Annotated in this window: 47 protein-coding genes, 1 pseudogene and 1 other annotated feature (1 of these 49 running past the window's edge); of the genes and pseudogenes, 39 read left to right on the top strand and 9 right to left on the bottom strand. The window is 39.0% G+C overall.

The genetic code is table 11. The features are described from left to right. From PCY16_RS08540 to PCY16_RS08525, 4 genes are all read right to left on the bottom strand, one after another. Nucleotides 1–463 (bottom strand): amino acid ABC transporter permease (locus tag PCY16_RS08540; protein WP_301354529.1); only part of this gene is annotated, 463 nt, incomplete at its 3' end. Nucleotides 464–474: 11 nt separating this feature from the next. Then, complete coding sequence (locus PCY16_RS08535; RefSeq protein WP_084871397.1) at nucleotides 475–1,173, bottom strand: amino acid ABC transporter permease; 699 nt, start codon at nucleotides 1,171–1,173, stop codon at nucleotides 475–477. 17 nt (nucleotides 1,174–1,190) lie between these two features. Further along, nucleotides 1,191–2,024 (bottom strand): transporter substrate-binding domain-containing protein, encoded by an 834-nt coding sequence (locus PCY16_RS08530; RefSeq protein WP_198463941.1) that lies wholly within the window; start codon nucleotides 2,022–2,024, stop codon nucleotides 1,191–1,193. Between the two features lie 9 nt (nucleotides 2,025–2,033). Next, a complete protein-coding gene (locus tag PCY16_RS08525; protein ID WP_301354528.1) occupies nucleotides 2,034–2,801 on the bottom strand; it encodes an amino acid ABC transporter ATP-binding protein in 768 nt (255 codons plus the stop codon). Nucleotides 2,802–3,086: 285 nt separating this feature from the next. Between PCY16_RS08525 and yycF the strand changes: the two genes are divergently transcribed. Genes yycF through PCY16_RS08505 form a run of 4 tightly spaced genes read left to right on the top strand, consistent with a single transcriptional unit; the run spans nucleotide 3,087 to nucleotide 6,364 of the window. Next, complete coding sequence (gene yycF, locus PCY16_RS08520) at nucleotides 3,087–3,794, top strand: response regulator YycF (protein WP_037600497.1); 708 nt, start codon at nucleotides 3,087–3,089, stop codon at nucleotides 3,792–3,794. Continuing rightward, nucleotides 3,787–5,127, top strand: a complete 1,341-nt coding sequence (gene vicK / locus PCY16_RS08515) for a cell wall metabolism sensor histidine kinase VicK (RefSeq protein ID WP_195414129.1) — start codon at nucleotides 3,787–3,789, stop codon at nucleotides 5,125–5,127. The genes yycF and vicK overlap by 8 nt, the downstream gene beginning before the upstream one ends. A gap of 5 nt (nucleotides 5,128–5,132) precedes the next feature. Continuing rightward, a complete protein-coding gene (locus tag PCY16_RS08510) occupies nucleotides 5,133–5,945 on the top strand; it encodes an MBL fold metallo-hydrolase (protein ID WP_037600654.1) in 813 nt (270 codons plus the stop codon). Between the two features lie 59 nt (nucleotides 5,946–6,004). Beyond that, the gene (locus tag PCY16_RS08505) at nucleotides 6,005–6,364 is read left to right on the top strand and encodes a YbaN family protein (protein WP_195414128.1); all 360 of its coding nucleotides are present in this window, start codon (nucleotides 6,005–6,007) and stop codon (nucleotides 6,362–6,364) included. Nucleotides 6,365–6,415: 51 nt separating this feature from the next. Here PCY16_RS08505 and PCY16_RS08500 read toward each other — a convergent pair whose 3' ends face one another. Together PCY16_RS08500 and yidA are read right to left on the bottom strand one after the other, a co-directional pair. Continuing rightward, nucleotides 6,416–7,630: an aminoacyltransferase gene (locus tag PCY16_RS08500; RefSeq protein WP_195414127.1), complete on the bottom strand. Its 1,215-nt coding sequence runs from the start codon at nucleotides 7,628–7,630 to the stop codon at nucleotides 6,416–6,418. Between the two features lies 1 nt (nucleotide 7,631). Next, nucleotides 7,632–8,441 carry a sugar-phosphatase gene (yidA, locus tag PCY16_RS08495; RefSeq protein ID WP_002890845.1) on the bottom strand — a complete coding sequence of 270 codons (810 nt, stop codon included), beginning with the start codon at nucleotides 8,439–8,441 and terminating at the stop codon, nucleotides 7,632–7,634. 178 nt (nucleotides 8,442–8,619) lie between these two features. Here yidA and PCY16_RS08490 point away from each other — a divergent pair, with 178 nt between their 5' ends. The 4 genes from PCY16_RS08490 (at nucleotide 8,620) to PCY16_RS08475 (ending at nucleotide 13,760) form a co-directional block, all read left to right on the top strand. Then, nucleotides 8,620–9,477: a GNAT family N-acetyltransferase gene (locus PCY16_RS08490; protein ID WP_195414126.1), complete on the top strand. Its 858-nt coding sequence runs from the start codon at nucleotides 8,620–8,622 to the stop codon at nucleotides 9,475–9,477. Between the two features lie 91 nt (nucleotides 9,478–9,568). After that, nucleotides 9,569–9,955, top strand: coding sequence for a DUF1934 domain-containing protein (locus tag PCY16_RS08485; RefSeq protein ID WP_002890847.1), 387 nt, complete (start codon nucleotides 9,569–9,571; stop codon nucleotides 9,953–9,955). Nucleotides 9,956–10,219: 264 nt separating this feature from the next. Beyond that, on the top strand, nucleotides 10,220–12,904 hold the full coding sequence (locus tag PCY16_RS08480) for a cation-translocating P-type ATPase (protein ID WP_195414125.1): 2,685 nt from the start codon (nucleotides 10,220–10,222) through the stop codon (nucleotides 12,902–12,904). A 109-nt stretch (nucleotides 12,905–13,013) separates the two neighbouring features. Beyond that, nucleotides 13,014–13,760: an NADPH-dependent oxidoreductase gene (locus tag PCY16_RS08475; protein WP_195414124.1), complete on the top strand. Its 747-nt coding sequence runs from the start codon at nucleotides 13,014–13,016 to the stop codon at nucleotides 13,758–13,760. 23 nt (nucleotides 13,761–13,783) lie between these two features. Here the strand turns inward: PCY16_RS08475 and PCY16_RS08470 are convergent, their stop codons facing one another. Further along, the gene (locus tag PCY16_RS08470) at nucleotides 13,784–14,641 is read right to left on the bottom strand and encodes a metallophosphoesterase (RefSeq protein ID WP_195414123.1); all 858 of its coding nucleotides are present in this window, start codon (nucleotides 14,639–14,641) and stop codon (nucleotides 13,784–13,786) included. A gap of 93 nt (nucleotides 14,642–14,734) precedes the next feature. Here PCY16_RS08470 and queG point away from each other — a divergent pair, with 93 nt between their 5' ends. The 11 genes from queG to PCY16_RS08415 all read left to right on the top strand — a co-directional run bounded on the left by queG (nucleotide 14,735) and on the right by PCY16_RS08415 (nucleotide 26,571). Continuing rightward, the gene (queG, locus tag PCY16_RS08465) at nucleotides 14,735–15,853 is read left to right on the top strand and encodes a tRNA epoxyqueuosine(34) reductase QueG (protein WP_049554308.1); all 1,119 of its coding nucleotides are present in this window, start codon (nucleotides 14,735–14,737) and stop codon (nucleotides 15,851–15,853) included. Between the two features lie 51 nt (nucleotides 15,854–15,904). Further along, nucleotides 15,905–17,003, top strand: a protein-coding gene (gene prfB, locus PCY16_RS08460; RefSeq protein WP_155198606.1) for a peptide chain release factor 2 whose coding sequence is annotated in 2 segments (ribosomal slippage) — nucleotides 15,905–15,976 and nucleotides 15,978–17,003 — 1,098 coding nt in all. Because the reading frame shifts where the segments join, the coding sequence is not laid out codon by codon here. A gap of 87 nt (nucleotides 17,004–17,090) precedes the next feature. Then, nucleotides 17,091–17,783, top strand: coding sequence for a cell division ATP-binding protein FtsE (gene ftsE, locus PCY16_RS08455; RefSeq protein ID WP_002885005.1), 693 nt, complete (start codon nucleotides 17,091–17,093; stop codon nucleotides 17,781–17,783). Continuing rightward, nucleotides 17,776–18,705, top strand: coding sequence for a permease-like cell division protein FtsX (gene ftsX, locus PCY16_RS08450; RefSeq protein WP_003092823.1), 930 nt, complete (start codon nucleotides 17,776–17,778; stop codon nucleotides 18,703–18,705). The genes ftsE and ftsX overlap by 8 nt, the downstream gene beginning before the upstream one ends. Before the next feature lie 154 nt (nucleotides 18,706–18,859). Continuing rightward, the gene (locus PCY16_RS08445; RefSeq protein ID WP_037601370.1) at nucleotides 18,860–19,342 is read left to right on the top strand and encodes an 8-oxo-dGTP diphosphatase; all 483 of its coding nucleotides are present in this window, start codon (nucleotides 18,860–18,862) and stop codon (nucleotides 19,340–19,342) included. A 9-nt stretch (nucleotides 19,343–19,351) separates the two neighbouring features. Next, nucleotides 19,352–20,530, top strand: coding sequence for an AI-2E family transporter (locus tag PCY16_RS08440; RefSeq protein ID WP_037601373.1), 1,179 nt, complete (start codon nucleotides 19,352–19,354; stop codon nucleotides 20,528–20,530). Further along, nucleotides 20,520–21,749: a tetratricopeptide repeat protein gene (locus PCY16_RS08435; RefSeq protein ID WP_037601376.1), complete on the top strand. Its 1,230-nt coding sequence runs from the start codon at nucleotides 20,520–20,522 to the stop codon at nucleotides 21,747–21,749. Before PCY16_RS08440 ends, PCY16_RS08435 begins: the two co-directional genes overlap by 11 nt. Nucleotides 21,750–21,870: 121 nt before the next feature. Continuing rightward, the gene (gene lepB, locus PCY16_RS08430) at nucleotides 21,871–22,428 is read left to right on the top strand and encodes a signal peptidase I (RefSeq protein ID WP_037601379.1); all 558 of its coding nucleotides are present in this window, start codon (nucleotides 21,871–21,873) and stop codon (nucleotides 22,426–22,428) included. 156 nt (nucleotides 22,429–22,584) lie between these two features. Then, the gene (locus PCY16_RS08425; RefSeq protein WP_301354527.1) at nucleotides 22,585–24,711 is read left to right on the top strand and encodes an N-acetylmuramoyl-L-alanine amidase; all 2,127 of its coding nucleotides are present in this window, start codon (nucleotides 22,585–22,587) and stop codon (nucleotides 24,709–24,711) included. Nucleotides 24,712–24,790: 79 nt separating this feature from the next. Next, on the top strand, nucleotides 24,791–26,014 hold the full coding sequence (gene pepT, locus PCY16_RS08420) for a peptidase T (RefSeq protein WP_195414094.1): 1,224 nt from the start codon (nucleotides 24,791–24,793) through the stop codon (nucleotides 26,012–26,014). Between the two features lie 56 nt (nucleotides 26,015–26,070). Further along, on the top strand, nucleotides 26,071–26,571 hold the full coding sequence (locus PCY16_RS08415; RefSeq protein WP_195414095.1) for an EbsA family protein: 501 nt from the start codon (nucleotides 26,071–26,073) through the stop codon (nucleotides 26,569–26,571). On the opposite strand, the gene PCY16_RS08410 is transcribed toward PCY16_RS08415, so the two are convergent. After that, entirely contained in the window at nucleotides 26,555–26,752 is a 198-nt protein-coding gene (locus PCY16_RS08410; RefSeq protein WP_002890861.1) for a ferredoxin, read from the bottom strand. The genes PCY16_RS08415 and PCY16_RS08410 overlap by 17 nt on opposite strands. A 45-nt stretch (nucleotides 26,753–26,797) precedes the next feature. Here PCY16_RS08410 and PCY16_RS08405 point away from each other — a divergent pair, with 45 nt between their 5' ends. The 7 genes and pseudogenes from PCY16_RS08405 to PCY16_RS08375 all read left to right on the top strand — a co-directional run bounded on the left by PCY16_RS08405 (nucleotide 26,798) and on the right by PCY16_RS08375 (nucleotide 30,619). Next, nucleotides 26,798–27,448, top strand: coding sequence for an SAG1386/EF1546 family surface-associated protein (locus PCY16_RS08405; protein ID WP_073685942.1), 651 nt, complete (start codon nucleotides 26,798–26,800; stop codon nucleotides 27,446–27,448). A 21-nt stretch (nucleotides 27,449–27,469) separates the two neighbouring features. Beyond that, nucleotides 27,470–28,150, top strand: coding sequence for a (d)CMP kinase (gene cmk, locus PCY16_RS08400; RefSeq protein WP_002890865.1), 681 nt, complete (start codon nucleotides 27,470–27,472; stop codon nucleotides 28,148–28,150). A gap of 23 nt (nucleotides 28,151–28,173) precedes the next feature. Beyond that, nucleotides 28,174–28,296, top strand: a sequence feature (ribosomal protein L20 leader region). A gap of 13 nt (nucleotides 28,297–28,309) precedes the next feature. Continuing rightward, a complete protein-coding gene (infC, locus tag PCY16_RS08395; RefSeq protein ID WP_002885108.1) occupies nucleotides 28,310–28,840 on the top strand; it encodes a translation initiation factor IF-3 in 531 nt (176 codons plus the stop codon). Nucleotides 28,841–28,878: 38 nt separating this feature from the next. Then, nucleotides 28,879–29,079 carry a 50S ribosomal protein L35 gene (gene rpmI / locus PCY16_RS08390; protein WP_002885093.1) on the top strand — a complete coding sequence of 67 codons (201 nt, stop codon included), beginning with the start codon at nucleotides 28,879–28,881 and terminating at the stop codon, nucleotides 29,077–29,079. 56 nt (nucleotides 29,080–29,135) lie between these two features. Beyond that, nucleotides 29,136–29,495 carry a 50S ribosomal protein L20 gene (gene rplT / locus PCY16_RS08385; RefSeq protein WP_002885090.1) on the top strand — a complete coding sequence of 120 codons (360 nt, stop codon included), beginning with the start codon at nucleotides 29,136–29,138 and terminating at the stop codon, nucleotides 29,493–29,495. Between the two features lie 43 nt (nucleotides 29,496–29,538). Next, nucleotides 29,539–30,012: pseudogene (locus PCY16_RS08380) on the top strand (N-acetyltransferase family protein). Between the two features lie 85 nt (nucleotides 30,013–30,097). Further along, a complete protein-coding gene (locus tag PCY16_RS08375; RefSeq protein WP_195414096.1) occupies nucleotides 30,098–30,619 on the top strand; it encodes a DUF2798 domain-containing protein in 522 nt (173 codons plus the stop codon). 68 nt (nucleotides 30,620–30,687) lie between these two features. On the opposite strand, the gene PCY16_RS08370 is transcribed toward PCY16_RS08375, so the two are convergent. Then, nucleotides 30,688–30,873 carry a 4-oxalocrotonate tautomerase gene (locus PCY16_RS08370; protein ID WP_002885057.1) on the bottom strand — a complete coding sequence of 62 codons (186 nt, stop codon included), beginning with the start codon at nucleotides 30,871–30,873 and terminating at the stop codon, nucleotides 30,688–30,690. Between the two features lie 360 nt (nucleotides 30,874–31,233). Between PCY16_RS08370 and pepV the strand changes: the two genes are divergently transcribed. The 13 genes from pepV to PCY16_RS08305 all read left to right on the top strand — a co-directional run. Continuing rightward, nucleotides 31,234–32,640 (top strand): dipeptidase PepV, encoded by a 1,407-nt coding sequence (gene pepV / locus PCY16_RS08365; protein ID WP_195414097.1) that lies wholly within the window; start codon nucleotides 31,234–31,236, stop codon nucleotides 32,638–32,640. A 39-nt stretch (nucleotides 32,641–32,679) separates the two neighbouring features. Then, nucleotides 32,680–33,264 carry a uracil-DNA glycosylase family protein gene (locus PCY16_RS08360; protein ID WP_195414098.1) on the top strand — a complete coding sequence of 195 codons (585 nt, stop codon included), beginning with the start codon at nucleotides 32,680–32,682 and terminating at the stop codon, nucleotides 33,262–33,264. Between the two features lie 373 nt (nucleotides 33,265–33,637). Beyond that, entirely contained in the window at nucleotides 33,638–37,426 is a 3,789-nt protein-coding gene (locus PCY16_RS08355; RefSeq protein WP_301354525.1) for a GbpC/Spa domain-containing protein, read from the top strand. A 460-nt stretch (nucleotides 37,427–37,886) separates the two neighbouring features. Then, nucleotides 37,887–40,997, top strand: a complete 3,111-nt coding sequence (locus PCY16_RS08350; RefSeq protein WP_195414100.1) for a GbpC/Spa domain-containing protein — start codon at nucleotides 37,887–37,889, stop codon at nucleotides 40,995–40,997. Between the two features lie 159 nt (nucleotides 40,998–41,156). Beyond that, complete coding sequence (rpiA, locus tag PCY16_RS08345; RefSeq protein ID WP_060972930.1) at nucleotides 41,157–41,837, top strand: ribose-5-phosphate isomerase RpiA; 681 nt, start codon at nucleotides 41,157–41,159, stop codon at nucleotides 41,835–41,837. 121 nt (nucleotides 41,838–41,958) lie between these two features. After that, nucleotides 41,959–43,170 (top strand): phosphopentomutase, encoded by a 1,212-nt coding sequence (locus tag PCY16_RS08340; RefSeq protein WP_060971250.1) that lies wholly within the window; start codon nucleotides 41,959–41,961, stop codon nucleotides 43,168–43,170. A 1-nt stretch (nucleotide 43,171) separates the two neighbouring features. Beyond that, entirely contained in the window at nucleotides 43,172–43,717 is a 546-nt protein-coding gene (locus tag PCY16_RS08335; RefSeq protein ID WP_155124266.1) for a DUF1697 domain-containing protein, read from the top strand. An 18-nt stretch (nucleotides 43,718–43,735) separates the two neighbouring features. Then, complete coding sequence (locus tag PCY16_RS08330; protein ID WP_060971252.1) at nucleotides 43,736–44,545, top strand: purine-nucleoside phosphorylase; 810 nt, start codon at nucleotides 43,736–43,738, stop codon at nucleotides 44,543–44,545. Between the two features lie 13 nt (nucleotides 44,546–44,558). Beyond that, nucleotides 44,559–45,272 carry a LemA family protein gene (locus tag PCY16_RS08325; protein ID WP_037597760.1) on the top strand — a complete coding sequence of 238 codons (714 nt, stop codon included), beginning with the start codon at nucleotides 44,559–44,561 and terminating at the stop codon, nucleotides 45,270–45,272. Nucleotides 45,273–45,454: 182 nt separating this feature from the next. Next, the gene (locus tag PCY16_RS08320; protein ID WP_195414101.1) at nucleotides 45,455–46,702 is read left to right on the top strand and encodes a chloride channel protein; all 1,248 of its coding nucleotides are present in this window, start codon (nucleotides 45,455–45,457) and stop codon (nucleotides 46,700–46,702) included. After that, on the top strand, nucleotides 46,699–47,412 hold the full coding sequence (locus PCY16_RS08315; protein WP_060971280.1) for a type 1 glutamine amidotransferase: 714 nt from the start codon (nucleotides 46,699–46,701) through the stop codon (nucleotides 47,410–47,412). The genes PCY16_RS08320 and PCY16_RS08315 overlap by 4 nt, the downstream gene beginning before the upstream one ends. Nucleotides 47,413–47,811: 399 nt before the next feature. After that, a complete protein-coding gene (gene deoD, locus PCY16_RS08310) occupies nucleotides 47,812–48,522 on the top strand; it encodes a purine-nucleoside phosphorylase (protein ID WP_195414102.1) in 711 nt (236 codons plus the stop codon). 339 nt (nucleotides 48,523–48,861) lie between these two features. Further along, a protein-coding gene (locus tag PCY16_RS08305; protein ID WP_195414103.1) for an LCP family protein crosses the window boundary here: on the top strand, nucleotides 48,862–48,918 show its beginning. The gene runs 1,404 nt beyond the window's last position; 57 of the gene's 1,461 nt are visible here — the first part of the coding sequence; its start codon is at nucleotides 48,862–48,864; its stop codon lies off the right edge, out of view.

The raw sequence follows: 48,918 nt of genomic DNA, 5'->3' as shown, positions 1-48,918 counted from the left end.
AAGAAGTATCCTTGATAACCGTTACGAATTGAGAAATGATAGATGGTAACATCTTACGAATAGCTTGTGGGAAGATGATGTAAATAAAGATTTGTCTGTTGTTAAACCCTTGAGACAAGCCGGCTTCCGTTTGGCCATGGTCGATAGAGTTCAGCCCCCCACGAATGATTTCCGCCAAGGCAGCTGAGGTGAAGACCGTGAAAGAGGTAATTCCTGCCGCCGTAGACTTGAGTTGGAAGACCAAGAAGATAATGAAAATCCAAAGCAAGTTAGGAACGTTACGAACGAACTCAACGTAGATAGAAGCCATCCAACGAAGAATAGGATTCTTTCCGTTACGCATAACTGCCAGAATAGTTCCGAACAAGGTAGACAGCACAATGATGAAGAAAGACAAGTAAAGGGTCGTCCACATCCCTTGTGCCAAGAATTTAAGGTTAGTAGCTGATAAAACTTCTGACATAGTGAACCTCCTTAGTAAGCTTTCTTATTCTCTTCTTCTTTACGACGTGCCCAAGTAGCTAGAGGGAAACACATGATAAAGTAGAGGAAGGCAGCCCCAGCGAAGGCCGGCACATAGTTAGTGGTATCATAAGCCCAAGACTTAGCAGTGAACATGATATCAGCCCCAGAAATAATGGCAACTGTAGAAGTGTTCTTAATCAAGTTAACCACTTGGTTGGTCAATGGCGGCAAGATAGTACGGACTGCTTGAGGCAAGATGATGATACGCATAGTATCAGCGTAGGTGAATCCTTGAGACAAAGCCGCTTCGGTTTGACCTTTAGGAACCGCCTCGATACCTGTACGAATAATTTCAGAGATATAGGCTCCTGTGTAGACCCCCACACAAAGGATAGCCGTCAATGAAATTGGAATCATGACATGGCCATCAGTCAAGATTGAAATCCCATAGAAGACGACCACGAATTGGACAAGCAAGGGTGTGTTCTGGAAGATTTCGACATAAACACGTGAAATACCGCGAAGAACCTTGTTGTGAGTAGAGCTCATAGCCCCAAAGATGAGCCCAAGAAGAAGGGCAACAATCAAGGCACCAATCGAAATGCCAAGGGTATAGAAGAAACCTTTGGCAAATTGTCCAAAGTTAGCGAAGAAAGCAGCCCAACGTTCAAGAGCGAAAGGACTAGCCGTTTCAGTTAAAAGATACATAAATTCAGGACTCCTTTCTATTTATCTTCAGCTTTAGCTGGTTTCAAGTGATACTTATCGTAGAGCTTTTGAAGGCTACCATCTTTTTGCCATTTAGCCAACAAATCATTGGTATAATCAATCAACTCTTGGTTAGACTTGCTTGAAGCAATACCGTATTCTTGTGTTTTGAAACCTTCATCAAGAATTTTGGTTTTATCACTTTCGTAACCTGATAGGATTGATTTATCACCAGCAAAGGCGTCAATACGGTATGCATAGAGTGATACAGCTAACTCAGGATAAGATCCGAGTTGGACATAATTGAACTTAAGGTTATTAGCTGAAGCGTACTCTTCAACAGCGGCTTTGGCAGATGACCCTTGAGACACTCCAATAGTTTTACCGTTAAGGTCAGAAAGTTTCTTATAGCCAGATTTGGTTTGAACGAGGAAACCGATTTGGTCATAGTAGTAAGGGTTTGACATGGCATATGAAGCTTTACGCTCATCTGTAATGGTATAAGTAGCGATAAGCATGTCAATAGTCCCATTATCCATAAGGGCCTCCCGAGTTTGAGGGGTAACCGCTGTAAAATTCACCTTAACCTTAAGTTCTTTGGCAATCTTCTTAGCGAGGTCAATTTCCATACCTTGATAGGTATTGGTTTTGGCTGAGTAGTAACCAAAGTTTGGGACATCCTGTTTGACACCAACATTTAGAGTCCCTTTTTTGACAATTTTTTGAATTGTAGCATTATTGAGTAGTTTACTGCTTTCATCAGCTTGACTACTTTTAGTGTTCCAGAGGAGAACTGCTACAAATGCTAAAGCAGAGATAGCTAAAATGCGACTAAGTTTTTTGATTAACATAAGCCCTCCTTAGGCATCCACTTGGACACGATCAGAGTTGTGGTCGATAATCTTAGAAAGGAATTGAACAGCACGAGGTTCAGTTGGATTGTCAAAGAAACCATCCACATCCGTAGTATCCACAAGAACCTGACCTTCAGCCATGAAAATGATACGGTCCGCCACACTGCGGGCAAAGCCCATTTCGTGGGTAACAACTACCATGTTCATGCCACCTTTGGCAAGGTTCTGCATAACCGCCAGTACGTCACCGATAGTCTCTGGGTCAAGGGCTGACGTTGGCTCATCAAAGAGCAAGAGCTCAGGATTCATGGCAAGACCACGGGCAATAGCGATACGTTGTTTTTGTCCACCAGAAAGCATACCAGGGTATGAATCTTTCTTGTCCCACATGTTAACGTAACGAAGGAATTTTTCAGCAGTCTTTTCAGCTTCCGCCTTACTGATTCCGAGAACCTTGATAGGTGCCAAAGTGACATTTTCAAGAACAGTTTTGTGAGGGTAGAGGTTAAAGTGCTGGAATACCATCCCTGCTTCCTTACGAAGCTCAACCAAATCCTTGGCAGAAGCTTCCGTAACATTATGTCCGTTAACGATAAGCGTACCGTTATCAATTGATTCCAAGGCGTTGATTGTACGGATAAGGGTAGATTTCCCAGACCCAGAAGGTCCCAAGAGAACCACAACTTGTCCTTTTTCAATTTCTAGATTGATGTCACGAAGTGCATGATAATCTCCGTAGAATTTATTAACATTTTTAAATTCGATAAGTGCCATAAGAGCCTCCTAAAATTTTACATTAATATATGTAATAACAAGAGTGTATTTTACTATATATGTAGGAAAATGTCAAAAATGTTTGAAAATTCAATCATAAGGTTCGTTTTTTAACCGATTACATATAGCAAAGGTATCTCAAAAAACAAGGAAAGCTTGTATATTAGCTCAATATCTATAGTAGAAACTTGGTCCTTAACCTATTTTTTGGTATAATATGTTTGATACGTAAAGTTTTCTACTTTACAAAATTGAATGACTTAAGAAAACCGATGAGGTGTTTATATGAAAAAAATTCTTGTTGTTGATGATGAAAGACCAATTTCGGATATCATCAAGTTTAATCTGACTAAAGAAGGTTATGAAGTGGTTACGGCCTTTGATGGTCGTGAAGCATTGGAGCAGTTTGAAGCTGAAAAACCAGACTTGGTCATCCTGGACTTGATGCTGCCTGAACTAGATGGTTTAGAAGTTGCTAAGGAAATTCGAAAGACAAATCATACACCAATTATCATGCTTTCAGCTAAGGATAGCGAGTTTGATAAGGTTATCGGGCTAGAAATTGGGGCAGATGACTATGTGACGAAACCATTTTCTAATCGTGAATTGTTGGCACGTATCAAAGCTCACTTGCGTCGTACAGAGACTATTGAAACAGCAGCAGAAGAAAGCTCTAACTCAGGCAAGCAGGAGATTTCAATTGGTGAGTTGATTATTGTTCCAGATGCATTTGTTGCTAAAAAACGTGGAAATGAAGTCGAACTCACACACCGTGAATTTGAGTTGCTTTTCCATTTGGCAACTCATATGGGACAAGTGATGACGCGTGAACATTTGCTTGAAACTGTTTGGGGTTATGACTATTTTGGTGATGTTCGTACGGTTGACGTAACCATTCGTCGTCTCCGTGAAAAAATTGAAGACACACCTAGTCGTCCTGAATATATTTTGACGCGTCGTGGTGTTGGTTATTATATGAAGAATTATGACTAGTATTGGCTTAAACATCACAAGCTTTGAACTAGCCTTACTCTTTACGCTCCTTTTTGTGGCTTTCTACTTTATTTTTCTTGCTTATCGTGATTACCGACGAGTCAAAAATATTCGAAAGTTGACCAAGAGAGTCAAGTCCCTAATGGCAGGTAACTATAATGAGGAGTTACGCTTAAAGGGTGATCCAGAGCTTTTAGAGCTAGCTGACAGCTTGAATGATTTATCGGACGTTTTTCGTTTGACGCATGAAAATCTAGCCCAGGAAAAAAACCGCTTATCATCAGTCCTCTCTTATATGAGTGATGGAGTCATTGCGACTAATCGACGTGGTCAAATTACCATGATTAATAGCACAGCTCAGCGTTTGTTGAATCTAGATTTTGAAACAGCGACACAGATGTCCATTTTAGATTTATTAGATGGCGAAAATCCCTATACTTATAATGAATTGTTATCTAAGACTCCTGAGATTCATTTGTCTCGTCGAGATGCCAACGATGAGTTTGTGACCCTACGCGTTAACTTTGCCCTTATTCGTAAAGAATCTGGTTTTGTCTCAGGTCTGGTTGCCGTCCTTCACGATGCCACTGAGCAGGAAAAAGAAGAGCGGGAACGCCGACTCTTTGTATCAAACGTTAGTCATGAGTTGCGTACACCTTTGACTTCTGTAAAATCTTATCTGGAGGCACTTGATGATGGTGCTCTTGACGAAGAGATTGCCCCTAACTTTATCAAAGTTTCTTTGGATGAGACCAATCGTATGATGCGAATGATTTCTGACCTCTTGGCACTGTCTCGTATTGACAATAAGAGTACCCAGCTTGACGTTGAAATGACTAATTTCACGGCCTTCATGACCTATATATTGAATCGTTTCGATCAGATTAAGAGTCAAGAAACCAATACAGATAAAACTTACGAAATTATTCGAGATTATCCGGTAAACTCGATTTGGGTGGAGATTGATACAGATAAGATGACCCAGGTCGTGGATAATATCCTTAATAATGCTATCAAGTATTCGCCTGATGGTGGTAAGATTACAGTGTCTATGAAGACAACTGATTCACAGTTGATTGTTTCTATTTCTGACCAAGGTTTGGGTATTCCTAAGAAGGATTTGCCGTTAATTTTTGACCGTTTTTACCGTGTTGATAAGGCCAGAAGTCGTGCTCAGGGTGGAACTGGTCTTGGCTTGTCCATTGCAAAAGAAATTATTAAGCAACATAAGGGCTTTATTTGGGCTAAGAGTGAGTATGGTAAGGGTTCAACTTTTACAATTGTGCTTCCATATGACAAGGATGCCATGATGGTTGATGAATGGGAGATGTAGTAGAAATGACCTCAGATTTAGGGTTTAAATATAGTATTTTGGCTTCAGGGTCAACTGGTAATTCCTTTTATTTGGAGACTCCAGAAAAGAAGATTCTTGTGGACGCTGGTTTGTCTGGTAAGAAAATCACAAGTTTGCTAGCTGAAATCGATCGTGATCCGAGTGATCTGGATGCTATCTTAGTTACTCATGAACACAAGGATCACATCCATGGTGTAGGCGTTTTAGCTCGTAAATATGGCATGGATATCTACGCCAATGAGAAAACCTGGCAAATTATGGATAGTAAAAATATGCTTGGCAAGATTGATAATAGCCAGAAACATGTTTTTTCTCGTGACAAGCTTCTGACCTTTGGAGACATTGATATTGAGTCTTTTGGAGTTAGTCACGATGCTATTGATCCACAGTTCTATCGCTTTATGAAGGATGGAAAAAGTTTTGTAATGCTGACGGATACGGGTTATGTTTCTGATCGCATGGCAGGTATTATTGAGAATGCTGATGGCTATTTGATTGAGTCCAATCATGATATTGAAATCCTCAGAGCAGGTTCATATCCTTGGTCAACTAAGCAACGTATCCTCTCTGATCAAGGTCACTTATGTAATGAAGATGGAGCGGATGCTATGATTCGTACCATAGGTAACAAAACTAAAAAGATCTACTTGGGTCACCTTTCTAAAGAAAATAATATCAAGGAGTTGGCCCACATGACGATGGAAAATCAGCTGGCACGTGCTGACTTTGGTGTTGGAACAGACTTTAAAGTTTATGATACCTCACCAGACACAGCGACACCACTGACAGATATTTAAAACATAGCAAAAGAGCTACACTAATGCGTTTAGTGCAGCTTTTTAAAAGGAAAGTATTCATGAAAGTAATTTATCTCTCTCTAGGAATGTTGTCGTTAGGTTTGGGAATTCTTGGAATTCCGCTTCCAATCTTACCCACAACACCTTTTCTACTTTTAGCCATTGCTTGCTTTGCTAGAAGTTCTAAACGTTTTGAGAAATGGTTATATCATACTAAGCTATATCAAAGTTATGTAGCCGATTTTAGAGAAACCAAATCAATTGCCAAAGAACGAAAGAAAATGATTATCATCCAAATCTATGTTTTGATGGGAATTTCAATCTTTTTTGCACCTATCCTTTGGGTGAAAATCGGACTTTTTTGCTTGACAGTCTTCATCACCTATTATTTATTTAAGGTTATTCCTGATAAAGACTAAGCTATCATCAAAAAATGAGACTTCCAAGATGGAGTCTCATTTTATATATTATTAATGTTTGCTACGTAATTTCTTACGGAGTTTATAGGCAAAATTGGCTAGTCCGTAAAGAGGGCTAACTGGAAGGTTAAATTCCCCAATAAATTGTTCAATGCGTGGGTTAAATTTTGACTTGAAATTGTACAAGCCACCATCAAGCGAATTTTCAATTCCTCCCATGTTTTGCCACTCGGCACCACGCTCGAAAGCGTGATTAGCTGTCTCATACCATGTCAGGATAGCCGGTTGATAACGGCGGTAGTCTTCATCCATTCCTGCATAGATATTCTCAGATGTCTTGCCAAATTCAAGAACGAGTGTACCTGAGAGTGGGACCGTCTTATTTCCAGCATTAACCTTTTCTTGAAGGAAGTCAATTTCTTCTTTTAGTCTTTTGTATTCTTGTTTATTGTTCTCGATTCTTCCTGGTTTAGTTTTTTCAGTAAACTTGGCTGCATCAGCAATGTTCTTTTCGAGTTGCTTATTGAGGTCTTTGAGACGGGCTGGTAAATCTAGTGTTGAGAGTGTAATGTAAGAAGACTCTGGGTAAGTAGTCAACAACTTTTCATAATAATCGATTCCACGAAGGTGGATGTTTTTACGAGCCTCTGTCTTCTTCATCAGAGAAGCGAATTGTTCAAGAAGCTCAGTGCCACCAAATTGCACTGAAATCCCCTTGTTTCGAGCAGTACGAACAGCCTGCTTAGTGCTCTTAGAGAGTTGTTCTTCAGTGAAATCTTCCTTATGGATGTTAGCCTGGAAGCGAGGCTGGATATTTTCAGACATATCTTCAGTGAGGCCTGTCCATTCAACGCCAAGAGCCTGGATGTCTTTGGCAATCGCCATAGTCTCTTTACGGATTTCAGCTTCTTGTGAAATCAGGTTCTTTGTCACAAAAAGGCTTGGGTCAAATTTCACAAAGAGAGCACGCTTTGTTTTGGCATATTTTTTAAGTGAAGCCATAACAAAGGCGAGCAAATCTTTATCTTGATAATCCATAATAGGTCCACGAGGAATATAAATCATAGAAAATCCAAGAGGGAGTGGCTGAATAAGGACACTAGCGACAGCAACGAGATTACCATCTTGATAGAAACCTAGGCGGTCATTTCCCCAGCTATCCTTGATTTTAGCCCATGAACTACTTTGTAATAAGTTTGTTTGAGGACTATCTATAACAAAACGGTCATGCTCAGAAGTACTGAGTCCGGTTTTATAGGTATACATATTATTCTAGAACCCACTTTCTAATAGCATAAGCGACACCAGATTCATCATTTGATTTTGTGATGTGTTTCGCAATTTTCTTCATTTCTGGATTACCATTTTCCATAACAACAGGAGAGCCAACGACTTCAAGCATAGCACGGTCATTTTCTTCATCACCGATAGCCATTGTTTCTTCTTTAGAAAGACCGAGTTTCTCAGCAAGATGGGTTACAGCAATTCCTTTGTTGGCTGTTTTCTTGAGAATTTCTAGGTAAAATGGTGTTGATTTTACAATAGTAAAGCGGTCATAAAATTCCTGTGGAAGTTTGGCAATAGCTGCATCAAGAATTTCAGGTTCATCGATATACATGGCCTTAACGAATTCCTTGTCAGCCACCTCTTCAGGTGTACGATAGTAAATCGGCATATGAACAAGTGTAGACTCATGAACCGTGTAGCGGCCAATGTTGCGATTACTTGTGTAGATACCATCTTTAGTAATAGCGTGAGAATGAACACCAAGCTTGTTAGCCAAAACCTCAATGTCAAGGTAGTCTTCGTATGAGAGTGTCTCACGAATTAATTCATTACCAGTAGAAGTTTCTTGGACAAGCCCACCATTGAAGGTGATAACATAATCTCCGTCTTGGTTGAGGTTAAGTTCTTCAAGAAGAGGAAGCACCCCAGGAATAGGACGACCAGTCGCGATAACAACCTTTACACCAGCAGCCTTGGCATCTTGAATGGCTTGAAAGACTTCCGGTGTAACTTGACGTTGGCTATTTAAAAGCGTTCCATCAATATCAACTGCAATAAGTTTAATAGACATAATAATTACCTGTTTCGTTTAGTTAGTTTCCCTTCTATTTTACTAAAATTTAGGCGCTTTGTCATAGTTCTTCCTGAGAAAAGTATTATTGCTTCTTTAAAGAAGTAGTTTAGGTAAAAATTGCCCAAATGCTTTTTAATTGGTAAAATAAGGTCAGACAAATAAAGGAGAGACAAGAGTGATTCGAGCAACCAACCAATTGACGGAAAAAGAACGAAAGGCAGCAAAAGCATTGATTGCTAGCTGTCAAGCCTATGACCAAACCTTTCGAGAACCCTATCTCTCCAATATGCTTAATTTTGATCCCAATATGCCGGGCTTTTTCCTCTATTATCAAGAGGGAGAGTTGCTTGGTTTATTAACGGTTTATGCGGATGACCATGATGTGGAAGTGGCGATTTTAGTTGCCCCAGATTATCGCCGCAAAGGCATTGCGAGGAGTTTGTTTGACAAATTTCAGAAGGAAACGGCACCTTACCCTATTCGCTCAGTGACCTTTCAGACAGAACGTGTTTTTCTAGATCGTCATCTTGATCTGGCAAGTCATTGGGGGGTGGTTGAGGCTGAAGAGACCGAAACCTGGCTAGGACGAGATAAAACACCATATGCTCTGGATTCTCGTTCAGATGTCAAGGTGCTCTTAGCAGCCCCCGCTTATGTAGAAGAAATAGCCCAACTCCACCACCAAGCCTTTTCTGATCCAGAGGAAACGCTCGATGTGAGTCGCAGATACATTACAGAGGCCTTGAAGGATCCCAATGGCCTACTTTACATCCTCCTCAAAGAAGCTCAGGTCATTGGAGTTTGTACGGTCGATTTATCTGGAAATAGCAACTACCTCTATGGACTTGCGATTGCTGAAGCTTATCGTGGACAGGGCTATGGCAGCTATCTGGCAAAATCAGTCGTCAATCAACTCATTGAGCATAACGATAAGCCCTTTCAAATTGCAGTAGAAGATAGCAATATTGGAGCAAAACGTTTGTATGAAAATATTGGCTTTGTCAAACAAACCCAGGTGGTTTACTTGAAATAGAAATGGTAGACGCAATACTGATACTCTCTTTTAGTATAGAGTTGCTATTATCTTAAGTAGAAAAATAGTTTTAGAAAAGAAGGAATACTTAATGGAAATTAAAATTAAAAACAAAATAAAAGTAGGCGATCAAACGGAGATTATCGAAGAAATCCACACTTGTGAGGTTATGGAAAAAGGAGATTTTACTTATCTTGTTCACCATAATTCCGAGAAAGAAAAAGTGGTTATTAAGTTGAATCAGGATGAGCTAGTGATGACACGCTTTTCTAATCCTAAATCCATTATGCGTTTTTCGGCTAAGGTCCCTGCCTTGGTCCACATACCGACACCACTTGGTACCCAGCATTTTCTGACAGATACTAGTCTATTCGCCCATGACCCAAATGGACAGACAGTTGATATTCATTATCAATTGAAACATCCAGAAACAGAAGACGTTTTTGCTGATTATGAATTAGAGGTTTCTTGGTTTTAATTTTTGAAAAAATAGAATCATTTTGCTTGAATAAAGAATAATTTATGATAAAATGTAAAGTACAAATAAGGGAGTAGCAGGCGACTTTAATCATGAGATTTGATTAACAGTTGCGATTATGTCGTCATTACGAAATTTTACATTTCCGGCATATTCTTAAACAGCGAGACTTGTTTTTAATTAAACAAGTCTCTTTTTGTATAATTTTTTATATAAAAAGAGTCTTGTTAGCCATTTTTCCCTATAGAGAAGGAGGAGATTATTTTGTCGAAAGAACAAAGTAAAGCCTTGTTTTACACACAAGGAGAGGAAGAAGTCCTAAAAAGCTTGGACACTTCCATTGATGGTTTGTCTACTGCACAAGCCAAGGAACGATTGGATGCCTATGGCTATAACGAGTTGGATGAAGGTGAAAAACGCAGCCTCTTGTCAAAATTCATCGATCAGTTTAAAGATTTGATGATTATCATCTTGCTTGTCGCTGCTGCCCTTTCTGTCATTACAGAAGGTATGCATGGTTTGACGGATGCCTGCATTATTTTAGCCGTTGTTGTTTTGAATGCAGCCTTTGGTGTTTATCAAGAGGGGCAAGCAGAAGCGGCTATTGAAGCTCTTAAAAACATGTCAAGCCCTCTGGCTCGTGTGCGTCGTGATGGCAATGTGGTTGAAATTGATTCACGCGAGTTGGTTCCTGGAGATATCGTCTTGCTTGAAGCTGGTGATGTTGTTCCAGCTGATATGCGTTTGCTTGAAGCTGCTTCACTTAAGATTGAAGAAGCTGCCCTTACAGGTGAATCTGTTCCAGTTGAAAAGGATATTATTGAGACGGTTGAAGCAGAAGCCGGAATTGGTGACCGTGTGAATATGGGGTACCAAAACTCAAACGTTACTTACGGTCGTGGTACTGGAGTGGTTACCAATACTGGTATGTATACTGAAGTTGGTAAGATTGCTGATATGCTAGCTAATGCGGATGAATCACAAACGCCGTTGAAGCAAAGCTTGGAGCAATTGTCTAAGACTTTGACTTATCTTATTATTGCTATTGCCTTAGTGACATTCTTGGTTAGTGTCTTCATTCGTGGTGAACAGCCCCTTGAAGGTTTGATGGTTGCTGTTGCTCTTGCCGTCGCAGCGATTCCTGAAGGTTTACCTGCCATTGTAACGATTCTCTTGTCACTTGGAACAACGACTCTTGCCAAACGCAATTCAATTGTGCGTAAATTGCCAGCTGTTGAGACTCTTGGTTCAACTGAGATTATCGCATCAGATAAGACTGGTACCTTAACCATGAACCAAATGACTGTTGAAAAAGTCTATACAAACGGTCAATTGCAAAGCGCTGCTACAGAACTTGGTGCTGACAATACAACCCTTCGTATTATGAACTTTGCCAATGATACCAAGGTGGACCCAGATGGTAAGCTAATTGGGGACCCAACAGAGACTGCTTTGGTACAGTTTGGTTTGGACCACAATTTTGACGTTCGTGAAGTCTTGAAATCAGAGCCACGTGTGGCAGAGTTGCCATTTGACTCTGACCGTAAACTCATGTCTACTATCCATAAGGAAGCGGATGGTACATACTTTGTAGCCGTCAAGGGTGCGCCTGACCAATTGCTCAAACGTGTGACTCGTATTGAAATCAATGGTGAGGTTCGTCCTATCACGGATGAAGATAAACAAGCTATCCTTGCGACTAATAAGGACTTGGCAAAACAAGCTCTTCGTGTCTTGATGATGGCTTATAAGACAACGAATGATATTCCTACCTTGGAATCTGAGGTTGTTGAGTCTGATTTGATTTTCTCAGGCTTGGTAGGTATGATTGACCCAGAACGTCCTGAGGCTGCAGAAGCTGTTCGTGTCGCTAAAGAAGCGGGTATCCGTCCAATTATGATTACAGGTGACCACCAAGATACGGCAGAAGCCATTGCCAAGCGTCTCGGTATCATCGATCCAAATGATACGGAAGACCATGTCTTTACTGGCGCTGAGCTTAATGAGCTTTCTGATGAAGAATTCCAGAAAGTCTTCAAACAGTACTCTGTCTATGCGCGTGTGTCTCCTGAACACAAGGTTCGTATCGTCAAGGCTTGGCAAAATGATGGCAAGGTTGTTGCTATGACAGGTGACGGGGTTAATGATGCACCATCACTTAAAACAGCTGATATTGGTATCGGTATGGGAATCACAGGTACAGAGGTTTCTAAGGGAGCTTCTGATATGGTCCTTGCCGATGATAACTTTGCGACAATTATCGTTGCCGTAGAAGAAGGGCGTAAGGTCTTCTCAAATATTCAAAAATCAATCCAGTACCTCTTGTCAGCCAACATGGCCGAAGTCTTTATTATCTTCTTTGCCACACTGTTTGGTTGGGATGTGCTTCAACCAGTACACCTTCTCTGGATTAACTTGGTAACAGATACCCTTCCAGCTATCGCTCTTGGTGTTGAGCCAGCTGAACCAGGTATTATGACTCACAAACCTCGTGGACGTCAATCAAACTTCTTTGATGGTGGTGTCTTCGGTGCTATCATGTATCAAGGTGTTTTCCAAACCATCCTCGTTCTTGCAGTATATGGTTGGGGCCTTGTCTTCCCAGAGCACCATACACAAGCAGAAATTCATGCGGATGCCCTTACAATGGCTTTTGCAACACTTGGATTAATTCAGTTGCTCCATGCCTTTAACGTTAAATCTGTGTATCAATCAGTCTTTAAAGTTGGTCTCTTTAGAAACAAGACTTTCAACTGGGCAATTCCAGTAGCCTTCGTTCTTTTGATGGCAACTATTGTAGTGCCTGGATTTAATAACCTCTTCCATGTGTCACACCTTAGTCTGACACAATGGCTTTCAGTTATTGTAGGTTCCTTTTTGATTGTGGTATTAGTTGAATTAGTCAAAGCTATTCAACGTGCCCTTGGTAAGGATAAGGACGCTATTTAAGATATAAAGTCAGAGATAATGGTCTCTGGCTTTTTCTTATCACATCTTGAATTCAGGAGGAGTCTTGTTTATAATTGAAGAGAAATGATCACAAGTTAAGGAGAAGGCCATGAACGAGACTATTAAGACACAACTCAATCACCGTAGCATCCGTCAATTTAAACCTCAAGCTTTGACACGAGAAGAAGTTAACCTTTTGGTTGATGTTGCAAGACATACAGCAACGAGTAATTTTAGACAGTCCTATTCGATTATCAGTATTACTGATGAAACATTGAAGGAAGAAATTGCAGAGATTGCCAACCAGCCTTATATTCCAAATGCTGGGCATCTTTTTGTATTTGTTGTGGACCAAAGACGTAACACACTGATTGCAGAGGCAAAAGGCGCTGAAGCCTTGGTCCAAGGTAGTCCTGAACGCTTTATCTCGGCCTTCTCGGATGCTATGATTGCTGCTCAAAATATGGTAGTAGCTGCTGAGAGTTTAGGTATGGGAACAGTTTACCTTGGCAGTATCTTGAATGATAACGCTAAACTTTCAGAGCTTCTCAAACTTCCAAAGTATGTCTATCCAGCAGTAGGATTAGCAGTTGGTTGGCCAGATCAAGAACCGCAGCTTAAACCTCGTTTACCCAGTCACGTCATCCATATGGAAAATTATTATCGGGACTTAGAACATCCCTTAGAGGAGCTAAAAGATTACGACGCTGAAGTTCATGAGTATTATGACCTTCGTGATCTCAATAACAGAGTTGATGAATTTACAACACAGATTGCAAAGACAATGGATCAATCCGTTGCCAATCGTGCGAATACCTTGAAGGACCTTCAAAAGCAGGGATTTTTCACCGACTAAAAAACGACTCCTAAAGAGTCGTTCTACAAATCAAATAGTGTCATGGATGAAAGGAACTCATTTGCAGTTCCTTTTTTTTCATATTCTAAAAACTCCGACCGTTTCTTGACCAGGTTGTAACGTTTGGAGAGGTTCCATGTTCCAGTAGGATTGAGTTTAGGGTGATTGGAAACAAAGTCGATGGTTAAATCCCATTCTCGTCGGTATCCAAGAGGACGCGAGTGATAGGTTACGCCATCAATAGTTACCGTCCCATAACTGCGGTGGGCATGACCAAAAACAACATCTTTAACGCCATGCTTGGCGAAAATCTGGTGGAATTTTTCCGAGCCTAAGTAGGCATTAAAAGGTGCAAAACGTTGATGCGTCATGGTAAAGCGGCTGTGAGGAACAAAATGCATGGCAACTATAAGGTTACTAGTGTCTAACTCACTTAAGGCATTATCTAGCCTTTTAAGACTAATTTGACAGATATCCGGATCAGTCCCTAATCGTTTAAGTCGCCGGTCGAACCAAAGTTGTTTCTTACGTTTGAGAATCTTATCCAACATTTCATCAGAATAGGAATAGTCATACCAGCCATGAAAAGCCAATAAAGTCTTACTACCTAAATTTATCACCTGAAAATCAAGATTATCAATAAGGTCATCTTCTAAATCAAGCATATCATGATTGCCTAAATTATAGGTGACCTTGACCTCCTTAGACAGTTTTCGTAGAAAGGGTTTTGTGTCGATAAAATAATGGTTAGAAATATCACCAGCGATATGGAGATGGCTAACCTCTTGATTTTTTAGGCACTTTATAAGAGTATCAATTTCATATGTTTCAAAGTGATTTATATCAATATGTAAATCACTCATTACTGCAAGTCTCGTCATAGAAACATTGTAACAAAAAGGTTAAGGCTTGTCTGTAAATGAAGATGGTGGAAAATACTTGCCCTTAGACTACAATTTCATTATGATAAGAATATGGATATCAAATTAGAAATACAAAAGATGGCCAAGGAGATTGGCATTTCAAAAATTGGTTTTACTACCGCCGATGATTTCGCCTATCTGGAAAAATCCCTTCGACTTGGTGTCGAAGAAGGGCGAACAACAGGCTTTGAACATAAAAATATTGAAGAGCGTATTTATCCTAAGTTGACCTTGGAATCAGCTAAAACCATCATTTCCATTGCAGTTGCCTATCCGCATAAGCTGCCACAACAACCTCAAAAAACAGAATATAAGCGTGGCAAAATCACTCCAAATTCATGGGGTCTAGATTATCACTATGTTTTGCAGGACAAACTAAAACGCCTTGCAGAAGGCATTGAAAAACTGACGGAAAACTTCGAATATAAAGGTATGGTGGATACTGGAGCCTTGGTCGATACAGCAGTGGCCAAGCGAGCTGGTATTGGCTTTATCGGAAAGAATGGACTAGTTATTTCGAAAGAATACGGGTCCTACATGTATCTTGGTGAGCTTATTACTAATCTAGAGATTGAACCAGACCAAGAAGTTGATTATGGTTGTGGGGATTGCCGTCGTTGTTTGGATGCCTGTCCGACATCTTGTCTCATTGGCGATGGGACTATGAATGCTCGTCGTTGCCTATCCTTTCAAACACAGGATAAAGGCATGATGGATATGGAGTTTCGAAAGAAGATAAAGACTGTTATCTATGGTTGTGACATTTGTCAGATTTCCTGTCCATATAACAGAGGTATCGATAATCCACTGGCTTCGGACATTGATCCTGAGCTTGCCATGCCCGAATTACTTCCTTTTCTTGAGCTGACCAACAAATCCTTCAAGGAGAAATTTGGGATGATTGCCGGTTCATGGCGCGGGAAGAATATTCTTCAACGTAATGCTATTATTGCCTTGGCTAACCTACATGATCGCAATGCTATTGTCAAACTGATGGAGATAATTGATAAGAATAATAATCCCATCCATACAGCGACTGCCATTTGGGCTCTCGGTGAGATTGTTAAGAAACCCGATGAGGCTATGTTAGATTACATGAGGGAACTGTCACCTAAGGATGAAGAATCCCAAGCGGAGTGGGAGCTTGTGTGTGCAAAATGGCAAATTTAAGTGATTTATGCTAGAATTAAGCATAATACTATAAAATGGAGGAACCTATCCATGGAAGTGGCAGAAATTCGCCAAAAAATCTCTGAAAATCAAGAGAAGCTCGTGAGCTTCGGGAGGTCTCTTTGACTTAGATCGTTTGGAAGAGGACATTGCGCTCCTCGAAAACCGAATGACTGAGCCAGACTTTTGGGATGATAATATTGCAGCTCAAAAGACCTCACAAGAGTTAAATGAGCTAAAAATGAAATACGAAACTTTCAACAATATGCAAGAACTCTCTGACGAGACAGAGCTTTATTTAGAAATGTTGGAAGAAGATGATAGTGTTCAAGAAGAGCTTGAAGAAACACTCGAAAAACTTGATAAGATTATGACAAGTTACGAGATGACATTGCTCTTGTCTGAACCATATGACCATAACAATGCCATCCTGGAAATTCACCCAGGCTCTGGTGGGACAGAAGCTCAAGACTGGGCTGATATGTTGCTCCGTATGTACCAACGTTATGGAAATGCCAAAGGTTTCAAGGTCGAAACTTTGGATTATCAGGCTGGTGATGAAGCTGGAATCAAATCTGTAACCCTTGCTTTTGAAGGACCTAATGCTTATGGTTTCCTCAAATCAGAAATGGGTGTCCACCGTTTGGTTCGTATTTCACCATTTGACTCTGCCAAACGTCGTCATACCTCATTTACATCTGTGGAAGTTATGCCTGAATTGGATGATACCATTGAAGTTGAAATTCGTGATGATGATATCAAGATGGATACATTTCGTTCAGGTGGTGCTGGTGGTCAGAACGTCAACAAGGTTTCTACAGGTGTGCGTTTGACCCATATTCCAACTGGTATTGTTGTTGCTTCAACGGTTGACCGTACACAATATGGGAACCGTGACCGTGCGATGAAGATGCTTCAAGCTAAACTCTATCAAATGGAGCAAGAAAAGAAAGCAGAAGAAGTGAATGCTTTGAAAGGTGATAAGAAAGAAATCACTTGGGGAAGCCAAATTCGCTCATATGTTTTCACGCCATATACCATGGTTAAAGATCACCGTACAGGCTATGAAGTTGCCCAGGTTGATAAGGTAATGGATGGGGATATTGAAGGCTTCATCGATGCCTACCTCAAGTGGCGTATGGAAGAATAGTAATAACATACTTATTTCAAGTATTAATATACTCTATCTCAATGAAAGGAAGGCGTTCAGCTACTTTAGTAGTTGAATACTGACATTATGGCTCTTATTGAATTAAAAGATGTTACTAAGAAGTATGATAAGTCAACAACAGCCCTTAGACACATTGATTTGTCTGTTAACTCTGGGGAGTTTGTTTACTTAGTCGGCCCTTCTGGTGCTGGTAAATCAAGTTTAATTCGCTTGTTCTACCAAGAAGAAAAATTAACGAGTGGTTCTATGAAGGTTGGAGAGTTTGATTTAACTCGACTTCGTAAGAAAGACGTTCCACTCTTGAGACGTTCCATTGGAGTTGTTTTCCAGGATTATAAACTCCTTCCAAAGAAAACAGCTTTTGAAAATGTTGCTTATGCCATGGAAGTTATTGGCGAGAAACCTCGTCATATCAAGAAACGAGTGGCAGAAGTACTCGAGTTGGTTGGTCTTAAACACAAGATGCGTTCGTTCCCAAATCAATTGTCTGGTGGTGAGCAACAGCGTGTTGCTATTGCGCGTGCTATTGTAAATAATCCAAAAGTTTTGATTGCGGATGAACCAACAGGGAACCTGGACCCAGAAATTTCTTGGGAAATTATGCAGGTCCTTGAACGTATTAACTTGCAAGGGACTACCATTATAATGGCGACCCATAACTCAACTATCGTTAATAACCTTCGTCATCGTGTCGTAGCGATTGAAGAAGGACGTATTGTTCGTGATGAAGAGGAAGGAGAGTACGGTTACCATGATTAGACGCTTTTTCCGCCATTTAGGAGAATCGATTAAGAATCTCAAACGTAATTTGTTGTCGACACTTACGGCAGTATTTTCGGTAATGATTGTTCTTTCACTTTTAGGTGTCTTTGGCTCTGTTATCTTAAATACACAGAAATTGGCTTCAGATATTGAAAAGAATATTCAGGTCAATGTCTACTTGGATCCAGATTCATCAGATGCCTCGAAAACAGTCAAGGAACTTTCTGGACAGATTGTAGCTAATAAAGACTACCATAAGATTTATGATGCTTTAACCAAGATCAAAGGTGTAGATAAGGTTACTTTCTCTAGCAAAGAAGAACAAAAGAAACAACTCATTGAAACAATGGGGTCAAGTTTCGAGACAGCGACTGGGGATGCTAACCCACTATCTGATGTTTACATCGTCCAAACGAAATCACCAGATGATGTCAGTCGAGTTGCTAAGGAAGCTAAAGCCATTCAGGGCGTTGATAATGCTAACTTTGGTGGGTCAGATACCGAGATTCTGATGTCTACTATGAAACGTGTTCAGTTTTGGGGAATCATTGCCACAGCACTTTTAACCATTGTGGCTGTCCTATTGATTTCAAATACCATCCGAATTACCATTATGTCACGTGCGACTGAAATTCAAATCATGCGTTTGGTTGGTGCCAAGAATTCATATATTCGTCGTCCCTACTTGATGGAGGGTGCTTGGATTGGTGCGCTTGGTGCTATCATTCCTTCAGGCCTCATTTATCTTTTGTATCACATGGTATACTCATCTTTGAACCCTGATTTTGTCAAAGGTGGTATTTCGATGTATGATCCAGAGTGGTTTGTCTATGCGGTTATCGGAACCCTCTTTGCAGTCGGTATCATTATTGGTTCGATTGGGTCACGTATGGCAATGCGCCGTTATTTGAAATACTAAAGAAATTAAAGGGGAACCAATCTGGTTCTCTTTTTGTTTGTCCGGAGATTCAGAAAAGCAGATTTTCAACTATATCTCAAAATCGTTTGCTCAAAGCCCAAATCCAATCCCATATTTGGTATAATGTTAAAAAACATTGGAAAAGAGATGCATTATGACAAAGTTAGCTACCATTTGTTATATTGACAATGGAAAGGAGCTTTTGCTCCTACATCGTAATAAAAAGCCTAATGATGTTCATGAAGGAAAGTGGATTTCTGTCGGGGGAAAACTAGAAGCTGGAGAGACTCCAGATGAATGTGCTCGCCGTGAAATTCTCGAGGAAACACATTTTACAGTGACTGATATGGATTTTAAAGGTATGATTACCTTCCCAGAATTTACCCCTGGTCATGATTGGTACACCTATGTCTTTAAGGTAACTGGTTTTGAAGGAGAACTCATCTCAGATGAGGAGTCTCGTGAAGGAACGCTTGAATGGGTACCATATGATGAGGTCTTATCTAAACCAACTTGGGAAGGTGACTATGAGATTTTTAAGTGGATCCTTGAAGATAGACCATTCTTCTCTGCAAAATTTAGCTACGATCGTAACCAGAACTTGGTAGATAAAACTGTAACATTTTATGATAAATAGGGAGGAACTATGAAGCGTAAAAAAACAGAAGATTTTTCAGAAACATGGTTTTTTAAGTGGATATTGAATAATCAGGCTGTCGTAGCCTTTTTCATCTTACTTTTGATTGGTTTGACGGTTTTGATTTTTACCAAGATTAGTCCCATTTTTTCACCCGTCATCCAGTTTATGACCATTATTATGTTGCCATTGGTTATTTCCATGCTCCTTTATTATTTAATAAAACCTTTGGTACTACTTGTAGAAAGAACGGGATTGAGTCGAACCATGTCTATCTTGGTCATATACGCTATCCTTGGCTTGCTCTTGGTTTGGGGGATTTCAACAGCTATTCCAAGCTTACAAAATCAAATTTTGATTTTGATACGAAATGCACCATCATATATTGCACGTGCCAATAGTGAAACGGAACGTTGGATTAATCTTCCTATTCTTTCCAACTTCCATGGTGATTTAGAGTCCATGCTTAGTGATTTCTCAGCGAGAATGGTCAATTATGCTGAAAACTTTTCTTCATCGGCTTTGACATGGGTTGGAACTTTTGCGAGCACAGTAGCAAGGGTGACAGTAGCTATCATTTTGGCACCTTTCATTCTCTTCTACCTTTTAAGAGATAGCCAAAAGATGAAACATAGCTTTGTCTCAGCCTTACCAACTCGCTTTCGTGAAACAACTGTTCGTATGCTTTCAGATATTAATAGTCAGCTCGAAGGTTATGTTCAAGGCCAGGTTACAGTCGCTATTGTTGTTGCCATCATGTTCTGTATTATGTTTAAGATTGTAGGTCTTCGATATGGTATGACTTTCGGTATTATGGCAGGTTTTCTAAACATGGTTCCTTATCTGGGAAGTTTTCTTGCTATGGTACCAGTTGTTATTATGGGATTGGTTCAAGGTCCTGCTATGTTAATCAAGGTCCTCATCATTTTTGTTATCGAGCAAACTATTGAGGGACGTTTTGTTTCTCCACTCGTTTTGGGGAATAAACTAAGTATTCACCCGATTACCATTATGTTTATTCTCTTGACAGCAGGTTCTCTTTACGGTGTTTGGGGTGTCTTATTGGGGATTCCAATTTATGCCTCTGTCAAGGTTGTTGTTAGAGAGATTTTTGATTGGTACCGTTCTGTAAGTAATCTTTATCAAGATGATTTAGAAAATGAAGGACAAAAAGACGATGTTAAATAGCGAAAAAATGGTTGCCTCTATTGGAAACCAAGATTTAGACCACGCAGACAAATATTTTAAAAAAGCTTTACGAGAGGATCCTGCAGAGGTTCTTGTTGAGTTGGGTCAATACTTAGAATCTATTGGTTTCTTACCACAGGCACAGGAAATTTATGAAAAAGTTCGCTTTGATTTTCCAGAGGTTAATGTCAATCTAGCACAAATTGCTGCCGAAGATGGTGATATTGAAGAGGCTTTTCTCTATTTGGATGCCATACCTGAAGACTCTGACGACTATTTGTCTGCTTTAATTGTAAAGGCTGACCTCTACCAAATGGAGGGCTTAACTGATGTGGCACGTGATAAGTTGTTGGAGGCAAGTCAATTATCAGATGACTCATTGATTATTTTTGGTTTGGCTGAGATGGAGTTTGAACTTGGAAATTTTGAACAAGCTATTCATTACTATGCTAAATTAGATAATCGTGATCTTCTTGCGATGACTGGCGTTTCTACTTATGAACGCATTGGTAAGGCTTATGCCAGTCTTGGAAAGTTTGAAGCTGCTCGTGAATTTTTGGAAAAAGCTATTGAAATTGAGTATGATGATACCGTTGCTTTTGAGTTAGCCACTTTGCTCTATGATCAAGAAGAGTATCAAAAAGCTAATTTTTACTTTAAGCAGATAGAAACCATGTCTGCTGACTTCGAAGGTTATGAGTATATTTACGCCTTGTCGTTACATGCAGAACATAAAACCGAAGAAGCTTTACGAATGGCACAACAAGGGATTTCTAAAAATGCCTTTGATGTTCAATTACTTTTGCTAGCGTCACAGTTATCCTACGAGTTGCATGACACTCAATCTGCTGAATCTTATTTGAAGCAAGCCTTGCCATTGGCTGAGGACCAAGATGAGATTATCTTACGATTAAGTACGCTCTATTTGGAAGAAGAACGTTACGAGGATCTAGTGGCTCTAGCCGATTATGAAGTTGATTCTGTTTTGGCTCGTTGGAACATTGCCAAGGCCTACCAAGCTCTTGATGATGATGAAGAAGCTTTTCAAATCTATCAAGATTTGGCTAAAGATTTATCTGAAAATCCTGAATTCCTCCATGATTATGCATATATTTTGCGTGAATTTGGTTACAGGGATCAGGCGCGTGCAACGGCTGAAAAATACCTTGCCTTAGTTCCAGATGATGTCAATATGCAAACATTTCTTGAGGACTATTAAGCTGTGAAACGTTTTAATCATTGGGTTTAAGAGAGGGAGAGATACATTGGGCTTGCTCACTCCCTCTTTTTTTATTTCTCTATTTATGTTATGATTTTATTAGAACCCATAAGGAGTGAATATGGTTAAGAGAGATTTAATTCGAAATATTATCATAGCAGTTCTTGCCATTGTAATGATTTTGTTGTTGAGAGCTTTTGTCTTCTCAACACACCGTGTGACTGAAGGTCAGGCTAATGACTATATTCATGCTGGTGACTATGTTACTTTCAATAAAAATGTTAAGCCTCAGAAAAAAGATTTTATTCTTTATACAGTTAATGGTAAAGAATACATTGGGCGTGTTATTGCTGATGAGGGTAAGAGCGTGACAGCTATGGATGATTTCCTTTATGTTAATGATAAGTCAGTTGACGAAGCCTATATTAGTAAGGGTAAATCAGCTTATTTGGCGACAGTTTCACCTGGGAATTTCTTCACTGATGATTTTTCCATTGCAACATTGACAGATAATAAACAAACTAAGATTGAAAAGGGGCAGTACCTTGTACTGAACGATAATCGTCGTAATACAGATGATAGTCGTAAGTTTGGTCTCATTGACAAAGATCAAATTAAAGGTGTCATCTCTTTCAGATTGTATCCTCTATCACGTTTTGGTTTCGTTGATGTCGATTAATATTTCAATACTACTAAAAAAGCTAGGAACTTTTGATAAGTTTCTAGCTTTTTTGCGAATAAATTGGTGATAGTTCATATTATGACGTTATGATACTGATAGTTTCATCGTTTTAAAATGAATTAGTAGAAATTGTAAGTAGAAAAGGAAATTATGATGCAATTAGGATTTCATTTTGGATTTAAGAAAAGTAAAGCTTATGGACTGTGCGGTGTCATGCTGACAATCTTATTTTTAGGAATGTCTGGTCATTCGGCGAAAGCAGATGAAATGTTGTCACCAACTGATACTTCTTCCTCTTTGAAAGAAAGTACTGATAATCATGAGGTAAGTTATTCTGAAGTAGGAGCGCACGATGATTCAACGAGTCAAATGAATCTACAAAGTGAAAGGGTATTAGAGGAGAAGCAAACAAGTCTGGAAGATTCTTCAAAAATAGCTGTCTTAACCAATAGTTCTGTGACCATAAGCTCTTATCAAGAGGCAGATAATCTTAGCGAAATTGATCAGAATCAAAGTCATTTTCTTAGTGCCATTAAGCAAGGAGCCATGGATGGAGCCAAAGAAGGAATCCTTCCATCTATCACGGCAGCGCAAGCTATTCTAGAAAGTGGTTGGGGAAGCTCTCAACTTGCTAAGGCTCCCAACAATAATCTTTTTGGCATTAAAGATTCAGAGGACTGGCATGGAGCAATAGTAACTGTACCTACACAGGAATATCTTAATGGTGACTATATCACAGTCAATGCTGCTTTTCGAAAATATGCCTCATGGAATGATAGCGTAGTAGACCATGCAAAATTTTTCACGAGTACCGAGTGGCGAAAAGACAATTACCGAAAAGTTGTGAATGAAACAGATTATCGCATTGCGGCTCAGGAACTGAAGAATGCAGGATATGCGACAGATCCAAATTATCCCGGAAAACTTATCCGTTTAATTGAAGCCTATAAACTTTATGAATGGGATGCAATGTGTAATAATTCCATTTCTACCGTAGAAAATGAAGGAGTAGAGAGTCAATATCCCAAAGCCGACCTTGCTATCACTGGTCTCAACAATGCTACGGGTAGCTATGATCTTGTTATCTCAAACTTGATTGTGCCACGAGGTTTCAAAGAAGTCCTAGTTCCAACCTGGTCAGAAAAGAATGGTCAAGATGATATCATTTGGTACAAGGCAGCTAAGCAAGCTAATGGAGACTATAAGGTAACTGTTCGTTCAAGCGTCCATAAAGGTGATAGCGACCTTTATAATTCTCATGTCTATTTGGTTGACAATGATGGTAAATTCATTGGCTTAGGTGGCAAACAAGTGACACTTGATATCACTAAAACTCAAGGAACATTGACTATTACCAATAATGATAAAAATCGTGGAACTTTTGATGTTCTTATCACCAATCTGACGAATCCAAGCGGTATTTCAGGTGTGGTAATACCTGTTTGGTCTGAACAAAATGGTCAGGATGATCTTATTTGGCATAATGCCACAAAACAGGATGATGGTTCATACAAGGTGACTATTTCAGCTAGTCAGCACAAGTGGAATTCAGGCAAGTATATCGTTCATGGCTATATTGTTAATGCTTCTGGTAAGAATATCGGCTTTGGCGCTACCTCTGCCGATGTGGTAGCACCTAAGAAAATCGGTTCGGCATCAAGAGGAAATTACTATGTTTTAAATAAGGTTGTCTATCTCGATGCTGGCCATGGTGGCTATGATCCAGGAGCTTCGTACTTTGGTATTTCTGAAAAGAGCTTGACTTTGGCCATCCAAAGTCGTGTGAAAGCTAAACTAGAATCAGAAGGTTATCAAGTCGTGACTACACGTACCAGCGATACCTATGTTGATTTGACGGACCGCTCTCGTGCAGCCAATGCCTCTGAATCGGATATCTTCGTAAGTATCCATATCAATGCTTCAGGCAGTTCAGCAGCACAGGGAATCGAAACTTATTATTACCAACCTTATGCAGAATACCCATCACGCATTAATGCGACCTACCATGCTAATCCGACGCGATTGAGCATGAGTGACACTTTGGCCAATGCCATCCAGTCCAGCCTTATTAATGCGACTGGCGCTCAGAATCAGGGCGTGAAACATCAAACCTTTGCAGTCTTGCGTGAAACGACAGCGCCAGCAGTTCTCCTTGAACTTGGCTTCTTGTCAAATCCTCAAGAAGCAGCCCGTTTGAATACCTCTGCTTATCAAGAGACTTTAGCTAACGCAATTGTGGCAGGGATTAAGTCTTACTACGAAAAAGAATCTAAAGTTTAAGTTATACGGTTAACCCATCAATATGATGGGTTTTTATGCTATAATGAGGTAAATACTAAATACAACTAAAGGAGTGCTTATGGGCTACGATTTACTCTTAGAGCGTTTTTTACGTTACGTTAAAATCAATACACGTAGTGATGAAAATGCGACAAGAACACCAACAACACAAAGCCAGGTAGATTTTGCCTTGAAGGTTCTAAAACCAGAATTAGAAGAACTAGGTTTAAGTAACATCCATTATTTGGAAAGTAATGGTTACCTAGTGGCAACCCTTCCGGCTAACGATGACCAATTAACACGTAAGATTGGTTTCATCTCACATATGGATACTGCTGATTTTAATGCAGAAGGTGTGTCACCTCAAGTCATTGACTCTTATGATGGAGGTGTTATTCCTCTTGGAAGTTCAGGTTATAACCTAGATTCAGCAGATTTTCCAAATCTCAAGAATTATGTCGGTCAGACACTTATTACGACAGATGGCACAACTCTTCTTGGAGCTGATGATAAGTCTGGTATTGCTGAGATTATGACAGCCTTGGCTTATTTGAAGGCTCATCCTGAAATCAAACATTGTGAGATTCGTGTAGGCTTTGGTCCCGATGAAGAAATCGGAATTGGCGCAGATAAATTTGATGTTGAAGATTTTGATGTCGATTTTGCCTACACAGTTGACGGTGGACCTTTGGGTGAATTACAGTATGAGACTTTCTCTGCTGCGGGAGCAGAACTTACCTTCCATGGACGTAATGTTCATCCTGGAACAGCAAAAGACCAAATGGTCAATGCCCTGCAGTTGGCAATTGATTTTCATAATCAGTTACCAGCAGAAGAACGCCCTGAGTTGACAGATGGCTATCAAGGTTTCAACCATCTTCAAACCATGACAGGTACTGTCGAAGAAGCAAAAGCATCTTATATCATCCGTGATTTTGAAACAGAGTCTTTTGAAAATCGTAAAGCAGCCTTCCAAAAGATTGCCGATGAAATGAATAAAACTTATGGTCAGACACGAGTTGATTTGGTACTCAAAGATCAATACTATAATATGCGTCAGGTTATTGAAAAAGATATGACGCCTGTTGAGTTGGCTAAAGGAGTTATGGAGGAATTGGATATTACGCCAGTTATTGAACCTATTCGTGGTGGAACAGATGGTTCAAAGATTTCATTTATGGGTATTCCAACTCCAAACCTTTTTGCTGGGGGCGAAAATATGCATGGTCGATATGAGTTTGTTTCCTTGCAGACAATGGAAAAAGCCGTAGATGTTATTCTTGGAATTGTCAGTAAACCTTAATTGAGCTTGCTAAATACTGATTTTATGGTAAAATTAGAAGTAATGGAGGTGCTGAGATGATTAAAATTTTCGGCAAGTATCGTTACCATTGGCAACCCGAATTATCTTGGCTAATCATCTACTGGTCTTTAGCCATCACGCCAATCTTTATTGCGGCGGCCCTTCTGTTCGAGTTGTACTCGGTGCCCTCACATATTTTGATGCTTTTCACTATTTTCGTTGCCTTGTTTGGTTTAGGATTCCATCGTTACTTTATTATTGAAAATCATGGAATTCTGCGTATTGTTTCTTTCAATATTTTTAAACCACGCAAAGTGAAAATTAGTGATATTGAAAAAGTCGAAGTTATTAAAACTGGCTTGAGCCTTATTTTTAAAAATGGTAAAAAACGTCAGTTTTATATGAGAAAGTGGCCAAAGAAATATTTCTTAGATGCTTTAGCGCTTCACCCTGATTTCAAAGGTGAGGTAGAGCTATTGGATCATATGACCAACTTTGATTACTTTGCTTTTTATGAGGAATCAAAAAAAGCCCTCAAGCTTAAACTTCGCAAATAAGGGCTTTAGTGGGACAAGACTTGACAGCAGTCAAAGTCTCAGGGGTGTTTTCAATAATTTGATTGAGTTGGTCGCTATCTCTGAACCTAACAATACCTTCGTCATCATAATCGAAGACGGGAGAGTAGGTTTGGCACAAACCACAAGCGATACATTTTTCTGGAATTAATGATACTTTCATAGTATTATTTTAAAATAGATTTATTGTTTTTACAAGGAGAATATCATGAGTAAAAAACCATGGGAAGATAAGGTTTCTGACGAAGAGTTGGAAGAAGTAGTTGACGCTGATTTTCTAGATGATGAAGATGAGTTTGAGGATTATGAAGAAGAAGAGGATGTAACTCCTTCTGATGAAAAACGCGAAAAAGGTGGCGGCTTCATTAATTCATCATTCTTGACAGTCTTGCTTGGATTATTCTTTGTTATTGTTGTATGTATTTTGTTCTTTGTTTTCTATACTTCAAATGTCGGTGGAAACAAAACTGCGGAATCTAAGGAATCATCTGGATTCTACTCATCATCAACTAGCAAAGTTGTTAAATCTTCATCTAGCGAGAAAGACTCAAACAAAGATGAGGAAAGTGAGAAATCTAATACAGAAAAATCTTCAAAAGAGAAATCATCTTCAACTAAAGCATCAAGCTCTTCTAAACATGTAGTAAAAGAAGATGCAACTGAGTCAGCTGAGACAACACCATCAAGCGCTACGGCAGCAGCAGATGGTTCATCAATTGTTGTTCAATCTGGTGAAGGTGCTGGTTCAATCGCCGCACGTGCAGGTATTTCTGTAGATGAATTGGAACGTCTTAACCCTGATCACATGACAAATGGTTACTGGTATGCTAACCCAGGTGACGTCGTTAACGTTCAATAATTTTTAAAGCAAAGGAACATCATGAAAGATATTAGAATTGCTATTGATGGTCCTGCGTCAAGTGGAAAAAGTACAGTAGCCAAGATTATTGCAAAAAATCTTGGCTATACTTATCTTGACACAGGTGCCATGTACCGATCTGCAACTTATTTGGCCTTGCAGAATGGTTTAACTGAGGAAAATGTACCAGAAATTTTGGAGCAACTATCTCAATATCCGATTTCATTCGGAAAAGCAGCAGATGGTAGTCAGCAAGTTTATGTAGGTGATGTCGATATTACACACCCAATTCGTGATAACCAAGTTACAAATAATGTTTCTTGGGTCGCAGCTATTCCTGAAGTGCGTCAAGAACTCGTTGCGCAACAACAACGTATCGCTCAAGATGGGGCTATTATCATGGATGGTCGTGATATCGGGACCGTGGTTTTGCCTGATGCAGAACTCAAGATTTTCTTGATTGCTTCAGTTGATGAACGTGCAGAACGTCGTTATAAGGAAAATATCGAAAAAGGTATCCCTGCTGACCTTGAGACTCTAAAAAAAGAAATTGCTGAACGTGACTATAAAGATAGTCATCGTAAGGTGTCACCTCTTAAACCAGCGGAAGATGCCATCACTTTTGATACTACAGGTGTGTCTATTGATGGTGTTGTGGAATTTATTCAAGAAAAAGCAAAAAAAATTATTGACAAAGGATGACTCACTTGTTATACTATTAACAATGAGAAAAGCAGAAGTGAGAACTTCTCGCCTTGCGACTTAGGTTGTCTGGCCCAACATGTCAAATCCCTCTAGGGATATTATGTGTGCGGGCTTGTATATCAAGTCCGCTTTGTTTTTCTCTAAAAAAATAAAGAGGTGAAGATCATAGCTAAGAAAGATCTATTCATTAACGATGAAATTCGCGTTCGCGAAGTTCGTCTTGTTGGTCTTGATGGTGAACAATTGGGAATTAAACCATTGTCAGAAGCACAAGCTATTGCAGATGATGCAAATGTTGACTTGGTTCTCATCCAACCACAAGCTACGCCACCTGTTGCGAAGATTATGGACTACGGTAAGTTCAAATTTGAGTATCAAAAGAAACAAAAAGAACAACGTAAGAAACAAAGCGTTGTTACCGTTAAAGAAGTTCGTTTGAGTCCAGTTATTGATAAAGGTGACTTTGAAACTAAACTTCGTAATGGCCGTAAATTCCTTGAAAAAGGAAACAAGGTTAAAGTTTCTATCCGATTTAAAGGTCGTATGATTACTCACAAAGAAATCGGAGCTAAGGTCTTGGCGGAATTTGCTGAAAAAACGCAAGATATTGCGATTATTGAGCAAAGAGCGAAGATGGATGGACGTCAAATGTTCATGCAACTTGCACCAATTCCTGACAAAAAATAATTGTCAAACTAACACTATTTTAAGAGGAGAATTTTAAAATGCCAAAACAAAAAACACACCGCGCATCAGCTAAACGTTTCAAACGTACAGGTTCAGGTGGATTGAAACGCTTCCGTGCCTTCACATCTCACCGTTTCCACGGTAAAACTAAAAAACAACGTCGTCACCTTCGTAAAGCGTCAATGGTACATTCAGGTGACTTTAAACGTATCAAATCAATGCTTTCACAAATGCGTTAATTCGCTAAAAGCATTACAAATTAACTAAACTAGAATTAATTCGGAGGAATATATAAATGGCTCGTGTTAAAGGTGGCGTTGTATCACGCAAACGTCGTAAACGTGTATTGAAACTTGCTAAAGGTTACTATGGTGCAAAACACATCTTGTTCCGTACTGCAAAAGAACAAGTAATGAACTCTTACTACTATGCATACCGTGACCGTCGTCAAAAGAAACGTGATTTCCGTAAACTTTGGATCACACGTATCAATGCGGCAGCTCGTTTGAACGGTTTGTCATACTCACAATTGATGCACGGTTTGAAATTGGCTGAAATCGAAGTTAACCGTAAAATGCTTGCTGATTTGGCAGTTAACGATGCAGCAGCTTTCACAGCTCTTGCAGATGCAGCTAAAGCAAAACTTGGTAAATAAGAATTAAGGTGGGTCTTACCCATCTTTTTTTGAGGAGGTAATCATGATTCGTATAGCAAAATCTGAAGATATTCCAAGATTACAGGAGTTATTGGAGCAGATTCTTATTGTTCATCATTAAGCGCGCCCTGATGTTTTTAAGTCAAAAGGCAGTAAATTTACAGATGCAGAGTTAGAGGCAGTAATTAATGATTCAAATAAACCTGTTTTTGTGTACGAGGATGACGAAGGGCGTATCTTGGGCCATCTTTTCTTAATGATTAAAGAAGAAACTGAAAATGATGGTCCACAAAAGGCTGTTAAGACTCTTTTTATTGATGATTTATGTGTTGATAAGGATGCTCGAGGTCAAAAATTAGGAGAAAAGCTTTACCAATTTGCCTTGGACTATGCTAAGGAGCTAGGTTGTTATAATCTGACACTTCACGTATGGAATGATAATGCAGGTGCTCTACGTTTTTACGAACGTTTAGGTATGAAACCGAGATATACAGAAATGGAAACTATCCTAAAATAATACGTTTTCATGAGTGAAATTTAACTCACGAGGAGAAAAAATTTTTGATATGCTGAAAGAGAACTTTTAGAAATGGAGAATTTTAATGCCTCGTAATTTTAAAGAAGCTTTGCTTTTTACGTTTTTGATGTGTGGAATGATGGTCTGTGGGATGAGTCTCTGGAATCTTCTCATCCTTGATTGGACTGGAGTAGCTCCCTTTGCTTGGGGTCACTTTTTCCAAGGTTATCTTCCTGGATTTGTGGTTGCTTTCTTACTTGATATGCTTTTGGTGGGACCACTAGCCAAAACAATAGCATTTGCAATTTTGCATAAAGTAAAAGCCCATGATAAACGATGGGCAAAGATTTTAGTGATTTCTGGAACCATGGCGCTATTCATGGTAACGTTTATGTCATTCTATGGATTAGTTTACAACAGTCAGTCGGTGACGCTATTATCCTATGGTCGTGCTTGGTTGACAAATGTTATCATGGCTTTACCACTTAATTTTCTAGTGGTTGGTCCAATCTCACGTTTTATCTTTGGAAAACTACAAAAACCATTGCCTGGTGAAGAAGTCGTTGAGAATTTTGACAACGATGATGAATTACCAACGATAATATAAAAAAACTGGAGTTTCTTTCCAGTTTTTTTATATCAAAAGCAGCCACGGATGTGACTGCTTAATGATGATTAGTTTTTCTTCTTCATTTCACCATGTGGGTAGTAAGTTCCCTCTGGCATATCATTAATGAAAACATGAATGGCTTCTTTAGGTGCTTTGGCAACACGTGATACAACCTCAGTAACTTCGCGAGCAAGTTCGATTTTTTGTTCTTCAGTACGACCTTCAAAGAGATCAATCTTTACAAATGGCATAATGCATCTCCTTAGTTTTGATAGTCCTATTATAGCATTAATGAAGAGAATATTCTAAAGTTTATGGAAATTCTTGAAATGATATTATCAAAATGCTACAATGTGCTGATTCCTAATAGGAGGGCCTAAAGTATAAAGAGCTAGATAGTCAAGAGCTTTACCTCTTAGCTGATATAAATGCTATTACTTTAGATTCGAGTGTTCCTGATTTAGGAATTTTTCACATTCTATTAAAGATGGTATGAAGTCTTTTAACATTCGGTAAGGGATTGCATTTTTTATTGGCTTTGTTTATAAGGGATGAAAACTCTTACTAAAAATGGTAAAATAGTGCTAACTAGAGACAGTAAGGAGTAAATTATGACAATTGATTTTCGTGCCGAAGTTGATAAGCGCAAAGATGCCTTGATGGAGGACCTTTTTGGTCTTTTGCGTATTAACTCAGAACGTGATGACAGTAAGGTTGATGATAAGCACCCATTTGGTCCTGGACCAGTAAAAGCTTTGGAACATTTTCTTGCTTTAGCTGAACGTGATGGTTATAAAACTCGTAATATTGATAATTATGCTGGTGACTTTGAATTTGGTCAAGGTGATGAAGTATTGGGTATCTTTGCACACTTGGATGTGGTTCCAGCAGGGAGTGGTTGGGATACAGATCCTTATGAACCTGTAATCAAAGATGGCAAACTTTATGCTCGTGGGTCATCAGATGATAAAGGCCCAACAATGGCTTGTTACTATGCCTTGAAAATTATTAAAGAACTCGAGCTTCCAGTATCTAAGCGTGTGCGTTTCATTGTTGGTACTGATGAAGAATCTGGTTGGGGCGATATGGATTATTACTTCGCTCATAATGGGTTGAAAGATCCTGATTTTGGTTTTTCACCTGATGCAGAATTTCCAATTATCAATGGTGAAAAAGGTAATATTACAGCTTATCTCCATTTTGAAGGTCAAAATGATGGAGAATTTAGTCTTGTGTCTTTTAATGGCGGTTTGCGTGAAAATATGGTTCCTGAATCTGCAAGTGCAGATTTCACTGGACCTATCACTTTGAAAGAACTCGAGGCTAAATTAAAAGACTTTGTTGCTGACCAAGAGGTGACTGGTCAAGTGATTGAAGAAGCAGGTATTTTTCAAGTGACTATTCATGGGAAATCAGCTCATGGTATGATGCCTCAGAATGGTATTAATGGAGCAACCTACTTAGCCCTCTTCCTTAGCCAATTTGATTTCCAAGGTAATGCTAAAAAGTATTTGGATTTAATTGCTGAAACATTGCATAAAGATTTCTTTGGTGAAAAAGTAGGTCTTGCTTACACAGATCCTAAGATGGGTGAATTGACCATGAATGCTGGGGTGTTTCATTTCAATAAGGAATCAGCAGATAATACAATTGCTTTGAATTTCCGCTACCCTCAAGGCGTTGATGTAGACGGTATTAAGGCCGGCCTTGAAAAACTTGAAGGTCCTAAGGCTGTTAGTCTCTCAGAACATGGTCATGTACCACACTATGTACCAGTTAATGATCCTATGGTAGAGACCCTTCTTTCAGTCTATGAGAAACAAACAGGGCTTAAAGGTCATGAACAAATTATTGGTGGTGGGACATTTGGACGTCTCCTAAAACGTGGAGTTGCCTATGGAGCTATGTTCCCAGGTTATGTCAACACTATGCACCAAGCCAATGAGTTTACTGAGGTTGAAGACTTGTACCGTGCAGCTGCCATTTATGCAGAAGCTATCTATGAGTTAATCAAATAAAAAGAAGAGACAGACTGTCTCTTTTTTGAGGAGGAAAATATGGAAACACTGGATGAATTAACACAAGCAATCATGTCCGATGAACAAAATAAAGTTTATACGGAACAAGGTATAAAACCCTTGTTTACCATTCCAAAAACGGCTCGAATTAATATCGTGGGACAAGCTCCTGGTATTCGTGCCCAAGAGTCCGGCCTTTACTGGAATGATCCTAGTGGTGATAATCTCAGGGATTGGATGGGGGTTTCACGCGAAGAATTCTATGAATCTGGTATGTTTGCTATTGTACCAATGGATTTTTATTTCCCAGGTCATGGTAAATCAGGTGATTTACCTCCTCGCAAGGGATTTGCAGATAAGTGGCATGAGAAAGTTCTTGCTTTAGCTCCTGATATCCAATTGACGATTTTAGTAGGTAATTATGCACAGCATTACTATTTACATCAAAAATCGTCAGCAAAATTAACAGATACAGTTAAGCATTACAAAGATTATCTTCCAGAGTTTTTCCCTCTCGTTCATCCTTCTCCTCGAAATAATATTTGGCAAGCAAAAAATCCATGGTTTATGGAAGAAGTAGTTCCAGATTTGAAGGCCTTGGTCAAAAAAATCTTAAGTCGATGATGTCTGATATCTGCACTTGGATTGTTATTAGGTATTGTTTCAAATCAATGAAGCAACTATCAGAAAATACCCAAATATTGTAAAGATTTTAGCCCTTTGGGGCTTTTTTTGATGGTTTAATAAATTATTCGGGAAAAATAATTAATAAAAAATCTAATATTAGACTTATCTATGGCTACTTAATTCTAATTTTCAGAAGAAGTAACATATAAAATTAAGCTATCTATCCTTTTAAATTAAAGAATCGATTAAATAATACTTATAAATTGAAAATGAGTGTAAAATTTAAAAAAAATTAAGATGATTCTATTGACAGAAAATTTAAAAGTGTTAGACTTTAGGTGTTAAGAAAATATAGAAGGAAATTTGTGATATGGGAAGAAAAGATTCACAACGTTTTTCAATCAGAAAGTATAGCTTTGGGGCTGCTTCTGTTCTTTTGGGTACAACCATTCTTGCGATGGGTGCAACTGGTGTACATGCAGATGAGGTTTCAACTTCAGCTGCTACTGATACACCACTTAGTGCTTCTGTGCTAACAGATTCTGCTGCCGATCCGGCAACAACTGTTGACCATTCAGAGAAGCAAGTTGTTTCTGTCAAAGAAGAAGGAAATACCACTGTAACAACAAGTGTTGTAACAACTGATAGTCTTGAGGATGCTAAAGCTTCTGCAGTAAAAGAAGGGGTAGAAGTTGAAGAAACTGCACCTCAAACGCATACATCCCTAGAGGGGGCTATTGCTAACAATCAAGCTCAATCAAAAGAGATTAATACAGTTGTTTATGATTATCAGAAAGCAAAAGAAGACCACAAAAAAGATGTAGCTGAGTATGAAAAAGCTAAGGCTGAGTACGATGCTAAAGTGGCTGAAAAAGCAGCAGCTGATAAAGCAAACGCTGCTTCTAAAGCACAATATGATACTGATCAAGCTGCTTATGAAAAAGGATTAGCTAAATATCAAGCTGATAAAAAAGCCTATGACGCTGCATTGGAAGAGTATAATACTCAAAAATTGACTTATGATTCTAAAGTAGCAGAAAAAGCAGCTGCTGATGCAGCTAATGCTAAGTCAGAAGCCGATTACAAGGTACAGTTGGCTGTTTATGAAACTGCTAAAAAGAACTATGAAGCTGCTATGGCTCAGTATACCAAAGACAAGGCAAAATATGATGCCGAGAAGGAAGCTTATGATGCTAAAGTAGCTGAAAAAGTTCGTACAGAAATTGAAAACAAGGCTGCTCAAGAGCAGTATGAGAAAGATTTAGCTACTTATAATGCCGCTTACGAAAAATATCAAACCGATTTGGCTGCCTACAAGACTGCTAAAGCAGCCTATGATGCTAAAGTAGCCGAAAAAGTAGCCGCTGATGCAGCTAATGCAAAAGCTAAATCTAAGTATGATGCAGAAATGGTCACATACAACGCAGCTTTGTCTGAATATAAGGCTAATAAGGCTCTGTATGATGCAGCTCTAGCTGAATACAACATGAAAAAAGCAGCCTATGATGTGAAAGTAGCTGAGAAAACGCAAGCAGAAATTACGGATAAGGCTGCTCAAGAGCAATATGAAAAAAATCTTGCTGCATACAATACAGCTTATGAAAAATATCAAACTGATTTAGCGACTTATAATACAGCTAAAGCAGCCTACGATGCCAAAGTAGCCGAAAAAGCAGCAGCGGATAAGGCCAATGCAGAAGCAAAAGCTAAGTACGATGCGGAAATGGCTGTTTACAATACAGCTAAAGCGCAATATGACAAAGATTTACAAGAATACCAAGCTAAGAAAACGCAATACGACCAAGATAAAGCAGCCTATGATAAACTTGTTGCTATTAAAGCAGAAGAAGATGCTGCTAAAGCTAAGTACGAAGTTGAGCTTGCAAAATACAATGTAGATTTAGAGCAATACGGCAAAGATTTTGCTACCTACCAAACAAAACTTGCTGAATATCAAACAGCTTTGGCACAGTACAAAGATGCTAAAGCAGCCTATGATAAGTACATGAATGATAATGGTTTCCAAGATCTGAAAGATGTAGAAACTGTTCAAGATTTGACCTTCCAACGTGAAGGTGGAGCCATTCATACCATCAATGGCATCAGCGCTTATCTCACTCGTGATGCTCAAGCTCGTTTGAATACAAGCAATGTACATCAGTATGATTCCAATAAATTGGAAGCTTCAGATATTGTAGCAACTAGTCCTTGGGCCAATAATGAAACTGAATTTATTCAAATTAAGGAAGGTGACAAATTTGTTGTAACCTATGACAATTTGAATCAGTCAAGCATGCGTGAAAATACGGATATGCATCCGATCAAGCGCGTGATTTATCGCTATGAAATTTTGAGTCTTCCATCAAATGACGGTAAAGGAATTGCAGCCGTTAGCTCAGACCCAACTGTAACACTAACAGTCGGTGCTTCAACAGACCAAAATAAACCCGTTAAGGTGGCTGTAGATATTGAATTTTATGATGGTAATGGCAATAAGTTTGATTTGACACAGCATAACGCTATTGTTGCGCTTAATTCCCTTAACCACTGGACAGGTGCTTCTTATGTGGATAGTGGAGATAAACCTCGTGCCCTTACAGTAGAAGCCAAGGATAAAGATGGTAAGACTGTTCGAGGAACTTGGAATCCATATGCAGATGGTTCATCAATGAGCATTGAAAACAATGCAGTTGTTGTTAAAAATGGAACAGCTGACTTTGGTACTGCTGACGTCACTATCTCTGCTGAAAATCCAATTAAAATTGTGGCACAAAAAGCAACGTGGAATGGTAGTGAATTTACAGTTAGTGAAGAAACTGTTATTGACGCAACTTCAGTCAATGTTTCAGGTGCTGGGAATGGTCACTCTATCGGAACAGATGAGTTCACATTAGACGGTAAAGATGATGTGATTGGTTCTTACACTATTGATCCAACTTCAGGACGTATCATCTTTACTCCTAAGAAGAAATTTGAAAATGTAGAGCACCAAGAGTCTGTAAATATTGGCAATAATAGATATATTCCAATTCCAAATTCTAGTGTTTCTTATGATGCCGCTACTAAAGAAGTAACGTCGTTTAAAGATAACCAATACATTGAACATGGGTCTATCTTTAATGGTGAATCTTCAACGACTCTTGAAGGTTGGGATAATCCATCTTCTCCATATCTCTATTATGGTGGAGCAGGCTTAAAGATGGCTGATGGTCACTTGGTATTTACGGCCAATGGAGCTAATGCTGCTGGTCAACCAACAGTATATTGGTTTGCGATTAACTCAAATGTTGGTATTCCAAAAAATCCTGGTGAAGCACCAAAAGAGCCAACAGCTCCAGAAGAACCAAAGGCGCCAACGCCACCAACGATTACTTTGGATAAACTTCCAGCTGAACCAATAGAACCAACGCCACCAACAGCTCCTGTGGCACCGGTAGAACCTTCTTATACAGTGGTCACAGTTGATGCTGAGGGTCCAACAGCTCCAACAGAGCCTAAGGCTCCAACACCACCAACTCCGACAGTTGTTGAAGTTCCAGCGGAACCAAGCAAACCAGAAGAACCTAAAGCGCCAACACCACCGACAGAACCTAACTACACTGTTGTTACAGTTGATGCAGAGGAACCTAAGGCTCCAACAGAACCAAAAGCTCCAACGCCGCCAACTCCAGCTTTAGTTGAAGTGCCAGTAGAGCCACGTAAGATTACGGCTCCAGTAGAGCCAAAAGCGCCGACTCCACCTACACCAGTAGTTGTAGATGTACCTGGAGAGCCAACCAAACCAACACCACCAACAGAACCTAAAGCACCTACACCACCAACTATGGTTGTGGTAAACGTACCTAATAAACCTGTTTCACCTAAAGAGCTTGTGACTCCTAAAGTAAAATGGCATAAGAATTACCTTGTTGAGCGCGTAACACGTCCAGTACCAACGACGCCACCAACTCCTCAAAAACCAAAAACTCCTGGAACACCTACAGGACCAAGTGTCGTTTCAACTTCAACAGTCGTTGCTAAGAATCAAACACAAGGCATATACACTGAAAAATTACCAGAAACAGGGGAATCTAACCAAAAATTAGCATCTGTAACAGGTCTAGGCTTGCTTTCAATGGCCCTTTCAGGTCTATGGTCAGTTCGCAAACGTAAACATTAATAGGAAATATGAAAGATTAGTTTGTTTTGCTGTGCAAGACAGTCTAGTCTTTTTTTGTTATCTATTCTTTGAGTTTTATCAGCTTAAACTAGTTTGATTGTTAAAACTAATTTAGGAAACTAGAAGAAAGAATTTAGCTGAAATAGGTTATCAAGAACTAATTCTCGCAATGAAAAGTAGCATGAAAACGTATAGTTATGTATTTTTCATAATCTTTTCAATAAAAAAACATTAAAGCGAATTGGACTAGATATTATAAAATTAAACCTCCTTTTTGTATCGAAAACGCTATTAATAATAGGGTTTTGTCTATCAAATATTTTGATATTAAAAAGTATTTGAATTTAAGAATCTAATCGAATTTAAAGGAATGCGTGTTTTTATGAGATATCTCAAATTGACATGGTTCTTTCTTTTGTTAGAATATGAACATAACTAAATATAGAAGGACGTAATTTAAATGGGGAAAAAGGAATTACAACGTTATTCACTCAGAAAGTCTAGCCTTGGTGCAGCTTCTGTTCTTTTGGGGACTGCAGTTCTTGCAGTAGGAGCTTCAAATGCAAGCGCTGATGAAGTGGCAACATCTACAGATTCAGTAACACCAGCAGTTGAAGCAACAGATGCTGTTGAAGAAAGCACTTCTGCCGTAGCAGATTCAACTGAGAAGAAGGTTGTTAACGTTACTGAAGAAGGCAACACAACTGTTACAACGAGTGAAGTAACAAATACAAGCTTAGAAGCTGCAAAAACAGCTGCAACTAACGAAGGGGTTGAGGTTAAGGAAGAACCTGCTCAAACCAAAGAAACTGTTGAAGCAGCTGCTGCAGATAATAAAGCACAAGCAGAGAAAATCAATACAGTCGTTTCAGATTATAAAGTGGCTAAAGAACAATACAAGTCAGATAAAGCTGACTATGATAAAGCAAAAGCAAACTACGATGCCAAATTAGCTGAGAAAGCACTTGCTGATAAAACAAATGCTGAAGCTCAGGCTAAATATGATACTGAAAAAACATCTTATGATAAAGCTTCAGAGCAATACCAAATTGCTAAGCAAGCTTATGACTCAGCCCTTTCAGAGTACAAGACTAAGAAAGTTACTTATGATGCTAAGGTAGCAGAAAAAGAAGTAGCTGATAAAGAAAATGCCTTGTCTGCAGCTAAATACCAAGCAGAATTGGCAACTTATAACCAAGCAAAAGCTGATTATGAAGCAGCTCTTGCACAGTATAATAGCGATAAAGCCAAATACAATGCTGAAAAAGCTAATTATGATAATAAAGTAGCTGAAAAAGTTGTTACTGAAAAACGTAACGCTGAAGCTGAAGCTAAATATCAAACTGAGCTAGCAGCATATAATGAAGCAAAAGCTAAATATGATTTAGAAAAAGCAGCATATGACAAGAATCTTGAACTTTATAACGCTAAGAAAACAGCTTATGAAGCAGATCTTGAAACAAAACAAGCTATTGAAAAATACAATGCAGATGCTAAAGCTAAATACGAAGCAGCCTTGGTTGTCTACAATGAGCAAAAAGCTAAATATGACCAAGAATACCTTGAGTATCAAAACAAATTAGCTGTCTACCAAACAGCACTTAAACAATACCAAGAAGCTAAAACAGCTTACGATAAATACATGAATGATCCTGTATATCGTAACCTTAAAGATGCTGAAGTTGTTCAAGAATTGACTTTCCAACGTGAAAACGATGCAACACACAAAGTTGAAGGTGTAAGCAACTACTTGACAAAAGAAGCACAAGAGCGTCTTAACACAAGTAATGTTTTCCAATATGACTCTAACAAGTTACAAGCATCTGACATTGTTTCAAATAGCCCTTGGACAAATACTGAAGACGAGTGGGTTCAAGTTAAAGAAGGTGACAAATTTGTTGTTACATATGATGGTTTGAACCAATCAAGCATGATTGTTGAGAATGAAGCATCAGCAATCAAACGTGTTGTTTACCGCTACGAAATTGTTAGCCTTCCATCAAATGACGGAAAAGGTATCGCGAAAATCAGTAAGGATCCAACAGTAACTATGACAGTTGGTGCATCAACTGATCAAGATAAACCAGTTAAAGTAGCAGTAGATGTTGAGTTTTACGATAAAGATGGTAAAATGTTCAACCTTAGTGAGCGTAATGCTATCGTAGCACTTAACTCACTAAACCACTGGAATGGTGCAGCTTATGTTGAAACATCTGAGCGCCCACGTCCACTTACAGTAGAAGCGAAAGACGTTAATGGTAATACTGTCCGCGGTACATATAATCCTTACGCAGATGGCTCTACTTTGGCAATCCAAAACGGTGAAGTTGTTACTAAATCTGGATACGCTGATTTCGGTGGCGCTACTGTTAACATTTCTGATGAGAACCCACTTAAGGTAGTTGTTCCTATCACTGACTGGAATGGTTCAGAATGGGTTGTCTCACGTGAAATTCCATCTGATGTAACAACTCTTAATGCTTCAGGTAGTGGTAATGGACACGCTCTTGGTAACCAAGATTATACATTTGGTGATAAAGATGATGTCATTGGTTCGTACAGCGTTTCTGCTGAAACTGGTTTGATTACATTCACACCTAAGAAAAAATACCAATCAACACGTCACCAAGAATATGTAAATATTGGTGATAACCAATTCATCGCTATTCCAAAATCATCAGTTACTTATGATGCTGCTACTAAAGAAGTAACATCAGTCAATGATAACCAATACATTGACCATGGTGCAGTCTTTAATGGTGAGACAACGTCTGAATTGACAGGTTGGGATAATGCTGATTCACCTTACCTCTATTATGGAGGTGCAGGTATCAAGATGACAAATGGTCACTTGGTATTTACTGCTGAAGGTGCAAATGCTGATGGTGCTCCAACAGTATATTGGTTCGCAATCAACTCTAATCTTGGTTTGCCTAAGAATCCAGGTGAAAAACCTGAAGAGCCTAAGGCACCAACACCACCAACAGCACCGGTTAAACCAGTTATTAAAACAGTTGGTATCAATCCACAAGAACCAACACCACCAACACCACCAAAAGAGCCAGTGGCACCAACGCCACCAACTCCAGAGGTAGTTGAAGTACCTGGTAAACCACAAGAACCAACACCACCAACAGGTCCAACGGCACCAACGCCACCAACACCAAAAGTGGTTGAAGTTCCAGAAAAACCGGTTGAACCAACACCACCAACAGGTCCAACGGCACCAACGCCACCAACACCAAAAGTAGTTGAAGTTCCTGCTAAACCAGTAGAACCTAAAACTCCTGAAAAACCAAGTGTTGTATGGCACAAGAACTATGTTGTTGAGAGAGAGTCTCACGTGGTACCACCAACACCACCGACTCCACAAACACCACCAACACCTGTTACTCCTCCAACTCCAGTGACACCGCCAACTACACCAACTCCAGATACTGAAGTTCCTGTAGTGCCTCAAGCTGAGTTGCCACAAACTGGTGAGCACACTAGCAATGCTGGATTTATTGGACTTCTTTCAATGATTTTTGCAGCCTTTGTAGGATTCTTCAAACGTCGTAAAGAAGATTAAGTGGTGCTATTAAATTAGTTCCCCATCAAAACTAGATTCTATTTAGAATCTAGTTTTTATTTTTGCTAGGTTTTACTCCTTCGTATCATTTCTATTTACTGTTGAAACATGTTATAATTGTTTTGAACGACTATTATAGAAAGATGCAAGGAGACGAGCATGGAAGAACTTAAGAAAATCGCTGGCGTAACCGCTGCCAAATACGTTGAAGATGGAATGGTTGTTGGACTCGGTACAGGGTCAACAGCTTATTTCTTCGTGGAGGAAATTGGCCGTCGTATTAAGGAAGAAGGCCTTAGTGTTGTTGGAGTAACGACATCAAGTCAAACCACTAAACAAGCTGAAGGTTTAGGTATTCCTTTGAAGGCAGTAGATGATATTGACAGTATTGATGTTACTGTTGATGGCGCCGACGAAGTAGACCCTCAACTCAATGGGATTAAAGGTGGCGGTGGGGCCCTTTTGATGGAAAAAATCGTCGCTACACCTACGAAAGAATATATCTGGGTAGTTGATGAGTCAAAAATGGTTAATCAATTAGGTGCTTTCAAATTACCAGTTGAAGTGGTTCAATATGGTGCTGATCGTCTCTATCGTGTCTTTGATTCGAAGGGCTATAAGCCATCATTCCGACTTACGGAGGAAGGTAATCGCTTTGTTACAGATATGAAGAACTATATCATCGATCTTGATTTAGGTAAGATTGAAAATCCAGTAGCTCTTGGTGAAGAACTAAAAGCTATGACAGGTGTTGTCGATCATGGATTGTTCAATGGTATGGTTAACAAAGTCATCGTTGCAGGAAAAGACGGTGTTAAGGTCGTTGAAGTCAAGGCCTAGTCCAATTTTGATTTCCCCTCACTTTTAATGAGGAAAACTAATTAATTTTTGTCAAACTATTAAATAATATAGAAAGGCAAGAGGTAATTTCGAAAAGATTTTATCTCTTTGTGGTGTTATTATGTCCAAATTTAACCGAATGCATTTAGTCGTTCTTGATTCAGTAGGAATTGGTGCTGCTCCAGATGCCAATGACTTTGTCAATGCAGGTGTGCCAGATGGTGCTTCAGATACCCTTGGTCATATCTCTAAATCAGTAGGATTGAATGTGCCAAATATGGCTAAGCTTGGTCTAGGAAATATTCCTCGTGAAACACCTTTGAAAACAGTACCAGCAGAAAGTAACCCAACTGGTTATGCAACAAAATTGCAGGAAGTTTCTCTTGGTAAGGATACGATGACTGGTCACTGGGAAATCATGGGTCTCAATATTACTGAACCTTTTGATACCTTCTGGAACGGATTCCCAGAAGAAATTCTCACTAAAATTGAGGAATTCTCAGGTCGTAAAGTCATTCGTGAAGCTAATAAACCATACTCAGGTACAGCTGTTATTGAAGACTTTGGACCTCGTCAAATGGAAACTGGTGAATTGATTATTTATACTTCAGCTGACCCAGTTCTTCAAATTGCTGCACACGAAGATATTATTCCATTGGATGAGTTGTATCGTATTTGTGAATATGCGCGTTCAATTACCCTTGAGCGTCCAGCTCTTCTAGGGCGTATCATTGCTCGTCCTTACGTTGGTGAGCCTGGAAACTTCACTCGTACATCTAATCGTCGAGATTTGGCTGTTTCACCATTTGCACCCACTGTTTTGGATAAATTGAATGAAGCTGGTATTGATACTTATGCCGTTGGTAAAATCAATGATATTTTCAACGGAGCTGGTATTAACCACGATATGGGCCACAACAAATCAAATAGCCATGGTATTGATAATTTGATTAAAGCTATGACTTCTGAAGATTTCAAACATGGCTTCTCATTCACAAACTTGGTAGACTTCGATGCCCTTTATGGACACCGTCGTGATCCACATGGATATCGTGATTGTTTGCACGAATTTGACCAACGTTTGCCTGAAATCATTGCTGCCATGCGTGAAGATGATCTCTTGATGATTACAGCAGACCACGGAAATGATCCAACTTATGCAGGGACAGACCATACTCGTGAATATATTCCTTTCTTGGCTTATAGCCCATCATTCAAAGGAAATGGACTTATTCCAGTAGGTCATTTCTCTGACATTTCAGCAACTGTCGCTGAAAACTTTGGTATAGATAAAGCCATGATTGGTGAAAGCTTCTTGGATAAACTTGTCTAAAATGAATCGCTATGCATTTTTGGTTCGTGGGATTAATGTTGGTGGTCGTCACAAGGTAGTCATGGAAGAATTTTGTCATGAGTTAAAAGAACTTGGAATGTCAAATGTTTCTTCCTATATAAATAGTGGAAATTTTTTCTTCGATTCGTCCTTGATGAAAGTGGAACTCCTCTTAGTTTTAGAGAGATTTCTTAATAAGACTTATCCATTTATTAAGGTGTTTTCTCTTTTTACTCTAGAAGATTACCAAAATGAAGTGGCATCTTTACCTAAGTGGTGGGAAGAAGATTTCTATAGAAAAGATGTTCTCTTATATACTGAAAGACTTGATAAGAACGAAATGAGGAATGTTATGGAGTCTTTAGAGTTGGGGGATGAAATTATTCATCTTGGTCAACTTGGGATCTACTGGGGTAAATTTGATAAATCAAGCTATAACCAAACGGCTTATCATAAGAAGCTATTGAAAGCACCTTTTTATCCTTCTATAACCATTCGAAATGCAAGAACTTTTTCAAAAATTGGTCACTTTTTAAGAATGAAATAAAATTAAGGGAGAATTAACATGTCGCTACTTGAAAAAATTAGAGTTACTCAAGCATTTTTGGAAAGCAAAGGAATTGAAAAACCTGAGTTTGGTTTAATTTTGGGTTCTGGACTTGGTGAGTTGGCTGAAGAAGTTGAAGACGCAGTTGTCATTGACTATGCGGATATTCCAAACTGGGGACAATCAACGGTTGTCGGTCATGCTGGAAAACTTGTTTATGGAACCTTGTCTGGACGTAAGGTTTTAGCTCTTCAAGGACGTTTCCATTTTTATGAAGGAAATCCGCTTGAAGTAGTTACTTTCCCTGTACGTGTTATGAAAGCACTTGGATGCGAAGGAGTTGTTGTAACCAATGCAGCTGGTGGTATCGGCTTTGGTCCAGGTACTTTAATGGCCATCACTGACCACATCAACATGACTGGTCAAAACCCATTGATTGGAGAAAACTTGGATGATTTTGGTCCTCGTTTCCCTGATATGTCTAAAGCGTATACTCCAGAATACCGTGAGACTGCACATCGAGTTGCTGACAAATTGGGCATTAAATTAGATGATGGTGTCTATATCGGCGTAACTGGTCCAACTTACGAAACTCCAGCTGAAATTCGTGCTTATAAGACTCTTGGTGCAGATGCTGTTGGGATGTCAACTGTCCCTGAAGTCATTGTTGCAGCACATTCTGGTTTGAAAGTTCTTGGTATTTCATGTATTACCAACTTTGCGGCCGGTTTCCAAGAAGAACTCAATCACGAAGAAGTTGTGGAAGTGACAGAACGTGTTAAAGGGGATTTCAAAGGCTTGCTGAAAGCTATTTTGGCTGAACTTTAAAAAGGAATAATTGATGTCAAACTTAATGAATAATCCATTATTTCGTATCATTCGTGGAGTTTTTATAATTGCTTTCCTAACCATGGTTTGGTTGGTTATATTTTCTGCTATAGATACAAGTGGTAGTGAGATAGATTATGAACCATTTCAAGGAGCATCTATCGTATTTGCAGTTTTAAGCTATATCATAATAGTGTTTCTATTTCAATACCATAAAGTTGTTAACTTAAAAGAGTCAATTAAATCATCATACAGTGCAATTGAAATTAAAGAGCAGTATGTGGAAAAATTGATTGTACAACTGCGAGAACTGACTGATAAGATTGTAGACCATGAGTTAAAAATGTCTGTTAGAAAAAATGTTTCAGAATTGTTAGAGGAAAAAAAGTCTGTCAACAATTTGACTAACGATGAAAACAAAGCTAATCATTCAGAATCTAAGCGGAAGTCTTACGGTGAGTCTGGCAATTTTTCTAAACATGAATACTCTACTAAACTAGAGGAAACGAAGAATAAAATTATAGAGGAAATCGAAAGAGATACAAATATTACAGCTGATCAAAGTATAAAGGATTTGATTGCTGAGATTAAAGAGTCAGAAGTACTTGTTGCTAATCAAAAATTACACTACAATGAAATGGTGTCGCAATATAATAAAACAATTTACAGTTTGCCACTTGCTTTGTTAAGAACAACTTTAGGTCATTCAGAGATAAACTACTTATAACATAGAACAAAATCATTAAGACTAGAATATAGTTAAAAAGGTCAAAGAATGAAAGCTAGTTTTAGTTTTTCTAATTCAGCACGAGATTGCCTTACTATGAAATAAAAACAAAGAAGGGATTGACCCTACTCAAAAGACAGTAGGAAAAGTTGGTTAAAGCAATTTTAGCCATACTCTAATATATGTGTAATAAAGAGAGAAAGAGTTTGACTTGGCTCCCCAAGTCGATTAGGTTAAGTTTGGCTGTTTTGACAACCGGAATAGCTTCTGGTCTGATTGGTATTCTTTGCCACTATCTTTTAGATTTTATAAAATTTCTTGCTTTTGGTAACGATACGTCAGATCTCTTGTTACAATTTAACTCTATAAGTGCTTATCGACGCTTCGTAGTTATAGTGGTAGCTGGTGTCTTAGCTAGTATCTTTTGGTATTTCCTTCAGCGACGAGTGTCCCTTCTTTCCATTAGAAAGGCTAAGCAACTCGTTGGCAAGAAGAGTCCAAATTTTCTTGGCCAAAGTCTACATGCTTTGGTGCAGGTAGCAATCGTTGGAGCAGGTGCTTCGGTAGGCAAGGAAGCAGCTCCACGAGAATTAGGTGCCTTATGTGCTGGCAGTTTATCAAAAAAACTGGGTTTAGAAATTCCTGAAAGACAACTCATGATTGCATGTGGTGCAGGAGCAGGTTTAGCTGCGGTTTACCAAGTTCCCTTTGCCAGTACACTGTTTGTTTTGGAAACTTTGGGAGTTGCTTGGAAACTGAAAAACATTGGTATCATTCTTGTGACAACCTATTTGTCAGCTTATTGTGCTCGTCCAATTGTTGGTGGGAAAGCTATATATTTAGTTGATAAAGTAAGCTTACATCCTACTAGTTTGATACAGATTCTTGTTTTGACGCTGTTTGTAACTCCGCTTGCTCTTATATTTAAAGTTTTAGCTAAAAAGGCGAGTAAAAGTCGTATAACAGATAAACATATTCTCTGGACCATGCCCGTCTCTTTTATAATATTAGGTGGTATTGTAGCTTTCTATCCTATAATCATGGGAAATGGTCAGGTTCTAGCACAATGGATGTTTTCTGGAGGAACTTCGGAATACCTTCCGATTTTGCTAGTAATTAAAGGGCTTATTGTGTGCTTGTTGCTATGGTCAGGTACTTATGGAGGGACACTGACGCCTTCGTTTACTTTAGGTGTCGGATCGGGTTTCTTATTAACAAGGTGTCTTGAGACTTTTGGTTTATCCCTAAATCCTAATCTAGGAATGTTACTTGGTGCAACCATATTTTTAGTAACAACTTTGGATGCTCCTCTGACGGGAATAGCCTTAGTTCTAGGTTTTACCGGTCAAGGAGGGCTGGTAGCAGTTCCTCTAATCTTAGCGGGTCTACTATCAAGGATAATTAATAATAGATGGAAGAAAAAACAATGAATATTCATTTTATCTTACACGAAACGTTTGAAGTTCCAGGAGCCTATTTAAAATGGGCTCAAGACCGTGGGCATAATATCACATCAACCAAGGTATATGAGGAAGAGGTCCTTCCTGAAACCGTTGAAGGTATTGATTTTCTAATTGTGATGGGTGGTCCTCAGTCACCTGATGAGGATCGTCAGACCTTTCCTTATTATGACCCAAATGCTGAGATTGTATTTATGCAAAAAGCAATTGCTGCTGATATCTATATTGTTGGTGTATGTTTGGGAGCTCAGCTTCTGTCTGTAGCCTATGGTGGTAAGTATGAGCATAGTCCAGAACGCGAAATTGGTGTGTTTCCAATAACACTTACGGATGATGGATTAGCTGATGAGCATGTCAAAGGTTTTGGCACAACTCTCAATACTGGCCACTGGCATGGTGATATGCCTGGATTGACTGATAATGCAGTTGTTCTTGCTACTAGTCAAGGTTGTCCACGTCAAATTATTCGCTTTAGTCCTAAACACTATGCCTTCCAAGCACACCTAGAGTTTGATTCCCAAGCCATTGATTTGCTCATAACTGCGGATGGTGAAGAACACTTGCGTAAGCAAAATAAGGAGTTACCTTTTGTTCAAACACCTGAACAATTGCGTACCAACGATTATTCAGAAATGAACAAGAAGTTATATGATTTTCTTGATTCATTGACTCAAGCTTAATCCACTATTAAAAAAGTAATAATTTATCAACTATATAATAGTAGAAAAATTATTTAAAAATAAAAAAATAAGAATGGTAGATAGTGTGTTCAGGTTGCTCTTTTACCATCAAAAAATAGAAAGGACGGGTTAACTGTATTCACTAAAATGAATACGGGCGGAGAACGAAGTAAAAAGATAGACTGTCTAGCATTTATAATGCGTCGTCAGTTTCCAATTATTACTTTGTTCTCTGTCGCCTGTCCTGTATATAAAAAATGAAAGGAAGGGTAGTTCGGGTTTGAAACTGAACCCGGGCTAGAGGCTGTGTAAAAAAGATAAATCCTCCTAGATGCGAAGCATCTTTGTCAGATTTCCTATTTTTACTTTGCCTCTTTAACGCCCTTGGTATCTTATATTATGTCTATCCATATTGCTGCTAAGCAAGGTGAAATTGCTGATAAAATTCTCCTACCTGGAGATCCTTTACGTGCGAAAGTCATTGCCGAGAATTTCCTCGAAGATGCTGTATGTTTCAATGAAGTTCGTAATATGTTTGGTTACACAGGAACATACAAAGGTGAACGTGTCTCAGTAATGGGAACTGGAATGGGGATGCCATCTATCTCTATCTATGCTCGTGAGCTTATTGTTGACTACGGGGTTAAAAAATTGATCCGTGTGGGAACTGCTGGTTCATTGAATGAGGATGTTCACGTTCGTGAGTTAGTTCTAGCGCAAGCGGCAGCGACAAACTCTAACATTATTCGTAACGATTGGCCACAATACGATTTCCCACAAATTGCAAGTTTCAATCTCTTAGATAAGGCTTACCACATTGCTAAAGAGCTTGGTATGACTACACATGTTGGTAATGTCTTGTCTTCTGACGTCTTCTATTCGAACTATGGTGAAAAGAACATCGAGCTTGGTAAATGGGGTGTGAAAGCTGTAGAAATGGAAGCAGCAGCACTTTACTACCTTGCAGCTCAACACCAAGTAGATGCTCTTGCCATCATGACTATTTCTGATAGTTTGGTTAATCCAGATGAGGACACAACAGCTGAGGAACGTCAAAATACATTCACTGACATGATGAAAGTTGGTCTTGAAACACTAATTGCAGACTAGTTTGTAAAAGGACGCCATTTGGTCGTCCTTTTGTGTTGTAGCTAATATCTGTTCGAAGTGACAATGGTTAAAATTTTTCAAACTACTATAAAAAAATAAAAATATTCGGAAGAAGGATGCTTTTAAGGAATAAGTAAATATCCGACAATTTAAAAAACAACCGCTAAAAATGTGAAAAAGAACTTACAAAACAATGAAAAATGATAGAAATTAAATGCTTGATATCATAATGAAAAACGGTTTCTTCTTTTTTAAAAAGAATGACAATTGAAATGAAGTTATAGTAATGTTATAATGATAATGGGAAATGTCTAATTTTAATTTATAGGAGCAATTTATATGAGTTCGCGTACGAATCGTAAGCAAAAACGTACGAGTAATAGATCGTGGGGGATG

It is taken from the genome of Streptococcus sp. SS4 (genome assembly GCF_030440125.1).
Lineage (GTDB): Bacteria > Bacillota > Bacilli > Lactobacillales > Streptococcaceae > Streptococcus.
Note: the sequence above shows the minus strand (reverse complement) of the source record. Positions and strands in the feature narration are given on the sequence as shown.

Excerpts from the sequence above, each read along its gene's own strand:
- PCY16_RS08530 (WP_198463941.1), bottom strand. The coding sequence starts at position 2,024 with ATGTTAATCAAAAAACTTAGTCGCATTTTAGCTATCTCTGCTTTAGCA.
- PCY16_RS08340 (WP_060971250.1), top strand. The coding sequence starts at position 41,959 with ATGTCCAAATTTAACCGAATGCATTTAGTCGTTCTTGATTCAGTAGGA.
- PCY16_RS08320 (WP_195414101.1), top strand. The coding sequence starts at position 45,455 with ATGTGTAATAAAGAGAGAAAGAGTTTGACTTGGCTCCCCAAGTCGATT.
- PCY16_RS08475 (WP_195414124.1), top strand. The coding sequence starts at position 13,014 with ATGAACGAGACTATTAAGACACAACTCAATCACCGTAGCATCCGTCAA.
- rplT (WP_002885090.1), top strand. The coding sequence starts at position 29,136 with ATGGCTCGTGTTAAAGGTGGCGTTGTATCACGCAAACGTCGTAAACGT.
- vicK (WP_195414129.1), top strand. The coding sequence starts at position 3,787 with ATGACTAGTATTGGCTTAAACATCACAAGCTTTGAACTAGCCTTACTC.
- PCY16_RS08405 (WP_073685942.1), top strand. The coding sequence starts at position 26,798 with ATGAGTAAAAAACCATGGGAAGATAAGGTTTCTGACGAAGAGTTGGAA.
- queG (WP_049554308.1), top strand. The coding sequence starts at position 14,735 with ATGGATATCAAATTAGAAATACAAAAGATGGCCAAGGAGATTGGCATT.
- PCY16_RS08435 (WP_037601376.1), top strand. The coding sequence starts at position 20,520 with ATGTTAAATAGCGAAAAAATGGTTGCCTCTATTGGAAACCAAGATTTA.
- ftsE (WP_002885005.1), top strand. The coding sequence starts at position 17,091 with ATGGCTCTTATTGAATTAAAAGATGTTACTAAGAAGTATGATAAGTCA.
- PCY16_RS08355 (WP_301354525.1), top strand. The coding sequence starts at position 33,638 with ATGGGAAGAAAAGATTCACAACGTTTTTCAATCAGAAAGTATAGCTTT.
- deoD (WP_195414102.1), top strand. The coding sequence starts at position 47,812 with ATGTCTATCCATATTGCTGCTAAGCAAGGTGAAATTGCTGATAAAATT.
- PCY16_RS08535 (WP_084871397.1), bottom strand. The coding sequence starts at position 1,173 with ATGTATCTTTTAACTGAAACGGCTAGTCCTTTCGCTCTTGAACGTTGG.
- yycF (WP_037600497.1), top strand. The coding sequence starts at position 3,087 with ATGAAAAAAATTCTTGTTGTTGATGATGAAAGACCAATTTCGGATATC.
- PCY16_RS08410 (WP_002890861.1), bottom strand. The coding sequence starts at position 26,752 with ATGAAAGTATCATTAATTCCAGAAAAATGTATCGCTTGTGGTTTGTGC.
- PCY16_RS08505 (WP_195414128.1), top strand. The coding sequence starts at position 6,005 with ATGAAAGTAATTTATCTCTCTCTAGGAATGTTGTCGTTAGGTTTGGGA.
- rpmI (WP_002885093.1), top strand. The coding sequence starts at position 28,879 with ATGCCAAAACAAAAAACACACCGCGCATCAGCTAAACGTTTCAAACGT.
- PCY16_RS08440 (WP_037601373.1), top strand. The coding sequence starts at position 19,352 with ATGAAGCGTAAAAAAACAGAAGATTTTTCAGAAACATGGTTTTTTAAG.
- ftsX (WP_003092823.1), top strand. The coding sequence starts at position 17,776 with ATGATTAGACGCTTTTTCCGCCATTTAGGAGAATCGATTAAGAATCTC.
- PCY16_RS08525 (WP_301354528.1), bottom strand. The coding sequence starts at position 2,801 with ATGGCACTTATCGAATTTAAAAATGTTAATAAATTCTACGGAGATTAT.
- PCY16_RS08335 (WP_155124266.1), top strand. The coding sequence starts at position 43,172 with ATGAATCGCTATGCATTTTTGGTTCGTGGGATTAATGTTGGTGGTCGT.
- PCY16_RS08445 (WP_037601370.1), top strand. The coding sequence starts at position 18,860 with ATGACAAAGTTAGCTACCATTTGTTATATTGACAATGGAAAGGAGCTT.
- PCY16_RS08500 (WP_195414127.1), bottom strand. The coding sequence starts at position 7,630 with ATGTATACCTATAAAACCGGACTCAGTACTTCTGAGCATGACCGTTTT.
- rpiA (WP_060972930.1), top strand. The coding sequence starts at position 41,157 with ATGGAAGAACTTAAGAAAATCGCTGGCGTAACCGCTGCCAAATACGTT.
- PCY16_RS08325 (WP_037597760.1), top strand. The coding sequence starts at position 44,559 with ATGTCAAACTTAATGAATAATCCATTATTTCGTATCATTCGTGGAGTT.
- PCY16_RS08350 (WP_195414100.1), top strand. The coding sequence starts at position 37,887 with ATGGGGAAAAAGGAATTACAACGTTATTCACTCAGAAAGTCTAGCCTT.
- PCY16_RS08415 (WP_195414095.1), top strand. The coding sequence starts at position 26,071 with ATGATTAAAATTTTCGGCAAGTATCGTTACCATTGGCAACCCGAATTA.
- PCY16_RS08370 (WP_002885057.1), bottom strand. The coding sequence starts at position 30,873 with ATGCCATTTGTAAAGATTGATCTCTTTGAAGGTCGTACTGAAGAACAA.
- PCY16_RS08330 (WP_060971252.1), top strand. The coding sequence starts at position 43,736 with ATGTCGCTACTTGAAAAAATTAGAGTTACTCAAGCATTTTTGGAAAGC.
- cmk (WP_002890865.1), top strand. The coding sequence starts at position 27,470 with ATGAAAGATATTAGAATTGCTATTGATGGTCCTGCGTCAAGTGGAAAA.
- PCY16_RS08315 (WP_060971280.1), top strand. The coding sequence starts at position 46,699 with ATGAATATTCATTTTATCTTACACGAAACGTTTGAAGTTCCAGGAGCC.
- PCY16_RS08510 (WP_037600654.1), top strand. The coding sequence starts at position 5,133 with ATGACCTCAGATTTAGGGTTTAAATATAGTATTTTGGCTTCAGGGTCA.
- yidA (WP_002890845.1), bottom strand. The coding sequence starts at position 8,441 with ATGTCTATTAAACTTATTGCAGTTGATATTGATGGAACGCTTTTAAAT.
- PCY16_RS08360 (WP_195414098.1), top strand. The coding sequence starts at position 32,680 with ATGGAAACACTGGATGAATTAACACAAGCAATCATGTCCGATGAACAA.
- pepV (WP_195414097.1), top strand. The coding sequence starts at position 31,234 with ATGACAATTGATTTTCGTGCCGAAGTTGATAAGCGCAAAGATGCCTTG.
- PCY16_RS08485 (WP_002890847.1), top strand. The coding sequence starts at position 9,569 with ATGGAAATTAAAATTAAAAACAAAATAAAAGTAGGCGATCAAACGGAG.
- PCY16_RS08470 (WP_195414123.1), bottom strand. The coding sequence starts at position 14,641 with ATGACGAGACTTGCAGTAATGAGTGATTTACATATTGATATAAATCAC.
- lepB (WP_037601379.1), top strand. The coding sequence starts at position 21,871 with ATGGTTAAGAGAGATTTAATTCGAAATATTATCATAGCAGTTCTTGCC.
- PCY16_RS08425 (WP_301354527.1), top strand. The coding sequence starts at position 22,585 with ATGCAATTAGGATTTCATTTTGGATTTAAGAAAAGTAAAGCTTATGGA.
- pepT (WP_195414094.1), top strand. The coding sequence starts at position 24,791 with ATGGGCTACGATTTACTCTTAGAGCGTTTTTTACGTTACGTTAAAATC.
- PCY16_RS08375 (WP_195414096.1), top strand. The coding sequence starts at position 30,098 with ATGCCTCGTAATTTTAAAGAAGCTTTGCTTTTTACGTTTTTGATGTGT.